This window comes from Variovorax sp. OV084 (genome assembly GCF_900111625.1).
Taxonomy (GTDB): Bacteria; Pseudomonadota; Gammaproteobacteria; order Burkholderiales; family Burkholderiaceae_C; genus Variovorax.
Window position 1 is genome coordinate 1 of record NZ_FOII01000022.1, and the last position, 56225, is coordinate 56225.

54 protein-coding genes (1 of these 54 running past the window's edge) are annotated in these 56225 nt (G+C 64.7%); 16 read left to right on the forward strand and 38 right to left on the reverse strand.

All coding sequences use genetic code 11. The features are described 5' to 3' along the window. Positions 1–480, forward strand: a 480-nt coding sequence (locus BMW87_RS35395) for a hypothetical protein (protein ID WP_218149790.1), incomplete at its 5' end; no start/stop codon positions are given. Between the two features lie 32 nt (positions 481–512). Here the strand turns inward: BMW87_RS35395 and BMW87_RS30360 are convergent. The 6 genes from BMW87_RS30360 to BMW87_RS30385 all read right to left on the reverse strand — a co-directional run bounded on the left by BMW87_RS30360 (position 513) and on the right by BMW87_RS30385 (position 4490). Next, positions 513–893 carry a hypothetical protein gene (locus tag BMW87_RS30360; protein ID WP_143062631.1) on the reverse strand — a complete coding sequence of 127 codons (381 nt, stop codon included), beginning with the start codon at positions 891–893 and terminating at the stop codon, positions 513–515. Positions 894–1151: 258 nt separating this feature from the next. Beyond that, positions 1152–1613, reverse strand: a complete 462-nt coding sequence (locus BMW87_RS34865) for a hypothetical protein (RefSeq protein WP_143062632.1) — start codon at positions 1611–1613, stop codon at positions 1152–1154. A gap of 86 nt (positions 1614–1699) precedes the next feature. Next, positions 1700–2515, reverse strand: a complete 816-nt coding sequence (locus tag BMW87_RS30370; RefSeq protein ID WP_256216982.1) for a hypothetical protein — start codon at positions 2513–2515, stop codon at positions 1700–1702. Positions 2516–2606: 91 nt separating this feature from the next. Then, a complete protein-coding gene (locus tag BMW87_RS30375; protein ID WP_093081447.1) occupies positions 2607–2912 on the reverse strand; it encodes a hypothetical protein in 306 nt (101 codons plus the stop codon). An 88-nt stretch (positions 2913–3000) separates the two neighbouring features. Next, positions 3001–3309, reverse strand: coding sequence for a hypothetical protein (locus tag BMW87_RS30380; protein ID WP_093081450.1), 309 nt, complete (start codon positions 3307–3309; stop codon positions 3001–3003). 209 nt (positions 3310–3518) lie between these two features. Beyond that, entirely contained in the window at positions 3519–4490 is a 972-nt protein-coding gene (locus BMW87_RS30385; RefSeq protein WP_256216983.1) for a LysR family transcriptional regulator, read from the reverse strand. Positions 4491–4533: 43 nt separating this feature from the next. On the opposite strand from BMW87_RS30385, the gene BMW87_RS30390 reads away from it, so the two are divergent. The 4 genes from BMW87_RS30390 (at position 4534) to BMW87_RS30405 (ending at position 9873) form a co-directional block, all read left to right on the forward strand. Continuing rightward, a complete protein-coding gene (locus BMW87_RS30390; RefSeq protein WP_256216984.1) occupies positions 4534–5943 on the forward strand; it encodes an amidase in 1410 nt (469 codons plus the stop codon). A gap of 60 nt (positions 5944–6003) precedes the next feature. Further along, on the forward strand, positions 6004–6972 hold the full coding sequence (locus BMW87_RS30395) for a tripartite tricarboxylate transporter substrate-binding protein (protein WP_093081457.1): 969 nt from the start codon (positions 6004–6006) through the stop codon (positions 6970–6972). Then, on the forward strand, positions 6965–8395 hold the full coding sequence (locus BMW87_RS30400; RefSeq protein ID WP_093081460.1) for an MFS transporter: 1431 nt from the start codon (positions 6965–6967) through the stop codon (positions 8393–8395). Before BMW87_RS30395 ends, BMW87_RS30400 begins: the two co-directional genes overlap by 8 nt. Before the next feature lie 215 nt (positions 8396–8610). Next, positions 8611–9873, forward strand: coding sequence for an MFS transporter (locus BMW87_RS30405; protein WP_093081462.1), 1263 nt, complete (start codon positions 8611–8613; stop codon positions 9871–9873). 41 nt (positions 9874–9914) lie between these two features. On the opposite strand, the gene BMW87_RS30410 is transcribed toward BMW87_RS30405, so the two are convergent. Further along, complete coding sequence (locus BMW87_RS30410; protein ID WP_093081464.1) at positions 9915–10304, reverse strand: RidA family protein; 390 nt, start codon at positions 10302–10304, stop codon at positions 9915–9917. Positions 10305–10434: 130 nt separating this feature from the next. On the opposite strand from BMW87_RS30410, the gene BMW87_RS30415 reads away from it, so the two are divergent. Continuing rightward, positions 10435–11373, forward strand: a complete 939-nt coding sequence (locus BMW87_RS30415; protein WP_093081466.1) for a LysR family transcriptional regulator — start codon at positions 10435–10437, stop codon at positions 11371–11373. On the opposite strand, the gene BMW87_RS30420 is transcribed toward BMW87_RS30415, so the two are convergent. The 3 genes from BMW87_RS30420 to BMW87_RS30430 all read right to left on the reverse strand — a co-directional run bounded on the left by BMW87_RS30420 (position 11357) and on the right by BMW87_RS30430 (position 14241). Then, positions 11357–11800 (reverse strand): cupin domain-containing protein, encoded by a 444-nt coding sequence (locus tag BMW87_RS30420; RefSeq protein WP_093050504.1) that lies wholly within the window; start codon positions 11798–11800, stop codon positions 11357–11359. The genes BMW87_RS30415 and BMW87_RS30420 overlap by 17 nt on opposite strands. A gap of 123 nt (positions 11801–11923) precedes the next feature. Continuing rightward, positions 11924–13309 carry an NHL repeat-containing protein gene (locus BMW87_RS30425; RefSeq protein WP_093081469.1) on the reverse strand — a complete coding sequence of 462 codons (1386 nt, stop codon included), beginning with the start codon at positions 13307–13309 and terminating at the stop codon, positions 11924–11926. 188 nt (positions 13310–13497) lie between these two features. Continuing rightward, positions 13498–14241, reverse strand: coding sequence for a tRNA-uridine aminocarboxypropyltransferase (locus BMW87_RS30430; RefSeq protein WP_093081472.1), 744 nt, complete (start codon positions 14239–14241; stop codon positions 13498–13500). 121 nt (positions 14242–14362) lie between these two features. Here BMW87_RS30430 and BMW87_RS30435 point away from each other — a divergent pair, with 121 nt between their 5' ends. Both BMW87_RS30435 and BMW87_RS30440 read left to right on the forward strand, forming a co-directional pair. Then, the gene (locus BMW87_RS30435) at positions 14363–15190 is read left to right on the forward strand and encodes an HDOD domain-containing protein (RefSeq protein WP_093050513.1); all 828 of its coding nucleotides are present in this window, start codon (positions 14363–14365) and stop codon (positions 15188–15190) included. A 63-nt stretch (positions 15191–15253) separates the two neighbouring features. After that, a complete protein-coding gene (locus tag BMW87_RS30440; RefSeq protein WP_218149791.1) occupies positions 15254–16189 on the forward strand; it encodes a methyltransferase domain-containing protein in 936 nt (311 codons plus the stop codon). On the opposite strand, the gene BMW87_RS30445 is transcribed toward BMW87_RS30440, so the two are convergent. Continuing rightward, the gene (locus BMW87_RS30445; protein WP_093081474.1) at positions 16174–17799 is read right to left on the reverse strand and encodes a methyltransferase domain-containing protein; all 1626 of its coding nucleotides are present in this window, start codon (positions 17797–17799) and stop codon (positions 16174–16176) included. The genes BMW87_RS30440 and BMW87_RS30445 overlap by 16 nt on opposite strands. Before the next feature lie 97 nt (positions 17800–17896). On the opposite strand from BMW87_RS30445, the gene BMW87_RS30450 reads away from it, so the two are divergent. After that, complete coding sequence (locus BMW87_RS30450) at positions 17897–19234, forward strand: rhamnan synthesis F family protein (protein ID WP_143062633.1); 1338 nt, start codon at positions 17897–17899, stop codon at positions 19232–19234. A 4-nt stretch (positions 19235–19238) separates the two neighbouring features. Here BMW87_RS30450 and BMW87_RS30455 read toward each other — a convergent pair whose 3' ends face one another. The 12 genes from BMW87_RS30455 to BMW87_RS30510 form a co-directional block, all read right to left on the reverse strand. Then, the gene (locus tag BMW87_RS30455) at positions 19239–20450 is read right to left on the reverse strand and encodes a DUF1501 domain-containing protein (protein ID WP_093050516.1); all 1212 of its coding nucleotides are present in this window, start codon (positions 20448–20450) and stop codon (positions 19239–19241) included. A 22-nt stretch (positions 20451–20472) separates the two neighbouring features. Continuing rightward, positions 20473–22038 carry a DUF1800 domain-containing protein gene (locus BMW87_RS30460; protein ID WP_371258875.1) on the reverse strand — a complete coding sequence of 522 codons (1566 nt, stop codon included), beginning with the start codon at positions 22036–22038 and terminating at the stop codon, positions 20473–20475. 32 nt (positions 22039–22070) lie between these two features. Next, positions 22071–22541: a hypothetical protein gene (locus tag BMW87_RS30465; RefSeq protein WP_093081482.1), complete on the reverse strand. Its 471-nt coding sequence runs from the start codon at positions 22539–22541 to the stop codon at positions 22071–22073. Positions 22542–22664: 123 nt separating this feature from the next. Then, positions 22665–23351: a DsbA family oxidoreductase gene (locus BMW87_RS30470; protein ID WP_093081485.1), complete on the reverse strand. Its 687-nt coding sequence runs from the start codon at positions 23349–23351 to the stop codon at positions 22665–22667. 46 nt (positions 23352–23397) lie between these two features. Continuing rightward, positions 23398–24807 carry an MFS transporter gene (locus tag BMW87_RS30475; RefSeq protein ID WP_093050522.1) on the reverse strand — a complete coding sequence of 470 codons (1410 nt, stop codon included), beginning with the start codon at positions 24805–24807 and terminating at the stop codon, positions 23398–23400. A gap of 52 nt (positions 24808–24859) precedes the next feature. Further along, on the reverse strand, positions 24860–26728 hold the full coding sequence (locus BMW87_RS30480) for a bifunctional sugar phosphate isomerase/epimerase/4-hydroxyphenylpyruvate dioxygenase family protein (protein ID WP_093081488.1): 1869 nt from the start codon (positions 26726–26728) through the stop codon (positions 24860–24862). A gap of 134 nt (positions 26729–26862) precedes the next feature. Further along, a complete protein-coding gene (locus BMW87_RS30485; protein ID WP_093081490.1) occupies positions 26863–27627 on the reverse strand; it encodes an alpha/beta fold hydrolase in 765 nt (254 codons plus the stop codon). Continuing rightward, entirely contained in the window at positions 27624–28850 is a 1227-nt protein-coding gene (locus BMW87_RS30490) for a multidrug effflux MFS transporter (RefSeq protein WP_093081493.1), read from the reverse strand. The genes BMW87_RS30485 and BMW87_RS30490 overlap by 4 nt, the downstream gene beginning before the upstream one ends. Beyond that, positions 28847–29269: a carboxymuconolactone decarboxylase family protein gene (locus BMW87_RS30495; RefSeq protein WP_093081496.1), complete on the reverse strand. Its 423-nt coding sequence runs from the start codon at positions 29267–29269 to the stop codon at positions 28847–28849. The genes BMW87_RS30490 and BMW87_RS30495 overlap by 4 nt, the downstream gene beginning before the upstream one ends. Beyond that, positions 29266–30477 carry a 3-carboxy-cis,cis-muconate cycloisomerase gene (gene pcaB, locus BMW87_RS30500; RefSeq protein ID WP_093050537.1) on the reverse strand — a complete coding sequence of 404 codons (1212 nt, stop codon included), beginning with the start codon at positions 30475–30477 and terminating at the stop codon, positions 29266–29268. The genes BMW87_RS30495 and pcaB overlap by 4 nt, the downstream gene beginning before the upstream one ends. 16 nt (positions 30478–30493) lie before the next feature. Beyond that, positions 30494–31327: a shikimate dehydrogenase family protein gene (locus tag BMW87_RS30505; protein WP_093081498.1), complete on the reverse strand. Its 834-nt coding sequence runs from the start codon at positions 31325–31327 to the stop codon at positions 30494–30496. Positions 31328–31355: 28 nt separating this feature from the next. Continuing rightward, positions 31356–32279 carry a shikimate dehydrogenase family protein gene (locus BMW87_RS30510; RefSeq protein WP_093051775.1) on the reverse strand — a complete coding sequence of 308 codons (924 nt, stop codon included), beginning with the start codon at positions 32277–32279 and terminating at the stop codon, positions 31356–31358. Positions 32280–32478: 199 nt separating this feature from the next. On the opposite strand from BMW87_RS30510, the gene BMW87_RS30515 reads away from it, so the two are divergent. The 7 genes from BMW87_RS30515 to BMW87_RS30545 all read left to right on the forward strand — a co-directional run bounded on the left by BMW87_RS30515 (position 32479) and on the right by BMW87_RS30545 (position 38587). Next, the gene (locus BMW87_RS30515; RefSeq protein WP_093050543.1) at positions 32479–33273 is read left to right on the forward strand and encodes an IclR family transcriptional regulator domain-containing protein; all 795 of its coding nucleotides are present in this window, start codon (positions 32479–32481) and stop codon (positions 33271–33273) included. 82 nt (positions 33274–33355) lie between these two features. Continuing rightward, positions 33356–34369, forward strand: coding sequence for a Bug family tripartite tricarboxylate transporter substrate binding protein (locus tag BMW87_RS30520; protein ID WP_093081501.1), 1014 nt, complete (start codon positions 33356–33358; stop codon positions 34367–34369). A gap of 26 nt (positions 34370–34395) precedes the next feature. Continuing rightward, entirely contained in the window at positions 34396–35061 is a 666-nt protein-coding gene (locus tag BMW87_RS30525) for a response regulator (RefSeq protein WP_093081504.1), read from the forward strand. Further along, positions 35062–36471: a sensor histidine kinase gene (locus BMW87_RS30530; RefSeq protein WP_371258873.1), complete on the forward strand. Its 1410-nt coding sequence runs from the start codon at positions 35062–35064 to the stop codon at positions 36469–36471. Between the two features lie 13 nt (positions 36472–36484). After that, positions 36485–37498 (forward strand): Bug family tripartite tricarboxylate transporter substrate binding protein, encoded by a 1014-nt coding sequence (locus BMW87_RS30535; RefSeq protein WP_093081507.1) that lies wholly within the window; start codon positions 36485–36487, stop codon positions 37496–37498. Next, the gene (locus BMW87_RS30540; RefSeq protein WP_256216985.1) at positions 37498–37926 is read left to right on the forward strand and encodes a DUF6194 family protein; all 429 of its coding nucleotides are present in this window, start codon (positions 37498–37500) and stop codon (positions 37924–37926) included. The genes BMW87_RS30535 and BMW87_RS30540 overlap by 1 nt, the downstream gene beginning before the upstream one ends. A 196-nt stretch (positions 37927–38122) precedes the next feature. Then, positions 38123–38587 (forward strand): DUF2846 domain-containing protein, encoded by a 465-nt coding sequence (locus BMW87_RS30545; protein ID WP_093081510.1) that lies wholly within the window; start codon positions 38123–38125, stop codon positions 38585–38587. Positions 38588–38715: 128 nt separating this feature from the next. Here the strand turns inward: BMW87_RS30545 and BMW87_RS30550 are convergent, their stop codons facing one another. From BMW87_RS30550 to BMW87_RS30615, 15 genes are all read right to left on the reverse strand, one after another. Next, positions 38716–39939 carry an ROK family transcriptional regulator gene (locus BMW87_RS30550; protein WP_093081513.1) on the reverse strand — a complete coding sequence of 408 codons (1224 nt, stop codon included), beginning with the start codon at positions 39937–39939 and terminating at the stop codon, positions 38716–38718. After that, positions 39932–40729, reverse strand: coding sequence for an ATP-binding cassette domain-containing protein (locus BMW87_RS30555; protein ID WP_093050559.1), 798 nt, complete (start codon positions 40727–40729; stop codon positions 39932–39934). Before BMW87_RS30555 ends, BMW87_RS30550 begins: the two co-directional genes overlap by 8 nt. Further along, positions 40729–41688, reverse strand: coding sequence for an ABC transporter permease (locus tag BMW87_RS30560; protein WP_093050562.1), 960 nt, complete (start codon positions 41686–41688; stop codon positions 40729–40731). The genes BMW87_RS30555 and BMW87_RS30560 overlap by 1 nt, the downstream gene beginning before the upstream one ends. Before the next feature lie 29 nt (positions 41689–41717). Beyond that, positions 41718–42695 carry a sugar ABC transporter substrate-binding protein gene (locus tag BMW87_RS30565; RefSeq protein WP_177142476.1) on the reverse strand — a complete coding sequence of 326 codons (978 nt, stop codon included), beginning with the start codon at positions 42693–42695 and terminating at the stop codon, positions 41718–41720. Between the two features lie 243 nt (positions 42696–42938). Continuing rightward, complete coding sequence (locus BMW87_RS30570; RefSeq protein ID WP_177192878.1) at positions 42939–43394, reverse strand: SUKH-3 domain-containing protein; 456 nt, start codon at positions 43392–43394, stop codon at positions 42939–42941. Positions 43395–43691: 297 nt separating this feature from the next. Then, a complete protein-coding gene (locus tag BMW87_RS34870) occupies positions 43692–43982 on the reverse strand; it encodes a hypothetical protein (protein WP_177192879.1) in 291 nt (96 codons plus the stop codon). Beyond that, entirely contained in the window at positions 43979–45514 is a 1536-nt protein-coding gene (locus tag BMW87_RS30575) for an RHS repeat domain-containing protein (protein ID WP_256216986.1), read from the reverse strand. Before BMW87_RS30575 ends, BMW87_RS34870 begins: the two co-directional genes overlap by 4 nt. Before the next feature lie 114 nt (positions 45515–45628). Continuing rightward, a complete protein-coding gene (locus tag BMW87_RS30580) occupies positions 45629–45940 on the reverse strand; it encodes a hypothetical protein (protein ID WP_093081523.1) in 312 nt (103 codons plus the stop codon). Between the two features lie 218 nt (positions 45941–46158). Then, entirely contained in the window at positions 46159–46437 is a 279-nt protein-coding gene (locus tag BMW87_RS30585; RefSeq protein ID WP_093081525.1) for a DUF7710 domain-containing protein, read from the reverse strand. After that, on the reverse strand, positions 46434–51107 hold the full coding sequence (locus BMW87_RS30590) for an RHS repeat-associated core domain-containing protein (RefSeq protein WP_093081528.1): 4674 nt from the start codon (positions 51105–51107) through the stop codon (positions 46434–46436). The genes BMW87_RS30585 and BMW87_RS30590 overlap by 4 nt, the downstream gene beginning before the upstream one ends. 50 nt (positions 51108–51157) lie before the next feature. Then, complete coding sequence (locus BMW87_RS30595) at positions 51158–51553, reverse strand: hypothetical protein (RefSeq protein WP_143047843.1); 396 nt, start codon at positions 51551–51553, stop codon at positions 51158–51160. 41 nt (positions 51554–51594) lie between these two features. After that, the gene (locus BMW87_RS30600) at positions 51595–52089 is read right to left on the reverse strand and encodes a pentapeptide repeat-containing protein (RefSeq protein WP_093081533.1); all 495 of its coding nucleotides are present in this window, start codon (positions 52087–52089) and stop codon (positions 51595–51597) included. A gap of 27 nt (positions 52090–52116) precedes the next feature. Further along, a complete protein-coding gene (locus BMW87_RS30605) occupies positions 52117–52371 on the reverse strand; it encodes a hypothetical protein (protein WP_093081535.1) in 255 nt (84 codons plus the stop codon). A gap of 87 nt (positions 52372–52458) precedes the next feature. Beyond that, positions 52459–52791 carry a hypothetical protein gene (locus tag BMW87_RS30610; protein ID WP_093050587.1) on the reverse strand — a complete coding sequence of 111 codons (333 nt, stop codon included), beginning with the start codon at positions 52789–52791 and terminating at the stop codon, positions 52459–52461. Positions 52792–52819: 28 nt separating this feature from the next. Beyond that, a protein-coding gene (locus tag BMW87_RS30615; RefSeq protein WP_093081539.1) for an RHS repeat-associated core domain-containing protein crosses the window boundary here: on the reverse strand, positions 52820–56225 show its 3' portion. 1427 nt of this gene lie beyond the right edge of the window; the window shows 3406 of its 4833 coding nt (coding positions 1428–4833); its start codon lies off the right edge, out of view — the gene reads right to left on this strand; it ends in the stop codon at positions 52820–52822.

Here is a 56225-nt window from a genome sequence, read left to right on the forward strand (position 1 = left end):
GCGCGCTCACGCACCTCGGGTGAGAACTTGTTCGATTTCTTCATGGCTCAATCCTCTCAGAGTGTTGAGCCTCCACAAAAGCCGGGGCGATTCAGGAGCGACCGACCGCTCCAGGCCGAAGGGTACCGGATGACTGCTGACCTGAAGCTGATGTCGCTCTGGCCCAGAGAACTACGAACACCTGCATTCCGTCGGCCCCGTGCCGCGCATGCCGGCCGTTTGCTCCCAGCGGTAGATGCTGACCAACGATCCGTTCTTCCCCAGTGTGGCGCAGTGCTCGATACAACCCTGATCAGGCGACTGCAGCAAACTGACGCAATACATGGTGGCCGCAATCAACGCCATGAAAGCGCCAAAGCCGAATGCGACCTGGAGACCGAGTGGGATGAAATGCTTGCGGATCATGACTTCCTGTCGTTTGAACTGAGCGGCCAAGCCGTTGGAGGTCCGCTTGATCGAATGTCCGCTATTAAGACCTGATTTCGTATGACTGGTTTTGGCGGCGGATCAACCTACTGCCAGAACTTCCATGAGGATTTGGGAGTCGCTCGGACCTTCTCGGGTCGCTTGTAGTTCGCATTGAACTTCCATGTCCCACCTTCTTGATAGAACTCGATAGTCGATTCCAACCAGGCTTCGCCGTGCTCCTGAAAAACCGCCCAGTACTGCTCGCAGAGCTGCGCAAGGTCTTGGGAGATGCTCGCCTTGTCGTCCGACTGGTCGTTTTTGAGCCCGTAGTTGATGCGGTGACCGTCGCAGTCAATCGTGAGCACGCCGCGGGTCCAAGATTCGGGCGAGCAGCGAATCGCCTCATGCAGAAGTGAAGTGAGGGCCTCGCTGTATTTGTCTAGCTTGTCCGTCATGCCTTGATTGCCCGGGATGTTGGCCGCCACCGACCGATTGGCGATTGTTGACGCGCCTTTAGTTGGCGTGCACGCGCTTCAACGGGTTCAGTTCCAAGTTGGCCCGAAACTGTCGTGTAATCGCCTCGAACGTCGGCTTCCAAGCGAATTGGGCCTCATCGGTGAATGTCAGGTGATGGCCGAATGTAGCTGGATAGGTCGCCCGGACAAAGGAAGCGAAGCGGAAGCTCACATCGTCGAGAAGCAGTCGTTCAACCACGCCAGCCGGTAGGCGATGGAGATGACTGCTTAAGAGTTTGACCAGCAAACTTCGAGAGTGGCTGAATGAAAGCCTGGTATAGGCCAGCGCTTGCCTTCAAACCGGCTCGCAAGAGCCAGAAAGGCTTCAGTAGCCCGAAATATCGCACGCCGCCGAAATGTGGCATCGCGTAGAAGGTAAGCAGCGTTAGAAATTTCGATCTTGAGGTTGACGAATTGAGGGTTGACCCCGGAGCGTAAGGGATGGCTATCCAGTGCGACTTTCCCTGCGTGATAGTCTAGGTCCCACGCATGCCAGATGGCTTCCATTTCTACAACACGACTCAGAAGAGTGGCATCGACTGGCGCGAGGTCAAAAATTCCAGACCGAGGCGTAGAACTACTTTCATGAAGCCAAAAGTAGTGTGGCATGCCTGCGAAATCGGCAACCCCTTCCCATGGCAATTCGACCTCTCCGTCATAGTCAAAGTAGCTATAAACGCGTTCGGCCATCAAAGTCTCCGTGCCCCAAAATGTCGACTCCTGGCCGCATTGTGCCGGCTCGGCGAGCGACCGGTTCTGGCCGGGTCCCGGCATAGCTAGCGCTGCTCCAGCTGAGCAAGGGTGCGTTTCGCCAACACCTCGATGTCGCGCGGGGAGGTTGGGGCCAATGCGAGTTCTCCAAGGATTGCTTTCGCTTCGGAGGTCCTCTTCTGTTCGTGAAGCAGCAGGGATTTGTTCAAGAGTAGAAAACCTCGAGTTTCTTCGTCCGGACGGGCCTTCAAACCGCTTTCTAGCAGCGCTAAACGCCTACCGAGGTCGTCTTCCAGCATGGCAGCGGTCTTCCACGCTGGCGCAAATCCCGGAGTCGCCTTGGTCATAGCTTGCGCGGCCTGCCTTACCTTCTGCTTGTCGGCTTCCCATTCAAGGGAAACGTAGCTGAGATATGTCCCACTGGGAAGCTCGCGGTTCAGCTCCATCCGAAGCGCGTGAACCGCCGTCTTGGCAGTGAAGAATCCTCTCGGAGCCATTTGGTCTACGCGTCGGTAGTATTCATACGCAGCGCCGAAGTCCTTCTGAAGCAGGAAGGTGAAGGCTGCGTCGTACAAAGGATACGGCCAGGTCGGAGCAATCTTTGATGCTGCAGCGAAATGTGCCATCGCCGCGCGATGGTCGCCTCGTTGCCCCGCCGCTCGGCCGAGGGCGTGTTCTTTTCTCGCTTCTTCACTGACAGGAGTGATGGACGCGATTTCCCAGGTGAAGTTGCCGCTGGCCTCGACTAGGTCGCTCTTCTTGAGAACGCGGCCTGCCTTGTCTTTGAAGACAACTTCGTCTGCCGCTATAGCGAGCCACGGCGAAAGCAGTGGAAATATCAGGGCAAGTTTCGCGAACGACGAGGGTTTCATCAAATGCATGGGTCACGTTAGGAGATGCGACGGAATGTCTGTTCTTGGCCGGTGGCCGTCATCCTACCGAAGGCGCTAGGTGCCCGAAAGGCAGGATATTTCAGTCCTCGTCCTCGTCTTCTTGGGATGGCGCTCGCTCGATAACCCACTTCTCGTCCGGTCCCGCACGAGTGGCCTGGAATCCGGGCTCTAGGTCGGCGAGTTCAACGATCGCTGGATCGATTTCCAGGACATGACCGAGACCAGCGAGAGCAAGGCCTTCCAACTCTCCACTTACTCCGTCCAGAAACTGCCACCCGTGATCGTCCTCGTCATGTGAAACCAGCAAGATCGGCCTGCTTCGATTCAAGACGCTTTTCGAGAAGACCGTCGCGCAGTTGCGGGGCTGATCGAATGGCCATTTCATGATGTCGGCGGTATTTCCTGATGGGCTTGTAGGTCCGGGTGCCGTTCCCGGCCTCAAGCCTGTGGCACAACTCGATTTCGACATCGGACTAACCGTCATCCCTTGTTCTATCCCTGTCGCCATCAGGCACATCGAATTGATGATGCGCCTTGATCTGGTCGTAGCAATGCGAGCACACAACGGTGTAGTCGGTGAATGCGATAAAGCGCTCGGTCTTGTCCTCTTCCTGCAGATAGACCAGTTCACATGCATAGCACCAACCCTGCTTGTCATCAGGGTTGTCATTGTTTTCGATGAAGCCCAATGGAGTGCCGCGGTTCTTGATCAGATGGCCGCACACCGAAGCAAGTGATGCCCGTCCATGATGCGGGCAGTTGATTTCGAGCTCGTCGTTCATTGCTTCAATTGCACGATGACTGGCGTGATATGGATGGAGATGCGCAGGGACGGTAATTCATGGGCATCGTGTCGTTGATGCGGTTCCGGACGACGGCCGACTGTAGCCGAAGCCATCGGTATCGCCGGACAGATCAGTCGTTGCCGTTTTCTTGAAGCTTCGCTATCGCCTTGCTCTCTAACTGAACGCCGCCGAGCGGACTTCTTTAGCTACACAGACTCCCGCACCGCCGCCCGCGCACAAACCAAGAACGGCTCAATCAACGGACTATCCCAATCGCTCCGCCAGCAAGCCGCAATCTCCATCCGCGCATCGACATTGCGCAAAGCCCTGAACACCACCCCGGGCGGCCGCCCGATCTGCGCGCAGGCGGGCAATATCGCCACGCCCTTCCCCGCCAGCACCAGCGCCAGTGCCGACACCATCGTCTCGACCCGCTGCGCAATCGGCATGCTCACGTCATGCCGACGCAGCAGCGACGCGACGACCGATTTGTCTACGTCGCCCTCGGGCATGGGCAGCCCGATGAGCGGCAGGCCCGAGAGGCGCGCCAGCGGAATGCTGGGCAGCCGCGCAAGCGGTGAATCGGAGCGCACCGCAAGCATCAGCGGCTGGCTGCCGATGCGCTCTGCCGCAATGCCCGCCTGCGCAATGGGAGGAATGCAGATGGCCACCGACACATCCGAGTTGGTGAGGGCCGATACGTTGTTGACGGCGTTCAGCTCCGCATACTGGATCTCCACCTCGGGCAGCCTGCGCCGCAATTCGTTTTCGAGCCGCGGCAGCACCAGGTAAGACAGCACGACCATCGTGCCGATGGTGAGCCGGCCCCGGCTGCCCGAGCCGACGGCGCGCGCGGCGTCGAAGCCTTCGTTGGCCAGCAGCAGTGCCTCTTTCGCGCGCCGAAACAGTGCATTGCCCGCATCGGTTATTTCCATGCCGTGCGCTGCCCTGCGAAAGAGCGGCGTGCCCACCGCCGCCTCGAGGTTCTTGATGTGAACGGACAGCGGCGGCTGCGCCATGTTGAGCCGGCGCGCGGCCTTGCCAACGCTGCGCTCCTCGGCAACGGCCACGAAATAACGAAGGGTTCGAAGGTCTGGGGTAGCCATACGCTGTGCATATGCCTTTTCTGGAAAACAGTATTGGACGACTTGTTGCGGCGCATCAATCATTTGCGCCATGAAAAACTTTCCCGTCCTTCTTCCAAAGTCCGAGATCTGCGAGATGCCAGCAACAACCATGCGCAGGCTGGTCGCGCAGCGCGAGCTCTCGCCGGTGGAGATCGTCGAAGAGGTGCTGCGCCGCGCCGATGCGCTGCAGCCGCACCTGAACTGCTTCATCACGCTGTGCCATGAACAGGCGCTGCAGCAGGCCAGGGAGGCCGAACAGGCGCTGATGCGCGGCGAGGCTTCGGGCCTGCTGCATGGCCTGCCCTTCACGGTGAAGGACATCGTCGATACGGCGAACGTGCGCACCACCTACGGCTCTTTGCTGCACCGCGACCATGTGCCCACGAAAGACGCGGTGGCCGTGGCGCGGATGCGCGAGGCCGGCGCCATCCTCATCGGCAAGACCACCTCTTCTGAATTCGGCGCCAAGTGCCTGACCGATGCGCCGCTGTTCGGAAGCACCCGCAACGCGTGGAATGCGTCGCGCACGAGTGGCGGCTCCAGCGGCGGTGCGGCGGCGGCGATGGCGGCGGGCATCGCGCCGCTCGCCATTGCCACCGACGGCGGCGGCTCCACGCGCATTCCCGCCGCGTGCAATGGCGTGGTCGGCCTGAAGCAGAGCCTGGGCGTGGTGCCCCACAGCCAGGTGCAGGACGCGTTCGGCAACTACACCTACGTGACGCCCACCACGCGCAACGTGGCCGACACGGCACTGATGCTGCAGGCCATGACCGGCGCGCACGGGTCCGACCCGTGGTCGCTGGGCGTGCCGGCCCAGCGCTACTTCGACGACCTGCAAGCCGGCGGCGACCTTCGCGGCAAGCGCATTCTTTTCTGCGCCGCGCCGGTGGGGCGACCGATTGCGGCGGACGTTTCATCTGCCTTCGAGGCCGCTCTTGCAACGCTGGAGTCGATGGGTGCCGTGCTGGAACCGATGTCGGGCGAAGGCTTCGACGTGGAGCCTGTGTGGCGCGTAATCAACCACACCAGCTGGCGCGGCCGCTTCGCGCCCATGGCTGCGGCGCATGGCGACCAGATGAGCCCGTCGCTGCTGAAGCAGCTTGCACTGGCCGAGCATGTGGACGGCGTTGCGTTCCAGCAGGCCATGTTCGCGCGGACCGCGTTGTTCCGCGAGGTGCAGGCGCGTCTGGAGACGCACGACTTCATCTTCACGCCCACGCTCTCGCGCACGGCCCTGCCCATCGACCAGGACCTGTTCGGCAGCATCGAGATCGACGGCAAGGAATACGCCGAGGTGCGCGCGAACTGGTTCCCCTGGACGATGCCGTTCAACCTCACGGGTCACCCCGCGATCAGCCTGCCCTGCGGCGCAGACCGCGAGGGCCTGCCCATCGGCATGCAGCTGGTCGGGCGCTTCCGCGAAGACGGGCAACTGCTGCAAGCCGCTGCCTCGTTCGAAGCGGAGCACTGGCCGGCGAATCCGCTGCCGGTCGTGGCTTTCTGAAGCCACCACCCCTTTTTGCCCTTTTCTCTCTTCCGATTTTTCAACCAGCAGGTAGCCACCATGACCTCGTTCCTGAAGACACTCGTGCTCGGCGCGTCGATTGCCCTGGCCGGCATCACCGCGCACGCCGACAACGCGCCCGTGCGCCTCATCATCGGCGTTCCGCCGGGTGGAGCGCTCGACAACCTGGCACGCTCCATCGCCGAAGAATTGCGCGGCTCGCTCAAGGAGCCCGTTCTGGTGGAGAGCCGCCCCGGTGCGTCCACGCGCATTTCCATCGAGGCGGTGAAGGCCGCTCGACCCGATGGCCGCACGATCCTCATCGGCGCAACACCGCCCTTCGTGCTGTTTCCGATGACCTATGCGCGGCTGAACTACGACGTCGACAAAGACTTCATTCCCGTCGCGCATCTGGCCAACGTGCCCAGTGTCGTTTCCACCGGCGCAGACCAGCCGTACAAGACGATTCCCGAATATGTCGCGTGGATCAAGAAGAACCCCGCTCAGGGCAGTGTGGGCATAACAAACCTCGGCGGCGGCCTGCACTTCAGCGTGTGGCAGCTGTCGAAGGCCATCGGCGTGCCGCTCACGGCCGTCTCTTACCGGGGCGGCGCTCCGCTGGCGACGGACATCATCGGCGACCACGTGCCGCTGGGCGCCGACGCGCTGGCCACGCAGCTGGAGCTGCACCGCTCGGGCAAGCTGCGCATCCTTGGCGTGGCGGGCACGAAGCGGCTGAGCTGGCTGCCCGATGTTCCGACCCTCAAGGAAGCGGGCTACGACGCCTTCGACCGTGCCAACGCATCCTATGCCGCCTTCGTGCCGGCGGGCACGCCGAAGGACGTTGTCGCGAAGCTTGAAAAAGCCTTCCTGGGCGCAATGCGCAGCCAGCAGGTGCGCGGCCAGCTCGACCGCATGGGGCTCGACGCAACCGGGCTGCCCGGCGCCGAGGTGACGCGCCTCATGAACGAGGACCGCGAGTACTGGCGGCCCATCGTCAAGGCTTCGGGCTTCAAGAGCGATGAGTGACACGGCGGCGGAAGACGAGGAAAGGGCCGCGTGGGCGGTGCTCGTTGTTGCAAGCCTGGGTGCGTTTCTCTGCTTCCTGAACCTCAGCGCGCTCAACGTGGCGCTTCCCTCGGTGGCGCGCAGCCTGAACGCTTCGCCATCGCAGGCGAGCTGGATCCTGCTGTCTTACATGCTGGTCAGCACAGTCTGCATCCTCAGCTTCGGGAGGCTGGCTGATCTGTGGGGGCGGCGGCGGCTCTTTCTTGCGGGGCTGGGGCTTTTTCTGATTGCGTGTGCGGCCTGTGCGGCCGCAACGAGCTTCGGCGCCATGCTGTTCTTTCGCATCTGCCAGGCCGTGGGTGCGGCTGGCGTCATGGCCAACTCCAGCGCATTGGTAGGCGATGCCTTCGGCCGCAGGAAGGTGGGCCTGGCGCTCGGCGTACTCGCCATGGTGGCCGCGCTTGCGCAGGTCGTGGGGCCGCTGGCTGGCGGCTTTGTCGTGTCGTGGTGGGGCTGGCGCGTTCTCTTTGTGCTGAACGTGCCTGTCGGGCTTTGCGTGCTGGCATGGTCGTGGCGGGTTCTGCCGAAGAGCGCGGCAACGGCCAAGGCCGAGCGCTTCGACCTGGCCGGTGCCCTGCTGTCATTCGCCGGCATCGGAGGCGTGATCTATGCGCTCTCGATGGTGGGAACGCGCGGCTGGGCGAGCACGCCGGTATGGGCCTTCATGCTCTCAGGCGTCTGCGCCCTCCTCTTGTTCGCCAAGGTGCAGCAGCGCACGGCGAGTCCCTTGGTCGACCCGGCGTTGTTCAGGGACTCGGGGCGTCGCACGGCGTACGCAGGCATCCTGCTTCTGTCGATGTCGCAGGCTGCGCCACTGCTGCTCGTGGCCCTGTATCTCCAGGCTTGCGCGGGGCTGGCGCCATCGGAGGCGGGCATGCGCATCGCGCCGGTCGCGCTGGGGATGCTGATGGCCGCTCCTACAGCCGGCAGCCTGATGCGGCGCTTCTCGCCCGCAGCCATCTGCGTGGCGGGCATGCTGCTTGCCGCAAGCGCGCTGGCGCTGTTAGCGGCCATGCTGCAGCCGGCCATCGGCGCCGGGCAACTGGCCACATGCCTGTGGATGCTGGGCCTGGGCATCGGGAGCTTCGTGACGCCCAACAACGCGTCGATTCTGCAAAGCGTGGTGCCGCAGCGCCGGGGCATCGCGAACGGCGTGCGCTCGACGCTGCAGAACACCGGAATCATGATGGGAACGGCCTTGGCGTTGAGCGTGGCGACGGCCGGTCTGCCCTACAGCTCGCAGCTCATGATTCTCGGGAATGGCGGTTCAGGGCTCTCGGGCGTCGATGTCGCTGCATTCACTCAAGGGGCGAGAAATGCTTTCGCGATGCTCGCCTGTCTTTGCCTTGCAGGTGCGGCGCTGATCCCGAACTGGAAGCCGTAGAACCACGCAATGTGATTTTGGGTCTGCTACGATGCCGCTCGCGGGAAAACAGCCTCCCGTTCTGCAAAGTCAGACGGTGTCCCGTCCAAGCGCTGGTGACTCACAACGGAGCTATCCGTGGACACCGCCTTTCCTGACGCACCCATTGCGCTTGCCGCGCCACCCCAGCCGATCTCTCTCATCGAAGCCCCTGCGCTTCTGGCTGTGAAAACCCGATGAGCACCACTTCCGCATCTCGCCCACGCATGGGTTTCGCGCGCCTGCTGCCTTCCGGAGTCGATCCTGGCGCATTGCCCTTGCTCGCGGCGCGGGGGCTTCGCGCCTTCGGGGACGGGTACATGGCGGTACTGCTGCCGGCCTATCTGCTGTCGATCGGACTCGGGACGCTGGAGGTAGGCATCGTCAGTACCGCGACGATGCTGGGCTCGGCGCTGGCCACGCTCGCGGTCGGCGCTTGGGGATACCGCTTTGCTGGCGGTCGGCTGCTGCGCGGCGCTGCTTTGCTGATGGCCGCTACGGGCCTGGGCTTTGCGGGCCTGTCCTCGTTCTGGCCGTTGTTGGTGGTCGCGCTGGTCGGCACGCTCAACCCCAGTTCCGGCGACGTCAGCGTGTTTCTTCCGCTTGAGCACGCCCGCCTGGCAGCGGCGGCACAAGGCCATGCACGAACAGCATTGTTTGCACGCTACAGCCTCCTGGGTGCCCTGTGCGCAGCCTTGGGCGCGCTGGCCGCCGCCGTACCGGACTGGCTGGTTCGGCACAGCGAGCTCGCGCGGCTCGACGCGCTGCGCGGGATGTTCGTGGTCTACGCGGCAATCGGGCTGATCGTCTTCTGGCTCTATCGGAATCTGCCTGCCCACGCCGGAGCCAACAACGCGGACAGCCTGCCCGTCGCGCCGACACCCCTGGGGCCGTCGCGCCGCGTCGTGGTGCGATTGGCGGCACTCTTCAGCGTGGACGCGTTTGCCGGCGGACTGACGGTCAACGCGCTGATGTCGCTGTGGCTGCTGGAGCGATTCGGCTTCTCGCTGACCCAGGCCGGCGTGTTCTTCTTCTGGACCGGACTGCTCAGCGCAGCGTCGCAGCTCGCTGCACCGCTGGTCGCCCGACGCATCGGGTTGCTCAACACCATGGTCTTCACGCACCTGCCGGCCAACGTCTGCCTGGTGCTGGCAGCGCTGGCGCCAAGCCTGCCCGTCGCGCTGGGCCTGCTGATGATCCGCAGCGCACTCTCGTCGATGGATGTGCCAACGCGAACGGCCTACGTGATGGCGGTCGTGACGCCAGCGGAACGCAGCGCCGCGGCGAGTTTCACCGCCGTGCCGCGGAGTCTGGCCGCAGCCATCAGCCCGACGCTCAGCGGCGCCCTGTTCGCGGCCGGATGGATCTCGTTGCCGCTAGTCGCATGCGGGTTGCTGAAGATTTCCTACGACCTTGCGCTCTGGCGTGCCATGCGACGGGATCGACTCGACGAGGGGTAGCCGCTCGGCCCTGATTGCGAAGAACAGGCGTGCCGTGGCTTTCAGGGAAGCTTCGCGATCACCTTGATCTCGAACTTGAAGCCGTAGAGCCACGTCACGCCGATGCCGGTCAGCGTTGGATGCGGCGCGCTGCCCCAATAGTCCGGCAGCACTTTCCAGACCGTGTCGAAGTTCGATTCCGGGTCGACGATGAAGACGGTCACGTCGACCACGTCGTCGAAGGTGCAGCCCGCGGCCCCGAGGATCCCGTTCAGGTTTTCGAACGCGAGCCGCACCTGCGCCTCGAGGTCGGGCTCCGGAGAGCCGTCTTCGCGGCTGCCGACCTGCCCTGAGACGAACAGGAAGCCGTTGGAGCGGACTGCCGGCGAGTAGCGGTTCTTTTCATAGAGCGCCTGGCGCCCGGGCGGGAAAACGACGTCGCGTTTGGCCATGAGTTGCTTCTTCCTTCTTTGATGGCGATGAAGGGACTTTAGGCAGCCGTGCTTCTCCGATAAACGGGCAAAGCCAACAATCACTGTTTGCAGAACCCAAACAATCGTCGGATCAACAGGAACAGCGGGCATGGATCGTTTTGACGCAATGCAGGCATTCGCCCGCGTGGTGGAAGCAGGCAGCTTCACCAAGGCGGCCGAGACACTGCACATGAGCAAGACCAGCGTGACGCAGCTGGTGCAGCAACTGGAGGCAAGGCTGCGCGTGAAGCTGCTCAACCGCACGACGCGCAAGGTGAACGTCACGGCCGACGGGGCGGCCTACTACGAGCGCGTGGTGCGCCTGCTGGCCGACATGGACGATGCGGAGACCAGTCTGTCGAGCGCCTCGGCGTTGCCCCGCGGACGGTTGCGGGTGGATGTGCCCAGCCCGCTGGCCCGCATGATCCTGGTGCCGGCAATGCCGGCGTTTCACGCCCGCTACCCCGACATCCAGCTCGACATGGGCGTGAGCGATCGCATGGTGGACGTGATCGGCGAGAACGTCGATTGCGTTGTGCGCGGCGGCGAGCTCACCGACCAGTCGCTGATGGCGCGCCGCGTGGGCGACCTGCAGCTGGGGGTTTACGCGGCGCCGAGTTATCTGGAACGCGCAGGCATGCCTTCACACCCGCGGGAGCTGGAAGACACGCATCACCGCATCGTGGGCTTCCTGTGGTCGCGCAGCGGCAAGACCTTTCCGTATGCCATGCGCCTCGGCGACGAGAGCATCGAAGTGCAAGGCCGCTATGTGCTGTCGGTCGATGACGGCAACGCTTACCTCGCGGCCGGGCTGGCGGGCATGGGGGTGCTTTGGCTGCCGGACTACATGGCCGAACCACATCTGCCGAGCGGCGAGTTGGTGCCTCTGTTCGAAGGCTGGCAACTCGATCCGATGCCCTTGTACGTGGCGTTTCCGCCGAACCGGCATGTCAGCGCCAAGCTGCGGGTGTTCATCGATTGGGTCGTCGAGCTGATGGCACGCCACGCGCCTGTCGACGGCCGGGGTGATGTCAGGCCGCGACGGTAACGCCGTTGCGCTCGAGCACCGCCAGCAGTTTTGGAATATCGGGCGGCCCGGCCGGGATCTCGTGGTCGACGGCGGCGAACATCTGGGCGGCCAGCGCGTTCTGCCCGGTGATCTCGAGCATCTGCCCGCCACCCTTGCCGTAGTGAAAGCCGTGCACCGTGCCGCGCGGTACGTGCACGAGCGTGCCGGGCCGGCACATGTGGGCAGCACCGTCGCAGAGAAACTCGACCTCGCCGCCGAGCACGTAGAAGGATTCGTCCCAGTCGTGGCTGTGCGGCGGCGGCCCGGTTCCTTCGTCACCCCGCTGCAGGGTGATGCCATAGCTTTGCGTCGCCGCGTTCGATGCCAGCACCGTCACCTTCGTGCCGAGCACGTTCAGAGGAAGTTCACGCCGGTCGGGCGTCAAGACAAAGTACGGAATCGTCATGGTCAAGTCCTCGGGAGTGCGAGCGCGATTCTGCGCGCCCGCACTCCAGGAGACATATGCCGATGCTCCGGATGCAGCCTTTTCATTCCGTTACCGACGGTGGACCCTGCGTCTTCGACGACCTCAGGGTGCGCGAACCGGCGTGACCTTGCGGATCAGGTTGCCGAAGGTGTCGGCCACGTACAGATTGCCGGCAGCATCCACCGTCACCCCGTAAGGCTGCTTGAACGTGGCAGCCGCGCCGATGCCGTTCTGCGCGCCCAGCACACCGGGCTGGCCGGCGAGCGTGGAGACCACGCCTGCCGGCGTGATCTTGCGCAGCAGGCTGTTGCCTGTGTCGGCCACGTAGACATTGCCGTCGCTGTCCACCGTCAAGCCGCCGGGCCTGCTGAAAGATGCCGAGCTGCCGGCCCCGTCGGTCGCGCCAACCTGGCCCGAACCGGCCAGCGGCATGACCACGCCGCCGGGCGTGATCTTGCGGATCCGGTTGTTGCCGCTGTCGGCAACGTAAATGTTGCCGGCCGCGTCAGTCGCTATGCCGTAGGCCTGCCCGAAAGATGCCGCAGTCCCCGTGCCGTCGGCGAAGCCTGCAGTGCCCGAGCCGGCCAGCGTGGTGACGTCCTCGGCAGGCGTGATCTTGCGGACAACGGCGCCGATGAATTCGAGCACATAGATGTTGCCGTCGGCGTCCGTAGCCACCGACGAAGGGGTATTGAACGTGGCAGAGGTGCCGTGGCCATCGAGCGACCCGATGGCCCCACTGCCCGCGATCGTGATCACGTCGGCCGCGGGCGTGATCTTGCGGATGCGGTTGCCGCCGAATTCCGCAGCATAGGCATTGCCCGTGGAGTCCAGCGCAAGACCGGACAGGCCCGAGAACGAGGCTGCAGTGCCGTTGCCGTTTTGCGAAGTACCGCTGCCGCCACCGCCCGCAAATGTCGTGACATCGCCAGCGGGCGAGATCTTTCGCACAAGGTTCGTTGCCGTATCCGACACGAGCAGGTTGCCGCTCTTGTCGACGACCACGCTGTACGGGAGATAGAACGATGCGGCGGTACCGTTGCCATTGACCGAGCCGGGAGTGCCGGACCCAGCGAGCGTGGACACCTGCGCCACCGCCGCCGAGCAGGCGACCGCCACGTCGCCGATGTCGGCCGAGGCTTTGCCGCTGCCCTTGGTCACGGTGCAGAACTGCCACAGGGGCTGGGTGCGCACGCTGACCTCGTAGGCCGAACCTTCGGTGAGCGCGGCGGCAAAGGTGAACTTGCCGTCGGCCGTGAGTTTCAGGTCGTCGCCCGCATTGTTCTGGAGCACCAGGCTGCCGGTGAGGCCGGTGACGGTGCCGCCGACCGTATGCGTCACGACGACGGGGGTCTGGGGTTGCGCCGGCGCGACGATCGGCACGAAGCCCGAGCCGCCGCCACCCCCACCGCCGCAGGAAGCCAGCAACACGATCGCACTGGCCACGGCACCGCAGCGCCCGTAAAAACTCACTCGATTGGAAAACATCCACTGCCCTCTTTGGTTTTGTCGATTCACGAAGAGAAACCCGCGCTCCAGCCGAAGTGCTACCGGCGGTTTCAAATCGTTGATTCTTGTTAACTATTTGTTTCTTCACCATCACCGGAACTAGGTAGATGGCGGAGCTAGGCACGGCTGCGCCCGCCCGCGCGGCGCCGCGGCGGCGGGCAGAGTCTTCAGGACCGCGAGGCGGACACTTCGCGCAGGCGCTGATGCGCAGCACCATCCCACGCCACGGGCTGCTGGTTCTTCGCGCTCAGATAGTGGTGCGTGAACACCACCAGGTAGGCATCCAGCGTCTGTTCGGCGGCATGCTCGCCTGCGAGGTTCATGCACATCGCGGCCACCTCGCTGGTGCAGAAATGGTCGTCGCGACCCGAGTTGCGCAGCTTGTACTGCGTGATCTGCTCCGGCTGCAGGCTCAGCACCGGCAGCCGGTCGAGGTAGGGGCTCCTGCGAAACATCTTGCGTGCCTCGGCCCATGTCGCGTCGAACAGGATGAAGAGCGGGCGTTTCGCGGTGCCGCTGCTGGTCGCCTCAGGCGACGGAACGGCCAGAACCACGCGCTCGGGCACCGCGTACTGCCCCGGGAACACCACGTAGGGTTGCCATTGCGGGTCGTTCAGCAGCGCCAGCAGCGCGGGATCGGTCTCGGTACGGGCCCAGCCGAAGGCGAAGGTATCGGCCACCACGTCGGCGACCAGCCAACCGGTGTTGGTGGGCTTGAGCGGCTCGATGTCGGCCATGAGCAGGCACACCCCCGCGCGCGTTGCCACCGAAGGGCGCACGGCGCACATGCAATGGCTGGGCACCAGGCGGCAGCCCGCGCAGCGCTCGCGCTTGAAGCCACCACGGGCGAGAAAGGGCTTGGCGCTTCGCGCCAGGCGGGCGGCGCGAAGGAGGGAGACGGCGTGGGGCATGCGCCGATTCTCGGTCCCACCGGAATCCGTAGAAATTACACATTCGCGCCGATAGAGGCTCTGGCAGGCCCTGCGCTGGGGGAAAATCCATTGCATACAAAGGCAATACACCCATAACGCCATGACACTCGACGAACTCTTTGCCAATGACGAGTCGCTCCCCACCGTGCCGAAGGTGGTGTCCGACCTGATTGAGATGCTGCGCGACGACGACGTGCCTTTCGCGGCCATCGCGCATCGGATCGAGCTTGACCAGGTGCTCGCGGCCAGGGTGCTGCAGATGGTCAACTCGCCGTTCTTCGGGCTCCGGCGAAAGATTTCCTCGATCCAGGGCGCGATCCTGATGCTCGGGCTCTCCGCCATCCGGTCATTCGTGGTGAGTTCGGGTCTGTCGGGCGCCTTCCGGAAGGTGGACGGAGTCAACCTTCCGGCCTTCTGGGCCCACAGCTTGCGCGTGGCGTCGGTCTCGAGGTATCTGGCTTCGAAGACCCGGCACGTCGACCCCAACCTGGCGTTCACCGCGGGCAGCATGCATGCCATCGGCCACCTGATCATGGCGCAGGCAATGCCCGATCGCATGGCCGCGCTGAATGCCGTTCACCCCTTGGACGCGCTGGGGCGCGCGCAACTCGAGCTTGTCGAATTCGGGTATCACTACGGCGACGTGAGTGCGTCCCTGGCGCAGCGCTGGGGCTTCGCTCCCGACCTCGTCGGTGGGCTTTCGAGCTTCGTGAGCCCGGCAAAGTCGGAACATGCCGATGCGCTCGGCGGCATTCTTCATCTGGCCGTGTGGCGCGTGGCACTGGAGCGCCAGGGCGTGGACCTGAGCAATATCGGCGGCTTCTGGCCGAGCCAGTCGGCGCTGGCCGTCGGTATCACCGAGGACATGGTCCAGGAAATGCCGGCGCCGCGTGAGCTTGCTGCGGACCTCGAATCGATGATCGCCTGACGGAAGGAAGACATGGGCGGCCCGGATGGCCGCGGCACGCGGACCATGCGAACATCCGCGCCCATGAACGACTTCCACTTCGGCATCGACCGCTTCTCGCACTTTCAGGGTGTATTGCGACTGGCAGGCCATGCCTTCTCGCGCAGCGCCGAGGTGCGCACCATCGAATTGCTGTTGGGCGACGGGCAGATCGCAGCCCTGGAGCGCATCCGGTTGCCGAGCGTGGACCTGGCGGGGCGCCACGGGCGTGTCGCGGTGGCCTGCCGCTTCGACGAGACACTGGTGGTGGGTGAAGATCCGGCCCCGTTGATGTCCGCGCGCCTGCGCATCCGGCTGAGCGACGGGAGCGAGCACCTGATCGAAGAGCCCGGCTCCCTTGGCAGCAAGAACCGGGTAACGGCGCTGTTCGATCGCTTCAAATCGATGGTCTGCGAGCGGCCGCCGGGGCATCTGCTGGAAGTAGGTTCGCGCGCGCGGGTGGGCGTGACGCGGCGCGAATGGCTGCCCGAGGGCTGGCGCTACACCGGCATGGACGTGGTGCCGGGGCCGAACGTGGACGTGGTGGGCGACATCCACCTGGCCAGCAGCTTCCTGCCGGTGGAAGGCTTCGACGCAGTGATGTCGCATGTGGTGTTCGAGCATCTGATGATGCCCTGGAAGGCGGCGGTGGAAATCAACCGCGTGATGCGCACCGGCGGCATCGGCGCCATTCTCGCGCCGCAGACCTGGAGCCTGCACGAGGAGCCGTGCGACTACTTCCGCTTCTCGCGCCATGCGTGGCAGGCGCTCTTCAATGCCGCCACCGGCTTCGAGATCATCGAGGCGCAGCACGACATGCCGGGGTACATCGTCGCGCAGCACCTGATGCCGGACACGGCCTTCCGCGAGCTGCCGGGCATGCTGACTTCCGGCGTGCTCTTTCGCAAGACAGGGCCCAGCACGGTCGACTGGCCAGTGGATCCACGCCAGATCAGCGACGACCGCTACCCGGTGGTCTGAGCCGCGACGCGGCGCCGCGCGAGGATCGACAGAGCGGGCCCGGCGGGGTGGTCGGGCTGCTCATGCGCGATGCGCAGGTCGTTGAAACCGAGCATGCCCAGCACCTGCAGCAGCGCGTCGCGCTCCATCCAGGCCGGTGCATGGACGAGTCCGCCGCAGAAGATCGGGTCGTCCTGCTGGCCTGGGCCATAGGGCACGCGGCGGTGGTAGCGCAGGGCGCGCCCGCGCCAGGCAACGTTCTCCACCCCGGCGACCAGGTCGCGGCGGGTATCGCCCTGCGGCATCGCGGCATCGTCGATCACGTGGGTCCAGAGGAACAGGGTGTCCGTGCGCTCAGCCAGCGCCTGCAGCAGCTGGAGCGGATCGGCCATGTGGTAGAGCACCCCGCTGGCGACTATCAACGGCCAACGCCGCGCATCGTTTGCGAAGAAGCCCATGAAGTCGCCCAGCAGGAAGGAGGCGTCGCGCAGGCCGCACAGCTCCTTGACGATCAGGCACTTGAGAAAGGCCTGCCGGTTGGCCTCGATCGCAAGCACCGAGCGCGCCCCGGCCTGCAGCAAGGCGGCGGTGTGTGCGGCCTCCAGCGGACCCAGTTCGAGCACATCGCGGCCCTGCAGCCCGCCGAGCGTGTCTGCCAGCCACCGAATGCGCGCGTCGTCCCAGAGATCGCTGCGCGTACCGGCGCTCAGGCCGAGCGCGGGCGGCAGGCTGCCGACCCAGCTGCCGCGCATCAGGTCCAGTGCGTTCTGAGGGTGTGGCGAACGCAGCTCGTAAGCGGCCTGGCCGGACGCGCCGCCGTCATGCTCGATGTTCTCGCGCATTGCCTGTTGCGCCAGGGCCAGCCGGTCCTGGCCGCTGCCGCGTGCCCCGCGCTGCAGCACCATCAGGAACTCGCAGCCTATGCAGTCATGGAAGAAGGTCTCGCCCAGCGCGACCAGCCCGAGCTCGCGCAGCTCCTGCATGATCAGCCGGAAGCTGGAGGCGGTGAACACCCAGGCATGGCAGTCGCGGTAGACGGAGGGGTCGGCACCCAACGCGTTTTCGTAGCCTGCGTGTGCGACGCCGGCAATGCCGAAGGGGCCCTGCCAGCCGGGGCCCCACACCGCCGCGCCGCTGCGCGTGGCGCTGTAGGCGGCCTGGTCGTACAGCGCGCCCACGCCGTGCCGACGGCGTCCGTCGACGAAGGCCTGCAGCACCTGGCCGGTGGTCGAGACCGGGCGGAAGTAGTCGAAGGTGTAGCGGCGATCAGGGATCAGCAGATACAGGCGGCCGGTGTCCGACAGCGCTCGCTCGCAGCGCTGCAGAAAATGAACCGGGTCGGTCAGGTGCTCGAACACGTGGCTTGCCACGATGTGCTCGAAGCGCTCCCCCTGGGGCAGCAGCACGTCGAGCTCGGCGCCGTCGTCGATGGCATCCACCTCCTCGATCATCGAGATGTCCACGCTCGGATCGTCCGCGTATTTGCGCCGCAGTTCATCCGCGCTCGCGTGGTCGACCACCGACACGTTGAAGCCGGCGGACTTGCGCAGGATCGGTGAGTAGGAGGCGCCGAACTCGAGGGCCCGTTCACCGGACGCGATGTGGGAACGGATGTGGTCGCGGAAGTTCATGGGTAAAGCACGGCTGTGCGCATGGCGTTGCAGGATGTATAAGACCCGCAGTGTGGCCGAGAAGGGCCCGCTTTTACTAACGGTGTCCGGAGACTTCATGCGAACGATTCACTCATTGCTGTCCTTCGCGCGTCGCCGCATCGTCCAGATCGTTCTCTGGTTCTACACCGCCGGCTCGAAGCTGCGGCAGCAGCGCGAAGTGCGCGGCGAGCGCCAGCCACGCTTCGAATCCGACGAGATCGTCGTACCGGCGCATGGCGACATGTACGCGATCGTGGTCAAGTACGCGGGCCACGGCGAATCCGCCAACCTGCATGTGCTGCTGGACGCATTGCGGCGCGCGCAGGTGAACACCGTGCTCGTGTGCAACGGCGAAGTGCCGCCCGAGGAGCTTCGCGCGCTCTCGCAGCGGGTGCACCGGGTGATGGTCCGGCGCAATATCGGGCGCGACTTCGGCGCCTACCGCGCCGCCACGCTGAGCCTGCTGTCGCAGGGCGTGAAGCCAGAGCGCATGATGTACTTCAACGACAGCCTGCTCTACATCGAGGGCACCGAGCTCGACCGCCTGGTGGCCGAATTCATCTTCAGCGAGTTCGACGTGGTCGGCCTGGGCGAGAACCAGTACCAGCATCACGTGGGCTCCTATGCCCTGTCCGTGAGCGGTGCCGCCTTCACGCACCCAAAGTTCCGCCAGTTCTGGCAGGACTACATACCCTACGACCTGCGCAAGCACACGATCCATGCCGGAGAGCTGGGGTTGACCGGCGTACTCAAGGACCTGAGCTGCTCGATCGACGTGGTCTACGACGTGACGCGGCTCGCCCGCAAGCTCGGCAGCATGCCGCTGCACGAAGTGGTGGACGCCATGCGATGGCTGCCTTTCGGCTTTCGCCGGCACGCGCTGATGGACGTGCTGGGCCAGTCGATCAGCGCGCGCGGAATGATCCTGAACGCCGGCGCGCTTGAAGGCAGCGCTGCCGCGCACGATGCGCCGGCCGCCGGCCAGCGGCCCGCAGGTACGCCGACCCTCGGTGCCATGCGCAGCCTGCGCGACGCGGACGGACGCGTCGCCTTGCTGAACCGGGAGACGCCTGCAGTGCGCGCGACGCCGAAGACGAGCGCATCGGAAGGCATGGCACAGAGCGCACAGCGGCTGTCGCGCCAGCTACTGATCGACCACATCCTGGAGCACGTGACCAACGGCAGCCAGCTGCACTTCGGCTTCGGACTCTTCTATCGCCTGTTGGGCTGCCCGGTGGTCAAGCGCGACCTGTTCTCGCGCGGCCTGTATCGCGAGCATGACTGCGCCGATATCCTGGACAACGTGCCCGCACCGACCCGCCAACGCCTGCTGCGCGACCTCATCAACCGCGGCCGTCTCGACATGCAGCTGGGCCGCTGGCGCGGGATGCTGTTTCGCAACGGCATGCTTTGAGTAACTAGACCAGCTGCAGATCTTTCGGCGCCACCCCGTCGAACACCCGCGCAAGCTGCGCGGGCGACAACCCATACATCCGCTTGAACAGCCCCCCGAACACCGCCCGGTACTCATTGAGCACCGGATAGTCGCGGTTCTGGAACAGCGTGGCCTGCGTCAGCGCCTGCTGCTCGCCCACGACGCGCCCGCCGGCCTGCGCCGAGAGGCCGCCGCCGAGCACCCAGTAGACGGTGCCGTGTCCGTGGTCGGTGCCGCGGTTGCCGTTCTCGCGGAAGGTGCGGCCGAACTCGCTGATGACGACCACCACGGTCTGGTGCCACGCGTCGTCGCCCATCTCCTGTGCGAAGCCGGCGACGCCGCGGCCCAGTTCTTCGAAACGGTTGGCAAGGTAGCCGGTGGCGCCGCCCTGCCCCACATGGGTGTCCCAGCCGCCGACATCGACGAAGCCCAGGTCGAAGCGGTCGCGCATCAGCAGCGCCATGCGGCGCGCCACCAGCTCGAAGCCCTTGGCGGTCATGGCGTTGCGGCTGGCGGCGTCCATCTCGGCCTGCACCGCCCGCGTTACCTCGTCGCGCACCTGGAAGCCCTCGGCCACCGGCTGGGCCAGCGCGGTGTTGCGGTACATGCTCGTAATGATCTGGCTCTGCCGTGCGTCGATGCCCGAACGTGCGTTACCCGCGATCGCCATGTTGGCGGCCTTGGCGCTGCCGCGCATCGAGATGGGCAACTGGTCGGTGAAGGCGATGGGCGACACGTCGGTAACGGGCCCCGCGCCGAGTACGCCGGCCAGCCGGTTGAGAAAGCCCGAGCGGTAGTCGCGGCGCTTGTCGAGCGCCTGGCCTAGCTCGATGGAGTCCTGCGTTTCGAAGTGGCTGCGCGTGAGGTCGTCTGTGCCCGCGAAGGCGATGAAGGAGGCCTGCTTCTGCTGGAACATCGGCATCACGCTCTGTGCCAACGCGGGGTGCAGGCCCCAGTTGCCGTCGAGCGGCAGCGCGCCGTTGGGCGTGCCGGGGCGCGCGATGGCGATGTTGGGGCGCGAGGCGTAGTAGAAGTCGCTGCTCGTTGGCACGAGCAGGTTGCTGCAGTCGTACGCGCCGCGCAGGAACACGACCAGCAGCTTGGCACCTTCGGCCGCGGGCGCGGCCATCAGTTGGCCGGCGGCGCCCGCGAACGGGGCGGCGGCCATGAGCTTCAAGAGTTCTCGACGTTGCATGACGGTGTGTCCTTCTTCTTGATCAACGACGCATCAACTCCGGCGACGCCAGCAGGAAGGTGTTCCACTCCTGCGGGTTCTTCGCCTGCGCCAGCGCCTCGCGCGTGTCCGCGCTCATGCCGACCTGCATTGCGCGCACCGCGTGTGAATCAGCCAACTGCGGGAACGCGGGTTTTTCCAGCGGCGCCTTGTCATCCGTGCGGAACAGCACGGCGCCGTTCGCACCGATGGCACGCGCGATCTCGAAGCGCGTGTTCATCTGCCCAGCGCTGGCCCAGGCTGCCTCGTTGAGCGGATAGCCGTCGGGCGTTTCGTGGCCGTACAGCTGTTCGCCCATGCGGTTGATCCAGTTGAGCATCGGGTTCACGTTCATCACCACGCGGTCGTCGTAGGCGAGCCGCACGCCGGCCATCACGTAGTGCACCGGGTCGCGGAACTTGCGGCCCAGTGAGGCGGCGAACTCGGGCGACTCGAACAGCGCCTTCAGCGTGATGGCGATGTCGCCGTCGCTGCGGGTGAAGGCAGAAGCCATGCGGTCGACCAATGCCTGCGGAGGGTCGTCGGAGACGAAGTACACGGCAAGCTTGCGCGAGATGAAGCGCGCGGTGGCCGGCGCGCGCGCCAGGCGGTCGAGCGCTTCGTCGGCCTCGGCCAGGCCGCTGCTCTTGATGGGCTGACCCAGCAGCGTCTTCGGCCCGTAGTCGTGCCGGTTGGGGTTGAACTCGAACAGGCCCTTGCGCACGTAGTCGGCGCGTACGGCCGGCCGCACGTTCGGCGGCGGCGCATCGAACGGCTGGTTGCTCACGCCAACGCCGGTGAGCACGCGCGCCAGCTCCTGCACGTCGGCCTGCGAATAGCCGCCGCCCACGCCCAGCGTGTGCAGCTCCATCAGCTCGCGTGCGTAGTTCTCGTTGATGCGGTTGGCGGCGTTCTGCGCGTTGTCTAGGTAGCGCAGCATCGCCGGGTGGTGCAGCGTGGCGCCGAGCAGGTCGCGGAACTTGCCGAGCGCATGCGGGCGAATCGCGTTCTCTTCGTAGTCGCCCACCATCGCGCGGATGTTGTCCTTGCGCAGGTTGACGTTGAAGTGGTTCATCCAGAACCACGTCATCTGCTCCTGCAGCTGGTTGGGCGAATACAGGGCGCGCAGCACGAAGCGTTGTTGTGCTTCGCGTGCCAGGTCGTTGAGCCGCTGCTGGTAGGCCTGTCGCGCGGCTTTCTTCTGGTCTTCGTCGGGTAGCGCATCGGACGCCTTGCGCTGTGCGTCGAGTTCGGTGACGAGCTGGTCGAGCGGCGTGCGCGAAATGCTCATCGCATCGATCTGCGCCTGCGCCGCAGGCGGCAGCGGCGCGGGGCGCGGGTTGAGCTGGTCGCGCATCCACAGCGACAGGCCGCGCTTCGCAAGCTGCGCGTCGCTGCTCGCGTTCGCGCCCCAGCTCACGCGGTCTAGCCAGCGCAGTCGGGCGGCGTCATTGATCGGTGCGGAGGGCAACGATACCGACACCACCGGCCGCTGGTCGCCCGGTGCACTTGCGCAGGCCGCAAGCAAGGCCAGCGCACACGCACCGAGCGCCGTCGACGCGCGGCGCATGGAGAACAACGAGGCGGCGGCCGGCACCGCCATCACTCCCTGCGCATGTCGTGATGGCGCACGTCGCCGATGGCGTGCTGTGCGGTGTTGAGCGCGACGTCGACGTGCGCCAGGCCGCGTTGCTGGAACGGCCGCGAGCGCGGGTCGTCTTCTTCGCGCGCCACATCGGAGCGCACCTTGCGCAGCAGGTCGACCGCGGCATGCAGGCGGCCTTCGCGCGGCAGCCACGCATCGGTGGGCTCGCGCCATTCGAGGGGCTTGCCGTCCAGCCATGCAGCGTGCTGGAGATCGCCGATGGCAGCATGGATCTCGTCGACCACCACCTGCTCGTCGCGCGAGATCTGCCCGTCTTCGGGGCGGCGATGCTCCACCTTCCAGGCGGCCGTTTGCAGGTCGGACAAGGCGTGGAGGTAGAACGGGTGCCTGCCGTATTCGTCGGCCAATGCGGGCAACGAAGCCGCAGCCATGAGGGCGAGTGCGGCGATTAGGCTTTTCTTCTTCATCTTCGGAGCTCCTGGGAGTGATGGCGAATCGAGGACGCATCCTCAACCATCGGGACCCGCTCCGCGTTGACGCTCTTTACCCTCGTAACGCCGCGCAAAGACGGCGCCTAAGCGCCAGCTAAGTCAGGCTACGGACAGGCTGGAAGGTGCAGCGCCGGCAATCTGCCGCAGGGCGCGCTCGAACACCTCGACGGGCTGGCCACCCGAAATGAGGTGCTGGTCGTTGATGATGATCGCGGGCACCGAGTGGATGCCGGCATCGGTGTACATGCGCTCGCGTTCGCGGGTTTCCTGTGCGAACTCGTCGCTGTTCAGGATCTCGCGGGCACGGGCTGCGTCGAGCCCGGCTTCGGTCGCCGCGCGCACCAGCACTTCGGAGTCCGATGGGTTCTGACTGTCGGTGAAGTAGGCCTTCAGCAGCAGCTTCTTCAGCGCCGCCTGCTTGGACGGGCTTTCCAGCTCGGCCCAGTGCAGCAGGCGATGTGCGTTGAAGGTGTTGTAGACACGCGGGCGGCCTCCGGGGCTGAATTCGAAGCCCACTGCCGCGCCGCGCTGGCGGATCATTTCGCGCGACTGCGCCTGCTGCTCGCGCGTGGAGCCGTACTTCTGGTTCAGGTGCTCGAAGGTGTCCTGGCCTTCGGGCGGCATCTGCGGGTTCAGCTCGAAGGGCTGGAAGTGCAGCTCCGCGGTGACCTCGGGGGCCACCTTCCTGAGCGCCGCCTCGAGCGAACTCAGGCCGATGGCGCACCAGGGACAGGACACATCGGAGACGAAGTCGATCTTGAGGTGGGAAGAGGTAGGGGTAGTCATGGCGCCATTCTTCACGGCGCCACAACCCTTGGTGCACGAAAGGTTTTCAGGCCGCGGCCTTGGCCAGGCGCGCGTCCTGCAGCGTCTTCTCGCGCATGCGGTCGTACTCCTGCTTGTCGACCGGCACCGCATCGGGCTTGCCGAGGTCGTTCATCCGGATGCGGTAGGTTTCCCGTGCACTCAGTGCGGCCAGGGCCGCCAGCACCGTCACCGCGAAGGTGATGGCACCCACGGTGAACCACACGTTGGTCGAGCCGGGAGGCGCCACGGCGGCGAACAGAGCGGGCAGCAGTGCGGTGAAGGTGGTGCCGATGTTCTGCGAGATGGCCATGGCCGAGACGCGGTTGCGGGTGCGGAACAACTCCGGATAGAAGCTCGGGAAGGTCGCGTTGTAGCCCTGGTACACGATGCCCCACATCAGCAGCGACATGACGATGGCCAGCTGCACGTTGCGGATGCTGATGGCATACAGGTACACGAAGGACAGCAGCCCCGAGAGCAGCGCACCGACGATGATCGGCGGGCGGCGGCCGATGCGGTCCGAGAGGTTGCCCACGAACGGGATCACGATCACGGCCAGGATGTTGCCGAGCACCGGAATCCACAGGTACACGTCTTTCTGGAATCCGATGCCGTAGGCCGCCTGCACGGCATAGGCCGCGCCGAACACTGTGGCCACCACCGGAATGACGTTCATCAGCGCCATGCAGACCACGCGCAGCATGTCGGCCCAGCTGTCGGTGAAGGCCTGGATGATCGGTGCCTTGGCCACTTCGCCCTTCTTGTCCACTTCAGCAAAAGCCGGCGTCTCGTCGACCTCGCGGCGGATGATGTAGCCCGCCACGATGACCAGGAAGCTCAGCAGGAAGGGAATGCGCCAGCCCCACGAGTTGAAGGCCTCCTCGGGCATGTAGTGCGCCAGCGGCAAGAACACGGCAGCCGCCAGAATCTGGCCGGCCTGCACACCCTGCAGCGTGAAGCTCGCGAAGAAGCCGCGACGCCCGAACGGTGCGTGCTCGAGAATCATCGAGCTCGCGCCCGAGATTTCGCCGGCCACTGCAAAGCCCTGGATGAGGCGCAGCAGAACCAGCAGCACCGGAGCCAGCAGGCCGACCTGGTCATAGGTCGGCAGCAGGCCGACGGCCACGGTCGAAAAGCCCATCAGGAACATGCAAAGCACCAGCACCTGCTTGCGCCCGTGCGTGTCGCCCCAGTGGCCGAGCACGAAGGCGCCGATGGGACGCGCGACATAACCCACGCCGTAGGTCGCGAGCGAGGCGACGATGGCCGTCGTCGGGTCGCCCTTCGGGAAGAAGATCTGCGGAAAGATCAGCGCCGCCGCGGTGGCGTAGATGAAGAAGTCGTAGTACTCCAGCGCCGAGCCGATCCAGCCGCTTGCGGCGGCCTTCTTCGACTGGTGCCTGCCTTGCGGCTCATGGGCTGTGTTGGTTGCCATGTGTTGTCTCCAGTGTTGACGAAAAAAAGAAATCAATCAGTCGGTCGATCGGTCAATCCTGCGCCTGCGAAGCCATGCGCGCCGGTGCGTTGAGGGCACCGTAGGCGTCGTAGTTGCCCACGCGCTGTGCGACCTCGAAAAACAGTCCGCCCTCGAAACTCTCGGTATAGATATGCAGGTAGTCGCCGGCCGGCGAACGATCGAACAGCACGCCTGCTTCGCGCATGCGCGCCAGCAGTTCGGGCGCGATGTCGATGCGCGTGGCCAGGTCGTCGTAGTAGTTGTCGGAGATGGGCACGAAGCGCGTGCCGTTGGCGCGCAGCTTGGCGGCCGTCTCGAAGATGTCGGCACAGCTCAGCGCAATGTGATGCACCGCGCCACCGCCAGTCACGCTCAGCGTGCGCGCGGTGCGGGTGCGCTGGCTCAGCGACACGTTGAGCACCAGGCGCAGGCTGCGGTCGGTGTTGGCAACGCCGCGGCTGCGGATCAGGCCGAAGGGGTCGGCAAGCTCCAGGCTCTCGCCGGGTTCCAGGCCGAGCACGGCGCGCGTGAACAGCACCCAGGTGTCGAGCTGGTCTAGCGCCAGGCCAAGAGCCACGTGGTCGATGCGCTGCAGGCCTGCGTCGTTCGCGCCGGCACCGTCGTCTTCGAGAATGAAGTCGGCTTCGTACAAGCCGTTGGCGCCCAGCGCTTCGGGCACGAAATGAATCAGGTTGCCGCCCGGCGCAACGATGGCCGGCACGCGCAGTTCGTTGGGGCCGACCGGGCTGTCGTGCCGCTGCGAACGCATGGCGGTGGCTCGGCCCACGGCCGCGAGGGGATCGTCGCAGCGCACGCCCAGAGCGCACACCGAGGTGCCGTGCGCCTCGAAGCGGCCGCGCGCAAACGAATCAGGCTGCGCGTTGACGATCAGGTTGATCTCGCCCTGGCGATACAGCGTCACGGCCTTCGAGCGGTGCTTGCCGATGCGGCGGAAGCCGAGTTGCTTCACCAGCGTGGACAGCGTTGCTGCAGATGCCTCGTCGGCCGCGAACTCGATGAACGACAGGCCGGAGAGCGCCGGCACCGGCGGTGGGCTGAACAGCTGCACGGGCTCGACGTCGTCCAGCCGCTGGCGCGCTTCGCTTTCGAGGTACAGCAGCGAGCGCATCGCATCCACCGCAGTGCGGCGGTTCGGCGTCTCGCGAAAGATGTCGTTGAAGATCTCCAGCGACAGCGGCCCGGTGTAGCCCGCGCGCAGCACCTGCTCGAAGAAGCCGACCACGTCGAAGTCGCCCTGTCCCGGAAACGAACGATGGTGGCGCGCCCACTGCAGCACGTCCATCGACAGCAGCGGCGCGTCGGCCATCTGCAGAAAGAAGATCTTGTCGCCCGGAATGCTGGCGATGCCGGCCGGATCGTCCTTCAGCGACAGCGTGTGGAAGCTGTCGAGGATCAGGCCCAGGTGCGCGTGGTTCGCCTGCTTCACGATGTTCCAGGCCTGGCCGTACAGCGAGGTGTGGCGGCCCCAGGCGAGTGCCTCGAAACCCACGCGCAGGTTGCGGCGCGCAGCGCGCTCGGCCAGTTCGTGCAGTTGCGCGGCGGCCAGAGCTGGATCGTTCACCGACAGCGGCGAAGTGTTGGAGCAGCACAGCACCATCGGCGCGCCCATGGCCTCCATCAGGTCGAACTTGCGCTCGGCGCGCTCGAGGCTGCGGCGGAACTGCGGCTCGGGCATGCCTTCGAAATCACGGAACGGCTGGTACAGGTCGATGGTCAGGCCCAGGTCCGCCGTGATGCGGCGCAGTTCGGCGGCCGTGCCCTTGAAGTTGATGAAGTCGGCCTCGAACAGCTCGATGCCGTCGAAACCGGCGGCGGCGACGGCTTCGAGCTTCTGGCGGAGCGTGCCGCTGAGCGAGACGGTGGCAATGGAGCGATGCATGGGGGTGGACTTTAGGAACACCCGGGCCCCGCCACAATCTATTCAGCGAGCTTTTGATCGATCATCGATCACATACGTGCATTATTCGCACGAAATACGGGATACACCTAGGCCGGCTGCCCGGCCAGCAACCCTCAAAGGCTGCGCCAGAAATCGATCAGCAGCTGTGTGAACTCCACCGGCCGTTCGACCGCGCTCAGGTGCGCGGCGTCAATGGTGGCCAGGCGCGCGCCTGGAATGGCACCCACCATGGCCTGCGACATGGCCATTGGCGTGGCCTCGTCCTGCAGCCCGCCGATCACCAGCGTGGGCACTGCAATGCGATGGTTGCTCTCGCGGAAATCGATGGCCGCGACGGCATTGCAGCTCTCGATGTAGCCCTGCGCTTCGGTGCGCACCAGCACGTCGTGCAGCGCCTTCGCGGCGACTGCGCCTTCGGGCGTGCCCACGTAGGCCGGTGTGAGCCAGCGTGCCACGGCGCCAGGGGCGATGGCGGCCACACCCTTGGCAGCCACCGTCTCGGCGCGTGCACGCCAGAGGGCCTGGTCGGGGTAGTAAGCGGCCGAATTGGCGATCACCATCGTCTTCAGCAGCTCGGGGTGCCGCACCGCCAGTGCCTGCGCGGTCATGCCGCCCATCGACAGGCCGACGAAATGCACGGGCTCGCCATCCGCCTCGCGCTGGATGAGCTCGGCCACGTCCTGTGCCAGCGTCTCGACGCGCAGCGCGCCGGGCACCACCTCCGACGCGCCGTGGTTGCGGTGGTCGTAGCGCAGCACCGTGTGGGCGCGCGAGAGCTGCGCGGCCACGCCGTCCCACATGCTCAGGTCGCAACCGAGCGCATGGCTGAGCACGACGATCGGGCCCTCGCCCTCGCGAACGACATTCAAACGGGTCATGGTGTGGTTTCCTTTTTCGGGTGTTGAAGACGCGGCAGCCAGAGGAACGCGATGGCCATCAGCACGCAGCCGGCCAGCAGCATCGGCACGACCATCGGCCAGGCGCCATTGGAAAAATCGGCATCGACAAATCGCGCGGCCAGTTGCCCCACGCAGAACGCGACCATCATCATGCCGAAGCCCGACCAGGACACGGCCCGGCCCGCCAGATGCGGCAAGTCGCCCACCGCGCCCGCCTGCCCGCAAGGCTGGTGGATGCCATGGCCGAGGCAGTACACGGCGTGGCCGAACAGCAGCGGCACGGCGCTCAGCGGCATCAGCCAGCAGCCGAGCGCCTGGATGACGGCGCCGGTCAGGCTCAATGAAGCACCGAGCCGCACGGTGCGCACCGGCCCGTAGCGCCGCAACAGCGTGCGGCACATGGTGGTGCTGAAGATGTAGACCAGCGAGCCGCCAGCCGGGATCCAGCCGTACCACGCGGGCGACCAGCCCAGATAGCCGATGTAGACCATCGGCGACAGCAGCAGAAAGCAGAACAGCCCGCCGTAGGTCGTCGCTGCCACCGAGGCCCAGGCGCGGAAAGACCGGCTCGCGAACACCGCGCGCGTGCTGCCGCGCGGCGCGGACGACTCCCCCTCGCCCAGCATCGGCTTGCGCGTTTCGCCGAACGAGCGCCAGCACAGCGCGAACAGCAGCGAGGCATAGACCGCCATCGCGACCATCACCCAGCGCCAGCCCGTGCCCTGCACCAGCCACGCGCCAAGCAGCGGCGCCATCAGGCCGACCACGCCCAGCCCGGTGAGGCCGCGCGCCATGACGTGCGGGCCTTCGTGCGCCGGATACAGGTCGCGCACCGCCGCGCGCGAGCACACGAGAATCGCCGCCATCGAAAAGCCCTGCAGCGTGCGCCAGCCCGCGAGCAGCGCCACGCTGCCTGCGAACGCGCCGCCCAGCGCGGCAATGGCGTAGCAGCCGAGCCCCGCCAGCAGCACCGGCCTGCGACCGAAGCGATCGGCCAGCGGGCCGCACAGCAACTGCGCAAAGCCGAAGGCCAGCACGAACAGCGTGAGGCTGGTGCTGGCCGAACCGAGCTCCTTCGCAATGGCGGGAAGCGCGGGCAAATAACTGTCGGTGGCCACCGGCTGCGCCGCCAGCAGCAGCGGCAGCAGCAAGGTGAAAGTGACGTCGAACCGGCCCTTCTTGCGGGCGACCGGCGCGGTCACTGGGGCGACGCAGGCAGCAGGCCTTTTTCGCGCAGGATGCCGGTCGCGATGCCGAAGGCGTGGTTGGCCACCGGCACGCCGCAGTAGATGGCGGCCATCATGATCACTTCCTTGATGTCGTCCGGCGTGAGGCGCGACTCGGGCGGGCCGTCGAGCGCGGCACGCACGTGCATGGCGAACTCTTCATACGCATGGATGCCCAGCATCATCGACAGCACCATGTAGCGGCGCGTCTTGTCGCCCAGTGCGGGGCGGCCCCAGATGTCGTTCCACGCGTGGCGTGTGATGAGTTCCTGGAACTCGGCGTTGAAGCCGTTGCGGTTGGCGAGCGACTTGTCGACCCAGGCATCGCCGAGCACGCGGCGGCGGTTGACGAGGCCGGCTTCGTAGTCGTTGGCCGGGGTTTCGGGGGCGGTCATTGGGCAAGTTCCTTGTCTGTGAGCCGGGCCTGCAGCGCCTTCACCTCGGCGAGGGCTGTCTGTCCGGCGTTGTGAGCGAGCGCGGGGTCGAACCATTCGTCGGCCGCGTCGCGAGGGAGTTCGGCGCGCAGCCGGTCGATGTTGGCGCGCATGCGCGCGGCGTCGACCTGCAGGCCGGGCAATGCGCCTGCCATTGCGCGCACGCTGCCGTGCGCCGACATCAGCAGCTGCGGCCATTCGGCCAGTTCGGCCTGCCAGGCGCCGAGGGCACGTTCGTGCTGTTGCGGCATGGCGCCAAGCAATGCGGCCACGCGCTGCGGCGCACGGTGCGCGGCGGCGATGGCGACCATCGAAGCCACCGGGTTGCGCTTGTGCGGCATTGCCGACGAACCACCGCGGCCCGGCTCGCTGGGCTCCGCGACTTCGGCCACTTCGTACTGCCCGAGAAGCGCGATGTCGACCGCGATCTTTCCGAGGCTGCCGGTGATAAGGCCCAGCTCGCAGCCGAGCGCCACCCATTCGTCGCGCTGCGTGTGCCACGTTGCGCCGGGGTCGCCCAGGCCAAGCTCCTTGGCCATGCGCTTGCGCACGGCAGCGCCCTGCCCCTTCATCTGCGCCAGCGTGCCGACGGCGCCGCCCAGCTGCAATTGCAGCGCGTGCTTCGCGGCATCGCGCAGCCGGATGCGGCTGCGCACCAGCGGCGCCGCCCAGCCCGCGCACTTGAAGCCGAAGCTGGTGACCGAGGCCGGCTGCATCAGCGTGCGCGCGAGCATCGGCGTTTCGGCGTGCGTGACGGCCAGGCGCAGCAGCGCGTCGGCGGCCTTGGCAAGATCGGTCTCGATGAGCGCGACCGCTTCGCGCGTGACCAGCGCCATTGCGCTATCGATCACGTCCTGGCTGGTGCTGCCGAAGTGCACGAAGGGCGCGGCGTCGGCATTGAAGAGGCCGACGGCTTCGCGCAGCGCCTTCACCAGCGGAATCGCGACGCTGCCCGCGCGGCCGCTCTCGCGCACGATCTTGGCAACATCGAACAGCTCGACCTTGCAACTGCTGACGATCGAATGCGCAGCGCTCTCGGGGATCAGTCCTTCGGCAACCTGCGCGCGCGCGAGTGCCGCTTCGAAGCGCAGCATGGCGTCGACGAAGGCGCGGTCGCTGAAGGCGCCGAGCGTTTCGGATGTAGAGAGGAAGCCTTCAAAAATACTCATGCGATGACCTGGCCTTTCAGTATTTCAATTGGGCCACGGCACGCAATTCCTCCGGGGAGGCTGTGCCGAATCCGAAGAACTCGAGGTAGGCAGGGATCATCTCGAACAGCATGTCGGTGCCGACCTGCACCTGGCAGCCCTTGGCCTTGGCGGCCTGCAGCAGCGGCGTGTATTCGGTCTTCATGACCACCTCGCCGACGAAAGTGCCGGGGTCGATGCGGTCCACGTCGAAGGGCAGCGGGTCGCCCTCCTTCATGCCGAGCGGCGTGGCGTTGACGACCACGTCGTAGCCGGCCGGGTCTTTCGACCCCGTGACCACCTTCATTTGCGGATAGTGCTCGCGCAGCCGCGCGGCCAATGCGCCGGCCGAGGCCTCGCTCATGTCGAACAGCATCAGCTCGGCGGCTCCGGCGGCGGCAATCGATGCGGCAATGGCCGAGCCAACGCCACCCGTGCCCGACACCAGCACGCGCGTGCCCTTGAACAGGCGCCCCTTGCGCTCCACGCCGCGCACGAAGCCCGCGCCGTCGAACTGGTCGCCCAGCAGCGTGCCGTCGGGCCGCTTGAGGATGGCGTTGCAGGCGCCCGCGACGCGCGCCGTGGGCGTCACCTCGTCGACCAGCGACATGGTCGTGACCTTGTGCGGCATGGTCACCAGCGCGCCGCGCAGGTTGCTGAACCTGAAGATCTGCGGCAGCGAGGCCGCGTAGTCCTCGGGCTTCACGCCCATCGGAACCACCACAGCGTCGATGCCGTGCTTGTCGAACCAGGGGTTGTAGATCATCGGGGCCTTGAAGGCCTCGGTGGGATAGCCGATGTGGGCGATGAGCGTGGTCTTGCCGGAAATCATGTCGGTTGTTTCTTTGAAAAATCGGGGCTCAGGCGACGCTGGGCGAGTGGTAACGCAAGGGCTGCGCAATTTCGGCGTGCATTGCCGGCGGATAGATGATTTCGCGCAGGAAGTCGGCGTCGGCCTGCATCGCGGCGGCCGCGTCGAGATGGCCGAAGTAGCGGAAGTAGTGCGGCATCTGCTGGATGAGCATCTCGAAGCCCGCCTGCGCATTGAGCCCGCGCGCACGGGCTGCCTGCACCAGCGGCGTGGGCTGGTTGCGCAGAAGAATGTCGAACAGTGCCGCATGGCCGTCCATGCGCGACACGTCGAGGGGCAATGCGTCGCCCTCGACCAGCCCGAGTTGCGTGGCGTTGATGACGAGGTCATAGCCTTCGGGCGCGTTGCTGTCGGCCGAGACCACAGTCGCGTCGAAGAAGGCGTTGAGCTTGGCTGCCACACCGGCCGCCTTGCCTGCGGCGCTGTCATAGAACGCGATGTACTCCGCGCCGTTCACCGTGCCGCCTTCGGCCAGCGCAACGCCGATGGCTGCGGCGCTCACGCCCGCGCCGAGGATCAGCACCCGCTTGCCGCGGAAGGGAATGTTGTAGTGGTCGAGCGCGCCGATCAGGCCTTCGCCGTCGAACAGGTCGCCTTCGAGCTGGTCGCCCTCGGTGCGGCGCACCACGTTGACCGAGCCGGCCACGCGACCGAAGAGGCCGCAGCCATCGAGCAGGTCGACCACCAGCGGCTTGTGCGGCGGCGCGATCACCATGCCGCGCACGTTGCGCGCGAGAAAGGCCGATTTGAAGAACACCGCGAAGTCGCGCACCGGCACCTGCATGGGGAGCAGCACAGCGTCGATGCCGAAACGCTCGAAGGCGGCGTTGAACATGCGGGGCAGCCGCACATTGCGAACCGGGTCGCCGGGGATCAGGTAAGCCTGGGTGCTGCCGCGGATGGAATGGCTCATGTGCGTGCTTCCGTTCGTCAATCGCTCTTTTCGAGGGCGGATGCCGAGCTTTATAGTCGCTTCGCCTGAATCATGCAGCCATTGGCACTCAGAATCGTGCGATTATCGAACTCAAAAAATCACTGATCGTTCAATTCAAGGGTTTTCACTGTCATCAAATGCAAACTCCGAACCCATCCACACAGGCACACTTCCGCCCATGAGCAAGGACAGCAAGGACGACCCGGCGCCGCCCCCCGGCCTGGACAAGCGCGACTGGATCGCAGGTCTGGAGCGTGGCGTGAGCATCATCGAGGCCTTCGACGACGCCAACCCGCGCCTGACCGCCAGCCAGGCCGGCCAGCGCACGAACATGACCCGCACCGCCGCGCGGCGCTATCTGCTGACCTTGCAGCACATGGGCTATGTGGCGAGCGACGGCAAGCTGTTCTGGCTCACGCCGCGCGTGCTGCGGCTGGGCCAGTCGTACCTGGAATCGGCCCGGCTGCCGCGCGTGGTGCAGCCCTTTCTGCAGCGGGTGGCAGCGGGCACCAACGAGATCGCCTACCTCAGCGTGATGGACGGCGACGAGGTGGTCTACATCGCGCGCAACGGCCCCAACCGCAGCATGAGCACCGGCTACGTGCTCGGCGCGCGCGTGCCGGCGCAGGTCACGGCCTCGGGCATGCTGATGCTGGCGCTGCGCAGCGACGCCGAGCTGAACGAATGGCTGACGACACGGCAGCTGACGGTTTTCACTTCACACACCATCGCGAGCATGGAACGCATGAAGCTAGAACTCGCGCGCATTCGGGCACAAGGCTGGGCGCTGTCCGAGCAGCAGCTCGACCTGAATTCACGCGGCATCGCGGTGCCGCTGCGCGACCGGCACGGCACGCTGGTGGGCGCGCTGAACATCACGATGCCGATGGGGCACGAGAGCTCGGAAGACGCTGTTGCGCGAGTGCTGCCGGTGCTGCGTGAGACGGCGCAGGCGATGCGCAATCTGATCTGACCGTCTGACTGACAGCTTTCCGACAGCATCCGCCGGGCAGGATGCGCGCTTTCAATCCAAAAGCGCTGGAGACACAAGCACCATGTCCGATCTCTTTTCCCCTGACGACGCCCACAGCCTGAGCCGCCGCCACTGGCTGCAAGCCGGCGGCGCCCTCACCCTCGGCGGCCTGCTGCCTTCGCTGGCCTCGGCCCAGGACGCCTGGCCAAGCAAGTCGATCCGCTTCGTCGTGCCCTTCGCCCCTGGCGGCAGCTCCGAGATCGTCGCGCGCTCGACCGCCGCCGAGCTCTCGCGCACGCTGGGCCAGAGCGTTTTCGTCGACAACAAGCCCGGTGCGGCCGGCAACATCGCGATGAGCGAAGTGGCGCGCAGCACCGACCAGCACACGATCATCCTCGGCCACATCGGCACGCTGGCGGTCAATCCGTACATCTTCGCCAAGCTGCCCTACGACGCGAACAAGGACTTCAAGCCCGTGAGCCTGCTGGCCAAGGTGCCCAGCCTCTACGTGGTGCACCCCGACGTGCCGGCGAAGAACCTCAAGGAGTTCATCGCATACGCCAAGTCGAAGCCGGGCAAGCTCAGCTACGGTTCGGCGGGCAACGGCAGCGCGGGCCACCTGGCTTTCGAGTACCTGAAGATGACAGCCGACGTGTTCATGCTGCACGTGCCCTACCGCGGGACCGGCCCGATGGTGACCGACCTGCTCTCGGGCCGGCTCGACGCATCGGCCATCGGCGCGGCGGCGATCATTCCGTTCATCAAGGCGGGCAAGGTGCGCTGCATCGCGACCGGATCGGCCAAGCGCCTGCCCCAGCTGCCCGACGTGCCGACCGTGGCCGAACAGGGCTTCCCGGGCTTCGAGATGACGCAGTGGTACGGCATGCTCGCGCCCGCCAACATCACGCCCGCCAACCTGGCCAAGCTCTCGGCCGAGACGATGAAGGCGGTGAAGTCGCCCGACTCCATGCAGCGCCTGACCGCCGATGCGGCCGAGGCCATCGGCGGCACGCCGGAGCAGTTCGCGCAGTTCATCGCTGCCGAGCAAACCCGCTGGCAAAAAGTCATCGCAAGGGCAAACATCAAGCCTGATTGATCCCGGCAGGCCCTAGCATCGGCGCCATGCGCATCCTGCTGGCGGAAGACGAACACACCCTGGGCACCTGGCTCTGCAAGGCGCTGGAGCATGCGGGCATCCAGGTCGAATGGGTGGACGACGGTCGCCTGGCCGACCGGGCGCTGCAGCAGCGCGACCACGATGCGCTGGTGCTCGACCTGGGCCTGCCCGGGCTCGACGGGCACACGGTGCTGCAACGGCTGCGCGAGCGCGACCAGCGGCTGCCGGCGCTGATCCTCACGGCGCGCGACTCGCTGAACGAGCGCGTGGCTTCGCTCAATGCGGGCGCCGACGACTTCCTCGCCAAGCCCTTCGCGCTGGCCGAGCTCGAAGCGCGCCTGCACGCGCTGGTGCGGCGCGCGCGTGGCGTGGAGCATCCGCGGCTGGCCTGCGGCCCGCTGGTGTACGACGGCGCGCGCCGGCACTTCACGCTGAACGGCGAGGCGCTGGCGCTCTCGCCGCGCGAACTGGCGGTGCTGCGCGTGCTGGTGCAGCGCAGCGGCGAGCCGCTGTCGAAGCAGCAGATCCTCGATCGCGTGTTCTCCGACGACGAAGAGGTGCACCCCGAGGCGGTCGAAGTCTTCGTCTACCGGCTGCGCAAGCGGCTCGACGGCACCGGGGTTCGCATCGTCACGCTGCGCGGGCTCGGTTATGTACTGGAAGCAGACTGAGTGAGCGGCCTGCGTGAACGCCTTCGCCGCGCCAGCCTCTGGCAGCGGCTCGCGCTGCTGCTCTTCCCCGCCCTGCTGGTCGTGACCGGCCTGGAGCTGTGGATGACGCGGCACGACGCGCTGGCCGCCGCCAACGCGGCCTACGACCGCTCGCTGCTGGGTGCGCTCAAGTCCATCGACGCCAATATCTCGACCGCATCGGGCGGCCTGTCGGTCGAGCTGCCGTACACCATGTTCGAGTTCTTCGAGCTGACGGCGAGCGGCCAGGTCTTCTTTCGTGTGTCCACGTCTGACGGGCTGGTGGAGCTCGGCAGCGCCGACCTGCCCGCGCCGCCCACCGAACTGGCGATGGGCGTGCCGGCCTTCTACGACGCCACCTACTTCGGCGAAGCAGTGCGGCTCGCGGCCTACCGCCGCGACCTCGACCGCGCGCCGGCCGGCAGCACCGGGCGCAGCGTGCTGATCCAGGTTGGAGAAAGCACGCGCTCGCGGCAGGAGTTCAGCGCGCGCTTCGTGCGCAGCGCGGCGTTGCGCGACGGGCTGGTGCTGGCAATGCTGTTGTGCGGCACCGCCCTGGCACTCGCGGCGGCGCTGAGGCCGCTCTCGCGGCTGGCGCGCGAGGTGGGCTCGCGCACGCCCGACGACCTCACGCGCATCGCCGAGACCGACCTGCCCGCCGAGGTGCGCCCACTAGTGGCCGCAGTCAACCAGCAGATGTCGCGCACGCAAGACCTCGTGACGCAGCAGCGGCAGTTTCTGGACGACGCCTCGCACCAGCTGCGCACCCACCTCACCACGCTGCAGATGCAGGCCGACTACGCACGGCGCGAACAAGACCCGGCGCAAGTACAAGTGGCGCTCGACGCGCTGGGCACCGAGATCGGCCGCGCGACGCGCAGCGCACAGCAGCTGCTGGCGCTGGGCCGCAGCGACACGGTGTCGGTGGAACCCGCCGAGTTCGACCTTGCGGCGCTGCTGCGCGAAGTGGCGGTCGACCTGCTGCCGCTGGCGCGCGCCAAGCGCATCGACCTGGGCATTCATTCGCCCACGCCGGAGTTCCTTGCCGTGGCAGACCGGGGGCTGATGCGCGAAGCGCTGGGCAACCTTGTGAGCAACGCGATCACCTACACGCCGGCCGAAGGCACGATCACGCTTTTTGCCGCGGGCGACGCAGCGGGCTGGAGCCTCAACGTCGAGGACAACGGGCCCGGTCTCAACGACGAAGAGCGCGCCGCGTTGGGCCAGCGCTTCCGGCGCGGCGCGCGCGCCGGCAAGGGCGGCTTCGGGCTCGGGCTGGCCATTGCGCGCTCCATTGCGCAGCGGCACCGGGGCGAACTGCGACTTGAGGCGCGCGAGGCCGGCCCGGGGCTGCATGCGATCATCTGGTGGCCTCGCCCGGCCGCCACCTGACGGGCCCATTTCCATGTCCACGCCGCCCACCCGCCGCCATGCACTTCGCGCGTTGTGCGCGTTGCTGATGCCTTTCAGCGTGCGCGCAATGGCCGCCGCGAACGACCCCTCCGAAAATGCCGCCGACTGCGTGATCCCCGCCAAGGCCGGCGGCGGCTTCGCGCTGACCTGCGCGCTGGCGCGCGACGCGTTGCAGGCCGTGCGACCCGCGCGCCCACCGCTCACCCAGCGCTACCTGCCGGGCGGCATCGGCGCCGTAGCCTTCGACCGTGTCGCCACAGGCAAGCTCGGCGGCCCAGGCACGCTGGTGGCGTTTTCCAGCGGCTCGCTGCTCAACCTCGCGCAAGGCCGCTTCGGTCCACATTCGCCCTCGGCTGTGCGCTGGATCGCCACGCTGGGCACCGACTACGGCGTGATCGCGGTGCACCGCGACTCGCCCTACAAGCGCTTGCAAGACCTGGTCGCCGCGCTAAGGCAAGACCCGTCGCGCATCGCCTTTGGCGCGGGCGGCACGGTCGGCAGCCAGGACTGGGTGAAGGCCGCGCTGCTGGTGCGCGCGGCGGGGCGCGATCACAAGGCCATGCGCTTCGTTTCTTTCGAAGGTGGCGGGGATGCGCTGAGCGCATTGCAGGGCAAGCATGTCGACGTGTTCCCCGGCGATGCAGCCGAAGCCCTGCAGGCCATTGCGGGCGGCGCGGCGGTGCGACTGCTCGCGGTGCTGTCGGAGAACCGGCTTGGCGGCGCGCTCACCGGCGTGCCGACCGCGCGCGAGCAAGGCATCGACCTGGTGTGGCCGACCGTGCGCGGCCTGTACCTGAGCGCTGACGTGCCTGAAGCCGCGGTACGCGCATGGGTCGCGGCCTTCGGCGAAGCGAGTGCCGCGCCCGGCTACGCCGCGTTGCGCGAGCAGCACGGCCTGTACCCCTTCGCGCTCACCGGCGCAGCGTTAGACGACTACGTGCAGGCGCAGATCAAGGCCTACCGCCGGCTGGCGGACGAACTGGGACTGCGGCGCTGGCCCTCCTGATGAACGCAGGCAAGATCGCGCTCATGACCGAAGACGCCATCACCCAACACATCATCGACCTGCTGGCCGGCGGCCACTTCCAGGTTGCCGACGACAACACCTTCTTCTTCCACAACTCGGACAACAAGTTTCCCTTTGCCACCCTCGTGACGAAGGACAGCGAGTTCGACAACGCCTCGAATCTGGACCGCCCCGGCGTATTCCGCCTGAACATCGGCGTGGGCAAGGAGACCTTCCACGCGCTGTTCGGCGCGACGGACACCGCCGCCATCGACTACACCGCGCTCGACAGGCTGATGCCACATCCTGTGTACGGGAAGATGTACTGGGTCAGTGTGATCAACCCGAGCGACAGGACATTCGAGAAGATGAAGCCGTTGATTGCAGAGGCCCACAGCCTCGCGGCCGCAAGAGACAAGAACAAATAGACAAATAGCCCGGCAGCTGTCTGCCGGGGCCCGCACAGCGATGTTCCTGGAACGCCAATTTCGGCGGGGATCCGCCATCTGAATCCAGATTACGCATTGAAACAAAAAGCATAATGCCCCCGCTCGCGACACCACTGCCGCGAGCGGCCGGGTCGAGGGAGTACTCGGTCTTCTGTACACAACCGAGATCACAAAAATGAAGATCAATCACAAGAGCAGCATCGTTGTCCTGTCGGCGCTGCTGATGACAGGATGCGCCTCCGTCAATATGGCCAGCAAGGAGGAGAGCGACAAGGCCAAGCAGTTCAGCGCCCCGGCCGCCGGGAAATCCGGCCTTTATGTCTATCGCAATAGCTTCGCCGGGAAGGCTTTGAAGAAGGACATCTGGGTCAACGGCAACTGCCTGGGCGAGAGTGCATCCGACGTGTTCTTCTACACGCAGGTGGACGGCGGCAAGAAGAGCAAGATCGAAACGGAATCGGAGTTCTCGCCCAACTCCCTGGAGGTATTCATGGATGCCGGCAAGAACTACTTCGTCCGGCAGTTCATCAAGATGGGAGCTTTCGTGGGCGGCGCCGACCTGGAGCAGATTCCGGAAGAGCAAGGCAAGGCCGATGTAGCCAAACTCGGCCTGGCGCAGCCGGGCAAGTGCAGCAAGTAAGCAGTGTCCCTTGGGGGCGATCACAAGCGGCCGATCGCCCTCCCCAGGCAATTTCGACACCGGCCTTCGCTCAAGGAGTGGTCGGCCACCAAGGCGTGCATGAGGTGCGTTGCGACGTCGGTGGCCTCTCAACCGGCCTTCAGAAACACGTCGTGGTCCGGCGCAAAGTTCGCGTGCAGCGGCAGCATCGCGCCGCCCAGCGCACAAGCCTGCGCCCCCGCCTTGCCACCATGCAGCCGCGGCTGCCACAGGCCTTCCCAGTTGCAGCGGTCCAGCGCGGCGCGGGTCTGGTCGAGCAGCGCCTGCAGTAGCGGGCGCGACATCGAGCCGTCCACCACCACATCCGGCAGGTCGAGCATGGCGGTGCCGCTCACGATGGCATGTGCCAGCGCCTGCGATGCGCTTTCCAGCCAGGCTTGCGTCATCGCGGCATAGGGCGGCTGCAAGGCGCGGTCGTCATACGCGGCCATGGCGTCGAGGCCTTCGTCGATCAGGCGCTGCTCCAGCTCCCAGAGCGACGCCTGTGCAACCAGCTGGGGCGGCAATGCACCGCGACTGCCCGGCGGCTGCATCGGCAATGAAGCGAGCGCGCCCGCATTGCCGTGCGCACCGGTGTGCAGATGCGAGTTGATGACCAGCCCGCCCCCCACGAAGGTGTCTACGAAGATGTACAGGAAGCTCTTGAGGTCGTGCCCCCGCCCGCCCACCAGCTCGGCCACGCAGGCGGCCACTGTGTCGCGCGCGAAGCTCACCGGCACGTCGGTGCGCGCGCGCACCTCGGCGGCCAGGTCCATCTGGTTCCACAGGTCGGACTGCGCTTTCGACAGGCCCAGCGTGCGGTGCCAGCCGCCGAGCTGGAACGGTGCGGCCAGCCCGGCCCCAACGTTGCGCGCCGCCAGCGGCCCCAGCCCGTCGCGTAGCCGGTGCATGTGCTGCGTGATGGCGGGCAGCAGCTCGTCCGCATCGGGAAAGTCGTAGCTGATGGCATGGCGCTCGCGCACCTGCGTGGTGAAGTCGATCAGCAGCCATTCGGCGCCGCGCCGGCCCACTTTGATGCCGATGGCAAAGGCGCCGTCCGGGTTCAGCGCCAGCGGCACCGAAGGCTGCCCGATGCGCCCGCGCACGCGGCTTTGCTTGACGATGAGTCCGTCTTCTTCCAGTCGCGCGGTGATGAGCCCGATGGTCTGCGCGCTGAGCCCGGTCAGCCGAGCGAGGTCGGCCTTGGGCAGGCTGGTGTGAACGCGCAATGCCTGCAGCACCGTGCGTTCGTTGAACTGGCGCATGCCGACCTGGTTGGAGCCACGGGGCCGCAACAGGTCGGGCGTGCGCGCAGAAGTGTCCGCATCAGGCATGCGCCTCCGCGGGCAACTGGTCGGCCGTCATGGCGCCGGTCATCACGGCGACGGTGTCGCTCATACTGATCTTCTTCGGGTCGAGCACCGCCGCGCGCTTGCCGAGACGCGCCACGTGGATGCGGTCGGCCACCTCGAACACGTGCGGCATGTTGTGGCTGATGAGCACCACGGGCAGGCCGCGGTCGCGCACGCGGCGAATCAGCTCCAGCACCATGTTGCCCTCCTTCACGCCCAGCGCGGCAGTCGGCTCGTCCATGATGACCACGTGCCGCGCGAAGGCCGCGCTGCGCGCCACCGCCACGCACTGGCGCTGGCCGCCTGAGAGCGTTTCGACCGCCTGCGTCATCGACTGGATGCCGACCTTCAGGTCCGCCATGCGGGCCGTGCTTTCGAGCAGCATCTGCTTCTTGTCGAGCATGCGCAGCACGCTGCCCAGGAAGCCGGGGCGACGCAGCTCGCGGCCGAGGAACAGGTTCTCGTAGATGGTCATGGCCGGGGCCACGGCCAGGTCTTGATAAACCGTTTCGATGCCGGCGCGGCGCGCATCCAGCGGATTGCGAAAGTGCACCGGCTGGCCGTCGAGCAGGATTTGCCCCTCGTCGGGCACCACCGCGCCCGACAGCGCCTTGATGAGCGACGACTTGCCCGCGCCGTTGTCGCCGATCACCGCGAGGATCTCTCCTTCGCGCAGTTCGAAGTCGACGCCGTCGAGCGCCGTGACCTGGCCATAGCGCTTTACCAGGCCCTTGGCCTGCATGACGATCTTGGGGTTGGTGACGGTGTTCATCAGCGGGCTCCCCGGCGCGAGAGCTGGTCCGCGGCCACCGCGAGAATCACAAGCACGCCCGTCACCAGCACCTGGTAGATCGACGACACGCCCATCAGCGTGAGCCCGTTGCGGAACACGCCCACGATGAGCACGCCGATCAGCGAACCCAGCACGATGCCGCGCCCGCCGAACAGGCTGGTGCCGCCGAGCACCACCGCCGTGATGGCGTCGAGGTTCTCGGTCTGCCCCGCGTTCGGGTCGCCCACGCCGGTGCGCGCCACCGACAGCAGCGAGGCGATGCCGTACAGCACGCCCGCCGCCACGTACACGCCCAGCAACACACGCTGCGTCGGAATGCCGACCAGCCGCGTGGCCTCCGCGTTGTTGCCCACCGCGTAGATATGCCGGCCCGCCGCCGTCTCGCGCAGCACGAACCAGGTGAGCGCATAGAGCACCACCATCAGCACCGAACCCCACGCCACCTCGGCGTTGCCGATGGTGAAGGTGGTGCCCAGGCCCGTGAGGCCGCCGGGCAGGTCGGTGATGGTCTGCGACGACGAGTACAGCTGCGTGATCGCGAAGGCGATGTTCAGCGTGCCCAGCGTCACGATGAAAGGCGGCAGCTTGATGCGCGTGACCAGCAGTCCGTTGAGCAGGCCGAACAGCGTCGTCACGCCGATGCCGCACAGGATGGCCACCGGCACGGGCAGCCCGAGTTCGGTGGCGAACTTGCTCATGATGATGCTGCCCAACGCCATCACCATGCCGCACGACAGGTCGATGCCCGCCGTGAGGATCACCAGCGTCTGGCCGATGGCGATCACGCCGACCACCATCACCTGCTGCAGGATCAGCGAAAGGTTGCCGCCCGTGAGAAAACGGTCGGACTGGGTTGCAAAGAAGATGCACGCGCCAAGAAGGGCCAGCCACGGCCCCAAGGCGCCCCACGGAATGTGGTGCGTCGCAGATTTCGCCATCGAGATACTCCCTGGGGGCTGTCAGCTATTTACTTCTTGCCCCAGCACAGCTCGGCGCCGGTCTTCGTGTCCTTGCTGTCGACGCCCGCCACGCTCTTGCCCGCGATCAGCGTCACGCCCGTGTCGACATAGCCCGAGGCCTTCTTGCCCGTCTTGGCGAATTCGACGCCCGCGGCCACGCCCATCGCGGCCATCTTCAGCGGGTACTGCTGCGAGGTCGCGGCAATGATGCCGGCGTTGGTGTCCTTGATGCCCTGGCAGCCGCCGTCGACCGAGACGATCAGCACGCCCTTCTCCTTGCCTGCGCGCTTCAGCGCGTTGTAGGCACCGGCCGCGGCGGGCTCGTTGATCGTGTAGACCAGGTTCACGTCAGGCGCCTTCTGCAGGCAGTTTTCCATCGCCGTCTGCGCCTTGGCCTGATCGCCATAGCTGTCCGCCATGCAGACGATTTCGGGCGCCTTCGACAACTCGTTCGACTTCGCCTCGTTGGCCGGCAGCCCGAAGCCCTTCATGAAGCCGTTGTGGCGCTGCGCACCCACCGGGTGGCCCGGCAGCAGGTCGAGCGCGATGATCTTCGCGGGCTTGCCGGCCATCGCGGCCTTGGCGTATTCGCCGATCAGCACGCCGGCCGTGTAGTTGTTGGTGGCGAAGAGCGCGTCGGTCGCGTCCGGCGGATCGGCCGGGCTGTCGAGCGCGATCACCATCACGCCCTTGTCGCGCGCCTTCTTGATCGCCGGCACGATGGCTTTCGCGTCGCTAGGCGTGATCAGGATGGTCTTGGCGCCGGCCGCGATCATGTTTTCCATCGCGGTGATCTGACCCGCGTTGTCGCCGTCGGCCTTGCCCGCGCCGGAGAGCAGCTTGGCGCCCTGCTTCTTGGCTTCTTCCTGCGCGCCTTCCTTCATCTTGACGAAGAAGGGGTTGGTTTCGGTCTTGGTGACCAGGCCGATGATGGGTTGGTCTGCGGCGAAAGCGGCGGTAGATGCGGTCACTGCGGCGAGGGACATGGCCGCGATGGCCAGGATGGAGCGGGAGGTGCTGTGCATGGTTTGTCTCCTTGGGCGGACGGCGAGGCGCCTGCGGTCTTTGGATCCGGATCGCTCGGGCCTTGAAGGCTCGGTATCCGGGCGCAGGGGGACTATCGGGCAGGAGAAGGACTAAATCAAGCTGATTTAGTTATCGGAAACCCGAGGTTGAGTGCCTCACTCACGGCTAGAGGCAGAGGGTTTGCATTCATCTGCACGCCCATATCAACCGGGAAGCTTCTCGAACGCTCTGCCGAAAAGAATATTGGCCAATGCTTCTTCCACAGTTTCCCCTATCCTGCAGAAGTAGTCGTCGTACCCGCCATAAAAACCGCCCTGGGTCCCGATGAGAAATGTGAGATGTCCTGAATAACCTTGCCCGACGGGAATCAGAATTTCTTTCGCAAGCCCCTCGTACTTATCAACCGCCCAAGCCCGATCAAATCGCCGCGTTGCGACAGACGGATCGAAATGGCTTTCGTCAGGAGCGTCGCTGCCATATCCGCGGTGCGCTAGGTGAATCCCGCCGAAGGAGCGAGCGAATTCCAGTGCATGCGGGAATACGGTATAGCCGTCTTTACGCCAATTCAGTAGATATAGATCTGTTTTGACATTTCGCTGCGAGTGCCATCCAGCCCGCCTCAAAAGAGAAAGAGATTTTTCGTCAAAGCAAAATTTCATCGGAGTCGCCATACTCGAATAGTCGAGGCACAAAGCCCGCTTACGACATTCATCAATTCTAATATTTTTTCCTCAATGGGTACCGTCTCAGCCCGCACGCGCAACCTCTCGAGGCAATGCATCATTTCTTCCAATGAGGTGCCTTGCTCCCTATATCGGCGAAGCTGGTCATGCAGCCCGATAAAATTAGCATCACCCGAAATTTTCTCCAAGATTTGATAACCAACCACGGGGTTTTTCAGAGAGTATTTTCGAACCCAACCACAAGGCCTTCAAGACCAATTAGTTCTTAAAAAATCAAGTTCGACGCATTTTCTCAGCCGCAAGAGGAAATGAATCCAAAACAAATCTCAACGCCGATTCAATGTCTGGCAATTTATTTCGCACATACATATCATACAAATCGACAGCATCTTCATATTTCTCCAAATATTCATCAAAACCAACTGCAGCCGTATCTCCCAGTAGTTTGATAAAACATTCCCAATGAACCATTTCGCCGTCCCGCACATAATCGCCTTCGATCCAGAGTACCTTCTTGGATCGAACAATTGAACCTAATTTTGAAATTATTTCTGCGTCGCTCATTTCTTCTTCGCCAAAGGACATTGGGTGGGACGGTCCACGAAAATATCGACGCGATCGCCCTCGGGCGTGATGACATTGACATGCGGCATTGTTTTATGCGGATGCCCGTCGGGAAGTGATTCGTGCCCGTAAAGCACGCCTGTTGCAGGATTCGTCTTGAAGTCCATGTGGTACGAGGCCCTTCCGGTGCCGTTCTGACGATTCGATTTGAATGCAGCTTTGTCCCTCGCAGTCTTTGCAGGATCTTTGTCTGCTGCTCCGGCTGACTTTTGCGCGTCTGGGAATGCGGCAAACAAGACGGCCGACGCCTCCTTGAACGAACAGACCGTGACACTTCTCCCCGCCTTGACCTGCCCAGCCTTTTTGAGAATTCCAGCGGGAGAAAGACCGTTAGCGTCAACCCAGCCCGTCGGATTGGGAACAGCTGCATGAAGGTTGCTGCCTCCGATCAGCCGAATCGGATCGCTACTAACGAATCTTCCAGACAGCGGATCGTAGTACCGATACCTGTTGTAGTGCAGCCCCGTCTCTTCATCCCAATACTGCCCCTGGAACCGGATCGGATTCCTGAACCCCGCCCTTCGCCCCGCCTCGCTGATCGCCTCCTTCGCTTCGCCCCACGCCTTGTACTGCGCAGACCAAGCAACGCTTCCTTCATCATCCGTCAGCTCTTGCGGCGTACCCAGGTGGTCGCACTGATAGAACGCCATCTCCTTCCTGTCGAACGCACGCGGCACATTTCTCTGCTCGCCGTTCCACAAAGGATCCTGCTCGATGTCGTAGACGCCGCCATTGGCCTGCATCAGCGCCTTCGCATCCGTCGTCTCACTCAGTGTCATCGCTGTTGCCCGGCGCACCTGCACCAGCGGCACGAACGAGTTCGCCTCGTGGACGTAATGCACGCTCCAGCCGTGCTCACCGCCCTCTTCGATCGCTGACTTGCTCTGAGTGCTCTCGAACGCGAGCACGTCGCCATCCCAGCCGAACAGGGTCGTGGCCTCACCCGAACTCTTCGACAGTCGACGCCCCAGCGCGTCGTAGCTGAAGGTGGTGGTGATGCCGCTTTGATCCGTCGCTGCCGTCATCCGGTTGAAGCCATCCCAAGCGAAGACGGTTCGCCAGCCGTTGCGCAACCGCTCGGTCATGTTGCCGCGCTCGTCATAGCGGTAGCTGGTGCCGGCGTAGCTCTTCAGCAGGTTGTCCAACAGCTTGTTGGCTGGATGCCTGAGCGGGTCGCCGCTCGGTGGAGCGTCGACGATGTTGCCAGCAGGATCGAAGGCGAAGATCTCACGTCCGACGCGGCTGTTGGCTTCGAGCAGGCGGCCCACCGGGTCGTAGCGGTAGCTCAGGTTGCTGCGCCGGCTGTCGCCGATGTCCAGCAGATGGCCCACCTTGTCGTAGCTGTAGCGATGCTGAATGCCGACACCCGACTCGATGGCCCCGGCCTTTGGACGCGATATTTGCTGTTCAAACAGCCGCCCCGCCGGGTCGTATTTCTGCCACTGGCTCAGGCCGTTACCCTGCTCCCGCACAACCTCAAAGCGTAAGTCACCATATTCACTTGGAATCGGGAATGTCCTGCTTTAGGTCGTAGTACCGATACAGGTTGTAGTCTGGTGTGGCGTAAACGGCTTGAGCCAGTCAAACTAACTCGCACTTCCTGGTTTCCAGAATTCAAGCCCCTCCAAAGCGCGCTCGATGTCTGTCAAGTCATCGACTCCCCGCGTTTCGTCGAAAGCCCCGGACAAGATGGATCGAATCTTGGCGAGCCGTCCGGTCACTTCCCCGTCATCAATGAATTTTGTCGTTTCCGCGTAATACTCCGATTTCTTCCCGGGAAAATCGAGCGCGTAGTAGGAGCCAATCTTGTGCAGAGAAATGAGCACGTATTCGATGTCTCGCAGGACATGCAATAGCTTCTCTCCGTCGATCCGCAATTCCTTGTTCTTTTCGATCACCTAAGCTCTCCTAAAAACTTTCAGGCTGCATGCTGGAGCGTCACCTTTAATCGTTAGCTTCTGCCTGTGATACCGAGGGTTCCCAGCCCATTCAAGCCTTGACGCTAGCACATCAAACTCAACATAGTCGCGCCCACAGCCTTGTCCAGTCTGATACTTCTCTTCGGCATAACGAGGTGCATGTTGAATTCCGCCGATCTCTGACCCATCAACACCAATTAATCAAAAATTCCATTTTCAAAATGCATATGCTCTTGCGCGGCGCTCGAAAATTTTCCTATAAACTCCGGCGTTGAATCTTTTTCTGATTTCACTTTGAAATTACCACTTTCAATTGCCCACTCATAAACCGAAATACCCACTGGATATTTAGTCAAGACCCCAGTCAATGCATGCTTTTTTATCCAACCGAACGCATCCTCTTTGACCAGGAAAACCGCCGAAGGGAATTTCGCATTTACCCCATTGAAAACCCAAACTTCCTTAATCTCAGTCATTCACACTCCTCGGGTAAGTTACTATAACGATGCCATCGCTGAATTCTATCGACAGACGATCTTAACTTGGCCTTGTTATTTTCAATAAAATCCCGTTGAGTGGCAGTTAATTCCTCGGACCCATTAATCGGCCTTCCATTTTGCCCAATCTGAATATTCAAACCACCTTCACCTCTCAAATGGAAATGCGCAGGCGCATGATCACCGCTTCGGACATAGTGCTCTAAGCGTAGCCCGCCATCTTGCGCAATAATTTTTTCAGGCAATTTAGGTTCTGTAGAATTTTTCTTGCTTTGGCACGGTTTTTGGCTTTTTTGATCTTTCTTAGCCAAGCCAAGTGGATCCACCCATTGACTGGGATTTGGAGCATATTGGTAAATATTATTTCCGCCATCCAAACCAATTGGATCTCGACTTACGTACCTTCCACTCAAGGGCTCGTAGTAGCGGTGACGGTTGTAGTGCAACCCGGTTTCAGCGTCGAAATATTGACCTTGAAATCGAATCGGATTTGCGATGCCTGCACGGCGCCCCGCCTCGCTGATCGCCTCCCGCGCCTCGCCCCACGCCTTGTACTGCGCCGACCACGCAACGCTTCCCTCATGGTCTGTCAGCTCCTGCGGCGTGCCCAGGTGGTCGCACTGATAGAACGCCATCTCCTTCCTATCGAACGCACGCGGCACATGCCTCTGCTCGCCGTTCCACAAAGGATCCTGCTCGATGTCGTAGACGCCGCCATTGGCCTGCATCAGCGCCTTCGCATCCGTCGTCTCACTCAGTGTCATCGCTGTTGCCCGGCGCACCTGCACCAGCGGCACGAACGAGTTCGCCTCATGGATGTAGTGCACGCTCCAGCCGCGCTCACCGCCCTCTTCGATCGCTGACTTGCTCTGAGTGCTCTCGAACGCGAGCACGTCGCCATCCCAGCCGAACAGCGTCATGGTCTCGCCCGAGCGCTTGGCCAACCGACGCCCTAGCGCGTCGTAGCTGAAGGTAGTGGTGATGCCGCTTTGGTCGGTCGCCGCCATCATGCGGTTGAAGCCGTCCCACGCGAAGACGGTTCGCCAGCCGTTGCGCACGCGCTCGGTCATGTTGCCGCGTTCGTCGTAGCAGTAGCTGGTGCCCGCGTAGCTCTTCAGCAGGTTGTCCAGCAGCTTGTTGGCTGGATGCCTGAGCGGGTCATTGGCCGTCGGAGGGTCGACGATGTTGCCTGCCGGATCGAAGGCGAACACTTCGCGTCCGACGCGGCTGTTGGCTTCCAGCAGACGGCCCACCGGGTCGTAGCGGTAGCTCAGGTTGCCGCGCCGGCTGTCGCCGATGCCCACCAGTTGGCCGGCTTTGTCGTAGCTGTAGCTACGCTGGATGCTCCCTCCCGCCGTGGCCTCGATGGCACCGGGCCTGGTGCGCGAGATCTGCTGTTCGAGCAGCCGGCCTGCGGGGTCGTACTTCTGACGCTGGCTCAGACCGTTGCCCTGCTCCCGCGCAACCTCACGGTGCAGGTCATCGCGCTCGAAGCCAAGGATGTCCTGGCCGTCGAGCATCAGCCCGTGCACATGGCCGGAGCCGTACGTCAACCACTGGGTCACGTGGCCGTCGGGTCGCACGGTGGCGATGCGCTGGTTGAGTTCGTCGTAGCGGTGCTGCCAGACCGCCGTGCGCTTGCGCTCCAGGTAGTGGTGATGCTCGCGCGTCAGGTTGCCGGCCGGGTCGTAGAACCATTGCAGGCGCGCGTCGCTGTTGGCGGCCTCGAGCAGGCGGCCGTTGCGGTCGTAGGCAAAGCGTTCCGACCGATCGCCGGCCCGGCGTTCGCTCAAGCGGCCGAGCGGATCGAACTCGAGTTCGGTGCGGTGCCCCGCTTCGATCACCCCGGCGAGGACACCGCTGGTCTCCTCATGGATGTACTGCGTGGTCTTGCGGTCGAAGCCGGTTTCCTCGAGCAGGCGGCCCACCGGGTCATAGCGGAAGTCGTAGCGACTGCCGTTCTCGTTGTGCAGCTCGGTCAGGCGACCCAGCAGGTCCCAGTAGTACTTGAGCGAGCGGCCTGCGGCGTCGGTGCGACCGGCGATCAGTCCGGCGCGCGTGTAGCTGTAGCGCGTGGCTCGTCCGAGCGCATCGGTGTGCGTCAGCAGGCGGCCTTCGGCATCGTGCTCGAAATGCTCGCTCGTCTCGTCGGGCTGCACGACTTGTTCGAGCTGGCCGGCTGCGTAGCGATAGCTGGTGGTGTTGCCGGCAGCGTCGGTCGCTTTGGCAAGACGGCCCCTTTCGTCGTACTCCCAGCGGCTGGTCTTGGCAGAGCAGTCGGTGTAGCTGAGCAGTTGCCCCGATGGGGAATAGACGAGCACCTTGACGCCGCCCTTCGCATCGGTGATCCGTACGGGCCTGCCGGCCTTGTCGTAGGCGTACTCGGTCTTGTGGCCGAGCGGATCGATCTCTTCCGTGAGATGGCCCTGTGCGTCGTAGTCACGCTTCCACACGCCGCCTTCGGCATCGAGGATGCCCGTGAGGCGATGCAGCTTGTCGTACTCGAAATACACACGGCTGCCGTCGGCACGCGTGTGCGTCTGCAGGTTGCCGTCTTCGTCGTACGTGTAGTCGTCGGTGCTGCCGTCGGTGTGCACGTGGCGCGTGATGTTCTTCGCGTCGTCGCGGAAGAACCATTCCTGCAGCTTGTCTGGGTGAATGATGCGGTAGGTGTAGCCCTGGATGTCGTAGTAGTGCCAGGTCTCGCCTCCCAGCGCGTCGGTCACGTAGGTCAGGCGGATGTTCTTGTCCCACTCCAGCGCGAGCGCGAAGCTGCCGTCGTCGGACCACTCGCGCACGGCCTTGGCATCTGCGCCGGTGCCGTCGTATTCGAGGTTCATGCCTCGGCCGGTGCGGTCGGTGTAGCGGGTCACGAGATGGTGCGCGTAGGTGTAGCTCCAGCTTTCGCCGTTTTCATCCTGCGCGGCGACGAGGTCACCTTCTGCATCGTGCGTGTATGCGGCGAGCTGACGAATGACCTGACCGTCCTTCAGCTCCCACAGCGACTTGATCAAGCCGGTCTGCGCATCCGGCTGCGTGCCCGCGTGCGCCATGACGGCTTCGCCCTGCTTGCTGATGATGTCGCTCAGCACGCGTTCGCCGGTCGAGGCGATCACGTGGTCGTAGCGCAGGCCGATGGACATGCCGTCTTTCGCCTGCTGCGCGACGAGCCGGAAGTGCTGCTGCTTGCTGTCGACGAGCTCGTAGATCTCCCGCCATTCACCATGCTCGCCCGCAGGCAGTGGCTTGCCGAAGTCAAGTGCCAGCAGGCTCTCGTTCAGCCGCGAGATGCTGACCTCTTCGATGGCATCGAAATACGTCTGCCCCACCTCCAGCAGCGGGTAGGCACGGCTGCGCCCGTCGGCCGCGTGATACACCAAGCTCGCCTGCCCTTGGCGTGCGCCGCGCACTGGCGTGGCAACGTCCACCCGCATGCTGTAAGGCGTGATCCACCGGGCTCCCAGGCTACCGCGGTCGAAGGCATCGAGGTCGCTGGCATAGGTGCGCGCCCATTCGATCGCCAGCGGCGCGGCGAGCACGAAATCGGTGTGCGTGAAGCTCTCGTTGCCGGTAGCGAGGCTGATCGAGGCGCCCTTGCGCGCGGGCGCGGGGCAGTTCTTGCAGCCCGAAGTTCCCTGCGCCGGTGCCTGCTTGCTGATGTGTCCAAGCGGCGTGCCCGGATTGTCCTTCTCCGCCTTGGCACCCGCCTGCGGCGGAACGATGGCCGCGCGCTTCCCCTTCTTGCGCAGCAGTGCATCCCGCAGCTTGTGCAGCAGCCACATGATGCTGGCCTGAGCCTCCTTGTTGGCCAGCGCCGACAGTTGGCTGCGAAGCAGGCGCTTGAAGTCCAGCATCTGCGTGATCACGCCGTTGACCTTGCCGGCAACGCCCGCGGGCAGCTGGCTGGCTGCCGTCTTGGCGACGTAGTTCGCCGACTGCTTGGAGTAACGCACGGCAGTGCCCCACATGCGGCTCCAGGTGCTCTGCGTCTTCGGATCGTGCACGCGCGTTTCCGTCACACCGGGCTTCGCGACGTCGAACAGGTCCTTCTGGCCCAGCACGCGCCGCAGGATATCCACCAGGTTGTCGATGATCTTGTCGGCAAGGTCGGCGCAGCTCTTGAGAATGCCGTCGAGCTTGTCGATGGCACCATCGATGAACTTGTCGAGCTCGCCCATGATGGTGGCGTTCAAGTGCCCCACCAGCGTCGTGACGATGGCTTCGCCCAGGTTCGAAGCAGCTGCCTTCAGCTCCTGCTTCACCAGATGTAGCGTGGGCCGAAGGCTCATGCGCGCGGCCGCCATGCTCGGCGGCAACGGGATCAGCCCGATCAGGTTGATGCCCAGGCTGACCCAGGTCAGGAATGCCTCGACGCCGTCCTTGGCCTTCTTCTCGACGATGTTGATGATGTCCAGGAACACATCCACCAACGCCATGATGTTGCCGATGATCGGAATGCTGCCGAGCACCATCGTCAGGCGCTCCAGCGTCACGTAGCCGCCACTGAACGAGCGCAGCCAGTCATCCACCGCCTTGCTCGCGGCGGCGATGTCTTCCTTGACGATGGTGTTCAGCGGCGCTACCGCCGTCTGGGGTTCTCTCTCTGTCGGCTTCTGGCCTTGCTGTTGTGGGCCTTCGTTTCCTGCCATCTTCTCTCCCTGCCTCGAACTGGTACGTTGCCTTTGCTGCGGATGCGGCTTCAGGGCCGGATCACGCAGTCCTTCATCGTGAGAAACGCCGAGCCCATCGCAAAGCCAACCTCGCAGCTCGCAGTGAACTTCGCGCCGCTGCGCATCTCGCCCATCTTCTGGTTCTGTGCGTCGTCCGCCGGAGTCAAGCGCGCCAGTTCCTGGTTGCCGCGCACATCGGCGGCGCGGATCATCGACGTACCGCCGAAGGAATCAGACGCTTCGACAACCACCGCCGGGAACTGCACACGCTTGCCGTACTCCGGCATGCCGAGCGCGCGGCGGCCCTGCTTCTCGTAACTCTGGTGCAGCTTGGTCAGCGTGGTTTTCGTTTCCGCTTGCGCCAAGCACAGAGAGACGGCGCCCAGGAGGGCAGTGGCGATAAAGACGGTCTTGATGTTTTTCATGAACATGGAATCGATGAAGTGATGGCGTTGCCCGTCAGGGCTCAATTGATGTTCGCGCCCTGAAACTCGAGCTGTTCGAATGTGCTGCCCGTGAAGTCCACGCTGCGCCCCTGCAGTCCCTGCGCATGCACCACGGTGCCGCCGCAGTTCAGCACCCCGACGTCGTTCCAGTGGCCGCCCGCGAAGCTGATGTCGTCCCACTGACATTGCGTGAAGGTGCTGGTACTGATGCTGCCGCCATCGAAGTTGGCGTGCGTGAAGCTGCAGTTGATGAAAGTGCACCCAGTGATCGAAATGCCGCCGAAGTCGCACTGCGTGAAGCTGCAGCCCGTGAACTGGCAGGCGCTCCAGCCCGCCTGCTTGAAGCTGGTGGCGGTGAAACTGGTGCCGGTGAAGGTCGTTGCGGCGAACTGGGCGAGCCCCAGGTCGAGCCCTGCATAAGCGAAGCTGTCGGCCTGGCCCACGAGCCCGGCGGGCGCACCGCCTGCGCCTTTGCGCCACATGTCGTGGGCGAGGATGATGACTTGAGAAGACATGTCGAATCCTTGGATGACGCCGTCGACTCAACGCGAGAGCTGCTTCCGGAGGATCCGGCCAGCGCGCTTCTCGATCAGCAGGCTGGGTTCGGGCAGGCCCGGCAAGGCGCCCCGATGGCCTTGCGGCTCGCCCTTCGTCACCCACGACGCGCTGTAGTCGTCGGGTTCTTCGGCCAGGACGAGTTTGTAGTTTGCGAGCTGCAGGCCTGAAGACCTTGCATCTTCACAGGCTGCCGCAATCGCCTGCGCCGCCAGACCATCAACTTCGATGGTTTCGTTCATTCTCATTCTTCCTCCCTCTGCAAAATTGAAAGCACCGAGTCCAGGCAGGCGCAACGTCTTTCGAGCCAGACCCGGTGCCGGGCGTCACTACCGGCTTCCTTGCTCCCGGAGTATTTCGCCCGTGGTCTTGGAGGCGATGTACGTGATCGACCGCCCCAGCTTGCTGGCGTTGCCGAGCCCCTTCTGCCCCGGAGGCAGCTTGGCCGTGAATGCAATGCCGATGGTGTTGACTCCGTTCTCGTCTTCGCCGTTTTCCTTTTTCCTCTCGGCGATGTGAACGTTGAAATTGTTCAGGTCCTGCCCGGTCTTCTCGAACAGCTTGTACGCGTTGCCCAACGCAACGACCACAGGTGTATTGAGCAGCAGCTGATCCGGCGACTCGACTTCGAAGATCGGTGCGGCAGAGGCATTGAAGTTCATGAAAATTCCCAACGCAATGATCAGGCTCTTAAAGCCTGTAGGTTTGATTCGCCTTCGGGTTGTAGCCCTTGTAGCCGTCGCTTGGCGTGCCGACGTAGCCTCGGTAGTCCGGATGATCATGTTGCATTCCTGCTTTGGCGGCGTCCTTGTCTTCGGGAGAGAAGTTGTTGCTTCCGTAGTAGTCCTTGGCCCGCGTTGTGCGATTCCCGTATTGATCCGAGTGATCCCCATGGGTGTGCCAGTAGCCCACTTCCTGGGCGCACTTCGGAATGCTCTTGGCCGTAGGGCCCCAGGGGTTGACGGTGTCCTTCTCGCCCCTGGTCGCCTTGGTGAAGTCGTATTTGCCATCCGGCGTCTTGTAGACCAGGCCGCCGTACTCCACGTTGTCTCGAATGGACTTGTCGTTGTAACGCATCATCGCCGCCTTGGCCGCGCCGTCCGCCGTGGCGAAACGACCTCCCTTGGCTGTCTTGCATTTGACAGGCGCAGCTTGCAAGCCCAACGGGTCGACCCACGCCACGGGATTGGGCACGTATGCATGGGTGTTAAGACCGCCGCCCAAGCCCAACGGATCGCTGCTGATGAATCTGCCAGCCTGCGGATCGTAGTAACGATGCCTGTTGTAGTGCAGCCCGGTCTCATCGTCCAGATACTGCCCCTGGAAACGGATCGGGTTGGCAAAGCCGGCCCGTCTTCCTGCTTCGCTGATGACCTCTCTTGCCTCGCCCCATGCCTTGTACTGCGCCGACCAGGCAATCTGGCCTTCATGATCCGTCAGCTCCTGGGGCGTGCCGAGATGATCGCACTGGTAGAAGGCAATCTCCTCCTTCGCGAAGGCACCCGGCCTCGGCAGTTGCTCGCCGTTCCACAACGGGTCCTGCTCGATGTCGTACTCCCCGCCATTGGCATCCATCAGCGTTTTCACGACCGTGGTCGAGCTCAGTGCGACGGCTCGCGCTTGCCTGATCTGCACCAGCGGCACAAACGAATCCGGCTCGTGGATGTAGTGGACGCTCCAGCCCCGTCCCTGCCGCTCGCTCTCGCCGGCCGTGCTCTGCGTGCTCTCGAAGGCCAGCGTGTCGCCGTCCCAGCCGAACAGCGTCATGGCTTCGCGTGAGCGCTTGGCGATGCGTCGCCCCACAGGGTCATAGCTGAAGGTGGTGGAGCCCTCTTCGCTTGTGGCCGCGGTCATGCGGTTGAAGCCGTTCCACTCGAAGACCGTTTTCTTCCCGTTCCTGACACGCTCGATCAGGTTTCCGCGCTTGTCGTAGCGGTAGGTGGTGCCCGCGTATTCCTTCAGCAGGTTGTCCAACAGCTTGCTGACTGCGCGCAGGCCTTGCGGCGCATCGCCACGTGCGGCGTCGGCGATGTTGCCGGCCGGGTCGAATGCAAAGGTCTCGCGGCCCAGGCGGCTGTTGGCTTCGAGCAGGCGGCCCACGGGGTCATACCTGTAGTTCAGATTGCCGCGCCGGCTGTCCCCGATGGCGGTCAGCTGACCGGCCTTGTCGTAGCCATAGCTCCGGCGAAGGCTCAGTGCGCCGGCGCTGTCCGGCTTCGCATGCGATATCTGCTGCTCCAGCAACCTGCCGGCAGGGTCGTACCTCAGCCGCTGGCTCAGGCCATTGCCCTGCGTTCGGCCGATCTCCCGATGAAGATCGTCGCGTTCGAAGCCCAGGATGTCCTGTCCATCAACAAGCAAGCCATGCACGTGGCCCGAACCGTAGGTCAGCCATTGCGTGACATGGCCGTCGGGGCGAATGGTCGCAATGCGCTGGTTGAGTTCGTCGTAGCGGTGCTGCCAGACTGCCGTCTGCGAACTGGCCAGATGGTGCTGGTGCTCGCGCGTCAGGTTCCCGGCGGGATCGTAGAACCACTGCAACTTTGCGTCGGAATTGACTGCTTCGATCAACATGCCGTTGAGATCGAAGGCAAAGGTCTCGACCTGCCCCTCGCCCGCATTGCGCTCGACGAGGCGCCCCATCGGATCGAAACGAAACCCTGTCGTGTGCGCCTGCGCCTCGACGACTTGCACCAGCGCGCCGGTGGATTCCTCGTAGAGGTACTGCCTGCGTTGCCTGTCGAAGCCGGTTTCCTCCAGTAGTCTCCCCGCCGGGTCGTAGCTGAAGTTGTAGCGGCTGCCGTTTTCGTTGCGCAGTTCGGTCAGGCGCCCCAGCAGATCCCAGTGGTATTGCAGCGTCTGGCCCGCGGCATCAGTGCGTCCGGCCACGAGCCCGGCGCGGTTGTAGCTATAGCGGGTACGACGACCCAACGCATCGGTGTGAGCGAGCAAGCGACCTTCGGCGTCATGCGTGAAGTGCTCGCGGGTCTGGTCGGGCAGGGAGACTTCTTCGAGTTGGCCCGGATGATTGCCATCGCTCCTTGAAGCAGCTTCGCCTTCCGGGGTGTAGCGATATCGGGTGGCCTGCCCTGCCGCATCGATGGTTTTGGTCAGCCGCCCGCGACTGTCATACTCCCACCGGCTGGTCTTTCCCGAGCAGTCGGTGTAGCTGGCGAGCTGGCCGGCCGGTGTGTACGTCAGCTGTTTCGAACCACCCTTGGCATCGGTGATGCACGCCGGCCGGCCGGCCTTGTCGTAGGCGTACTCGGTCTTGTGACCCAACGGGTCGATCTCTTCGGTGAGATGGCCCTGCGCGTCGTAGTCGCGCTTCCAGATGCTGCCTTCGGCGTCGCGCAAGCCCGTCAGGCGATTCAGCCGGTCGTATTCGAAATGAACACGGCTGCCATCGGCCCGTGTGTGCATTTGCAGGTTGCCGACGACGTCGTAGGTGTAGTCGTCGGTGCTGCCGTCTGTGTGTACATGACGGGTGACGTTCTTGGCGTCATCGCGGAAGAACCATTCCTGCAGCTTGTCGGGATGGATGATGCGGTAGGTGTAACCCAGGATGTCGTAGTAGAACCATGTCTCGCCGCCCAGGGCATCGGTCACGTAGGTCAGGCGGATGTTCTTGTCCCACTCGAACTTCAGTGCAAAGCTGCCATCGTCGGACCACTCGCGCACCGCCTTGGCATCGGCGCCAGTGCCGTTGTATTCGAGGTTCATGCCGCGGCCGGTGCGATCGGTATAGCGGGTCACGAGGTGATGGCTGTAGCTGTAGCTCCAGCTGGCGCCGTTCTCGTCCTTCGCGGACACGAGATCGCGTTCTGCATCGTGCGTGTAGGCGGCAAGCTGGCGCACGACCTGGCCGTCCTTCAACTCCCACAGAGACTTGATCAGGCCCGTGCGCGCATCGGGCTGCGTGCCCACGTGCGCCATGATGGCTTCGCCTTGCCTGCTGATGATGTCGCTCAGCACCTGCTCGCCCGTGTCCGAGATCACATGGTCATAGCGCAGGCCGATGGAGGCGCCGTCCCTGGCTTGCAGCGTCACAAGCCGATAGTGCGACCGGCCTTCCACAAGCTCGTAGATCTCACGC

What these genes read in the sequence shown, in the direction of transcription:
- BMW87_RS30430 (WP_093081472.1), bottom strand. Translation starts at nt 14,241, where the DNA reads ATGCCCCACGCCGTCTCCCTCCTTCGCGCCGCCCGCCTGGCGCGAAGC.
- BMW87_RS30515 (WP_093050543.1), top strand. Translation starts at nt 32,479, where the DNA reads ATGAGCAAGGACAGCAAGGACGACCCGGCGCCGCCCCCCGGCCTGGAC.
- BMW87_RS34865 (WP_143062632.1), bottom strand. Translation starts at nt 1,613, where the DNA reads ATGGCCGAACGCGTTTATAGCTACTTTGACTATGACGGAGAGGTCGAA.
- BMW87_RS30470 (WP_093081485.1), bottom strand. Translation starts at nt 23,351, where the DNA reads ATGACTACCCCTACCTCTTCCCACCTCAAGATCGACTTCGTCTCCGAT.
- BMW87_RS30435 (WP_093050513.1), top strand. Translation starts at nt 14,363, where the DNA reads ATGACACTCGACGAACTCTTTGCCAATGACGAGTCGCTCCCCACCGTG.
- BMW87_RS30455 (WP_093050516.1), bottom strand. Translation starts at nt 20,450, where the DNA reads ATGCAACGTCGAGAACTCTTGAAGCTCATGGCCGCCGCCCCGTTCGCG.
- BMW87_RS30525 (WP_093081504.1), top strand. Translation starts at nt 34,396, where the DNA reads ATGCGCATCCTGCTGGCGGAAGACGAACACACCCTGGGCACCTGGCTC.
- BMW87_RS30400 (WP_093081460.1), top strand. Translation starts at nt 6,965, where the DNA reads ATGAGTGACACGGCGGCGGAAGACGAGGAAAGGGCCGCGTGGGCGGTG.
- BMW87_RS30475 (WP_093050522.1), bottom strand. Translation starts at nt 24,807, where the DNA reads ATGGCAACCAACACAGCCCATGAGCCGCAAGGCAGGCACCAGTCGAAG.
- BMW87_RS30545 (WP_093081510.1), top strand. Translation starts at nt 38,123, where the DNA reads ATGAAGATCAATCACAAGAGCAGCATCGTTGTCCTGTCGGCGCTGCTG.
- BMW87_RS30550 (WP_093081513.1), bottom strand. Translation starts at nt 39,939, where the DNA reads ATGCCTGATGCGGACACTTCTGCGCGCACGCCCGACCTGTTGCGGCCC.
- BMW87_RS30595 (WP_143047843.1), bottom strand. Translation starts at nt 51,553, where the DNA reads ATGAAAAACATCAAGACCGTCTTTATCGCCACTGCCCTCCTGGGCGCC.
- BMW87_RS30375 (WP_093081447.1), bottom strand. Translation starts at nt 2,912, where the DNA reads ATGAAATGGCCATTCGATCAGCCCCGCAACTGCGCGACGGTCTTCTCG.
- BMW87_RS30555 (WP_093050559.1), bottom strand. Translation starts at nt 40,729, where the DNA reads ATGAACACCGTCACCAACCCCAAGATCGTCATGCAGGCCAAGGGCCTG.
- BMW87_RS30395 (WP_093081457.1), top strand. Translation starts at nt 6,004, where the DNA reads ATGACCTCGTTCCTGAAGACACTCGTGCTCGGCGCGTCGATTGCCCTG.
- BMW87_RS30440 (WP_218149791.1), top strand. Translation starts at nt 15,254, where the DNA reads ATGAACGACTTCCACTTCGGCATCGACCGCTTCTCGCACTTTCAGGGT.
- BMW87_RS30570 (WP_177192878.1), bottom strand. Translation starts at nt 43,394, where the DNA reads ATGAAATTTTGCTTTGACGAAAAATCTCTTTCTCTTTTGAGGCGGGCT.
- BMW87_RS30370 (WP_256216982.1), bottom strand. Translation starts at nt 2,515, where the DNA reads ATGCATTTGATGAAACCCTCGTCGTTCGCGAAACTTGCCCTGATATTT.
- BMW87_RS30605 (WP_093081535.1), bottom strand. Translation starts at nt 52,371, where the DNA reads ATGAACGAAACCATCGAAGTTGATGGTCTGGCGGCGCAGGCGATTGCG.
- BMW87_RS30385 (WP_256216983.1), bottom strand. Translation starts at nt 4,490, where the DNA reads ATGGCGCAAATGATTGATGCGCCGCAACAAGTCGTCCAATACTGTTTT.
- BMW87_RS30520 (WP_093081501.1), top strand. Translation starts at nt 33,356, where the DNA reads ATGTCCGATCTCTTTTCCCCTGACGACGCCCACAGCCTGAGCCGCCGC.
- BMW87_RS30445 (WP_093081474.1), bottom strand. Translation starts at nt 17,799, where the DNA reads ATGAACTTCCGCGACCACATCCGTTCCCACATCGCGTCCGGTGAACGG.
- BMW87_RS34870 (WP_177192879.1), bottom strand. Translation starts at nt 43,982, where the DNA reads ATGAGCGACGCAGAAATAATTTCAAAATTAGGTTCAATTGTTCGATCC.
- BMW87_RS30480 (WP_093081488.1), bottom strand. Translation starts at nt 26,728, where the DNA reads ATGCATCGCTCCATTGCCACCGTCTCGCTCAGCGGCACGCTCCGCCAG.
- BMW87_RS30505 (WP_093081498.1), bottom strand. Translation starts at nt 31,327, where the DNA reads ATGATTTCCGGCAAGACCACGCTCATCGCCCACATCGGCTATCCCACC.
- BMW87_RS30590 (WP_093081528.1), bottom strand. Translation starts at nt 51,107, where the DNA reads ATGGCAGGAAACGAAGGCCCACAACAGCAAGGCCAGAAGCCGACAGAG.
- BMW87_RS30410 (WP_093081464.1), bottom strand. Translation starts at nt 10,304, where the DNA reads ATGGCCAAACGCGACGTCGTTTTCCCGCCCGGGCGCCAGGCGCTCTAT.
- BMW87_RS30540 (WP_256216985.1), top strand. Translation starts at nt 37,498, where the DNA reads ATGAACGCAGGCAAGATCGCGCTCATGACCGAAGACGCCATCACCCAA.
- BMW87_RS30560 (WP_093050562.1), bottom strand. Translation starts at nt 41,688, where the DNA reads ATGGCGAAATCTGCGACGCACCACATTCCGTGGGGCGCCTTGGGGCCG.
- BMW87_RS30535 (WP_093081507.1), top strand. Translation starts at nt 36,485, where the DNA reads ATGTCCACGCCGCCCACCCGCCGCCATGCACTTCGCGCGTTGTGCGCG.
- BMW87_RS30415 (WP_093081466.1), top strand. Translation starts at nt 10,435, where the DNA reads ATGGATCGTTTTGACGCAATGCAGGCATTCGCCCGCGTGGTGGAAGCA.
- BMW87_RS30585 (WP_093081525.1), bottom strand. Translation starts at nt 46,437, where the DNA reads ATGACTGAGATTAAGGAAGTTTGGGTTTTCAATGGGGTAAATGCGAAA.
- BMW87_RS30425 (WP_093081469.1), bottom strand. Translation starts at nt 13,309, where the DNA reads ATGTTTTCCAATCGAGTGAGTTTTTACGGGCGCTGCGGTGCCGTGGCC.
- BMW87_RS30465 (WP_093081482.1), bottom strand. Translation starts at nt 22,541, where the DNA reads ATGAAGAAGAAAAGCCTAATCGCCGCACTCGCCCTCATGGCTGCGGCT.
- BMW87_RS30420 (WP_093050504.1), bottom strand. Translation starts at nt 11,800, where the DNA reads ATGACGATTCCGTACTTTGTCTTGACGCCCGACCGGCGTGAACTTCCT.
- BMW87_RS30565 (WP_177142476.1), bottom strand. Translation starts at nt 42,695, where the DNA reads ATGTCCCTCGCCGCAGTGACCGCATCTACCGCCGCTTTCGCCGCAGAC.
- pcaB (WP_093050537.1), bottom strand. Translation starts at nt 30,477, where the DNA reads ATGAGTATTTTTGAAGGCTTCCTCTCTACATCCGAAACGCTCGGCGCC.
- BMW87_RS30600 (WP_093081533.1), bottom strand. Translation starts at nt 52,089, where the DNA reads ATGTCTTCTCAAGTCATCATCCTCGCCCACGACATGTGGCGCAAAGGC.
- BMW87_RS30380 (WP_093081450.1), bottom strand. Translation starts at nt 3,309, where the DNA reads ATGAACGACGAGCTCGAAATCAACTGCCCGCATCATGGACGGGCATCA.
- BMW87_RS30510 (WP_093051775.1), bottom strand. Translation starts at nt 32,279, where the DNA reads ATGAGCCATTCCATCCGCGGCAGCACCCAGGCTTACCTGATCCCCGGC.
- BMW87_RS30390 (WP_256216984.1), top strand. Translation starts at nt 4,534, where the DNA reads ATGCCAGCAACAACCATGCGCAGGCTGGTCGCGCAGCGCGAGCTCTCG.
- BMW87_RS30450 (WP_143062633.1), top strand. Translation starts at nt 17,897, where the DNA reads ATGCGAACGATTCACTCATTGCTGTCCTTCGCGCGTCGCCGCATCGTC.
- BMW87_RS30610 (WP_093050587.1), bottom strand. Translation starts at nt 52,791, where the DNA reads ATGAACTTCAATGCCTCTGCCGCACCGATCTTCGAAGTCGAGTCGCCG.
- BMW87_RS30495 (WP_093081496.1), bottom strand. Translation starts at nt 29,269, where the DNA reads ATGACCGCCCCCGAAACCCCGGCCAACGACTACGAAGCCGGCCTCGTC.
- BMW87_RS30460 (WP_371258875.1), bottom strand. Translation starts at nt 22,038, where the DNA reads ATGCGCCGCGCGTCGACGGCGCTCGGTGCGTGTGCGCTGGCCTTGCTT.
- BMW87_RS30485 (WP_093081490.1), bottom strand. Translation starts at nt 27,627, where the DNA reads ATGACCCGTTTGAATGTCGTTCGCGAGGGCGAGGGCCCGATCGTCGTG.
- BMW87_RS30405 (WP_093081462.1), top strand. Translation starts at nt 8,611, where the DNA reads ATGAGCACCACTTCCGCATCTCGCCCACGCATGGGTTTCGCGCGCCTG.